This window comes from Micromonospora globosa (assembly GCF_000717585.1).
Lineage (GTDB): Bacteria > Actinomycetota > Actinomycetes > Mycobacteriales > Micromonosporaceae > Micromonospora > Micromonospora aurantiaca.
Genome location: NZ_JNZR01000021.1, coordinates 57,421 through 106,734, shown reverse-complemented (window position 1 = coordinate 106,734; position 49,314 = coordinate 57,421). Strand labels below are relative to the sequence as shown.

Sequence of the window (49,314 nt, the reverse complement as noted above, 5' to 3'; positions counted from 1 at the left end):
GACGTCAACAGCAGTATTCAACACTTCTCGATCCTGAACTCGCCCTGTCCGGCGGACTTGCTATGAACCCCTGGCCTCAACTCACCCTGACAGACAGGGTCCGGGCGGTCCAGTTGCCCGGACCAGGATGCGGGTAACGGCTCCGGCCACGGGTGCACCACGGCGGCGCCGTGGTGTTGCCGAGGCCGTAGCGGAGACAGCAGCCCGGCGAGCTCCTTCCGCTGGGGGCCGGTCAGCGGGTGGGTCCGCCCGGTGTACCGCAGCCGTCCCCTGCGGTCGAACCGGCCGAGCAGCAGGGTGTCAGGGTTGTGGATGCTGCCGGTCACGCCGCCGACGATCGCCTCGGTCACGATTCGAGTCCGGAACTTCCACCAGCCGCGCCGGCCAGGCTCGTACCGCCCAGCCAACCGCTTGCTCACCACGCCCTCGATCCCGGCCGCGACGGTCCAGTTCAGCAGCCAGTCCGCGACCAGCCGCATGTCGGTCGTCTGGGGCGTCACGGTGAGCTGCGCAGGCGCGTCAGCGAGCAGCCGCTCCAGCCGGACTCGCCGCTCCGACAGCGGCAAATTGAGGATCACCTGCCCGTCGGCGTCCGCGAGAAGGTCGAACAGCACGTAGTGGGCGGGGCAGTCGTGGACCAGGCGCAGGAGACCGCGGCCGGCGGTGACGCGCCGCTGCAACTGTGCGAAGTTCGTCCGGCCGCGCTCCCACACGATCAGCTCGCCGTCCAGCACTACCCCGGGCGGAAGCGCCCGGATCGAACGCGTGATGTCCGGGAAGTAGGTGGTGAGGTTCCGACCGGCCCGCGACTGCAGGTACACCCCGTCGGTCTCGCGGAAGGCGATACACCTCCACCCGTCCCACTTGGGTTCATGAAGCAGGTCGGGACTTTCGGGCACCACATCGACCGGCTCGGCGAGCATCGGCGCGACCGGCCGGCGCAACGCGGGATCCGCCGCAACCCGGCGCCGGGCCGGACTCACCGCCTGCGCGGGCTGTGAAAGCTCATCATCCCCGTCCCCTCGCCCATCGTCGGTGAGGGGCCACCCGGCACGGGCGAGAATCGGCTACAACAAATGTCCGTCTTGTCGGCCTTCAAGGTCACCTCGACTCAGCCGTCAGCGCCCATCGCGGCGGCCTCGCCGCTTCGGCTCGTCAGGGGCGAGCACCTGGGCAACGACGTCGTGCACATGGCGTCAACGAACCGAGGCTGGACGATGACGAATTCGTCATCCTGCGGCAGGCTGTCGAAGACCCGTGATCCCTCAGGTCTACCTTGTGACCCGTACACCCGAGCCCACCATTCCCCAGGTAAATCGTCGCTACGCCGAACTGGTCGCCGAAGACCGGGAACTGCGGCTTCACGGGTACGACGTGTACCGGTTCGGCACCGCCGAGCTAGTCGATCAGAATCTCGCCCGACAACGGCTCTTCGCCTTTTTCAACCGCCTCGCTGCCCGGCACGGCAGCCACGGTTTCGGCGCCAGCCGTGTTCGGTTGCCTACCCTCTCCCTGCTTGGGGCCCGGGCACGCCCGGTCGTCCGGCGGCCCATCCAGCTTCGGACTGCGACTCTCTGCAGCCGCTGGGCGCACCGCTCCCAGGCGAGGCGGTCGGGCAAGCACATGAGCGACCATGCTCGCCGGGTCACCCTCGGCGTCGGACCCGACAATCTGCCACAACGCCCGGCTGAGGTCCCGCACAAGGTCATCATCGACGGTTGCGGGCCGCCAACGGGGAGTGGCGCGATAGACCAGCGAACTGGCGGGACGCTCGAGGACTGCACCCCCTCGAACGAACAGGTTCCGCCGCTGAATCGCCGTGCGTAGGCCCCGGTGGAGGGTGGCGGCCATCAGCAACATCTCACTGCCGAGCCGCGCAGTCTCCCTCGCCCGATGCTGCATGTAGCCCCGGGCCTCAGGGTCCAGCAGCGAGCGGGTCCACCGGAGGGCCTCGCCCAGCTCGGCGACAGCGTCCTGGGCCGGAGCGGCCGCCGGTGCCGCGCGTAGCTCGGCAGCGGCTATCGCCGCCTGCCGCCAGCCCCCGGTCATCGCCAGGGATCCCTCGGCCTTCAGGACATGCACCGCCAAGCCGAGCTGCGTCCCGACCTGAAGATGCGCTCCCGTGACCTGGGCGGGGTGAAGCCACAGCCAGGTCCGCGCGGCCCGAACTGCCGCGATCGCCGCATCGACGGTGTCCACCAACGGTGCCGGATGCTGTGGCGATCGAGCGATATCAAGCCCACGCAAGTCGGGCTGACCCTTCGCGGCCGCGACCAGCTCTTTAGCGACGGCACCCAACCGGCTGCCGCTGGTCCATCTGGCTGCCTCCGCCACCGGCCTGTACGTTTGCGCCAGAGGTCCACCCCGGTCCAGCCAGGCGGGAAGCCGGACATCGAGCCGCACGGCATCCACGGCGAGCCGGGCAATATCACCAAGCCCTCCCTGAACACCGCCCCCGGCACGGATCGCGATCCCCTCCGGAGTACCGGGACGCCGCCCGGGTGGAACGTGACCGGCGACGATGTCACCCATCACGCCAATCGCGTCAGCAGCCCGGCGCAGCGACCGCGCCGCGCCAGCGGTGACCTCGGGTGCCGGCGGTAGCCGCTCGTCCACCACCGCAGCGGCCCGCAGCCCCACGTAGAACCGGGTCAGGCTCTGCCCATGCCGACCGAGGACCAGGCCAGCAGCTGCCCTGTCCGGCACCTCCGCCACCGGGCGACCACCGACCAGCAGCTCCGTCACCCTGGCCAGCTGTTGATAAAGGTCCGAGCGGGCACCCACAAAACCGTTGATCTCCCCGGCTGTCCCCGCACGACGTCTGGTCACCGCCGCAGTGGCCGCCCGCATCGCCCGCTGCGCCTCCTCGTACCAGAAGCCGACCGTCATGCCAGGGCCGCTGCCGCCCGGCGCAGTTGCTGGGCTGCCGCATCGTGGTCGAGCCGTTGAGCCAGCCCATCCCTGGCGACGGCACAGCGATCGTGGTGCCGGGCAAGGTGTCCAATGAGATCCCTCACCGCAGCCCGCACCTCGGGCCCGTCAGCGTTCGGGGCAGCCGCCTCAACTTCGACATCGTCCACGTACAGGCGGCTGCGGACGTCCAGGACCTCCAATCCAAAGCGATCCCACGCGGGATCAGACCCGCCCAAGTGCTTCCATGCCTCGACGGCCAGGTGGACCGCCCCGGCGGCGGCGAGGCTGTCATCGCCAGCGGCGAGACGTGCGCCCAGGACGCGGGCTGCTTCCGGGAACTCCATGCGGGAAGCCTCCGCCAAGCGGCCGCGCCTCGTCCACCCCATCGGGTGCTTCCCTGTGGATATCCCACGTCAGAGCACGTCAGCGACGTAAAGCCTCACTGGAGGTCCGGCTGGAGTCGAACAACTTCATCGCGCACCAGCCCGCCGCACCGCCGCCCAGGACCGCAGGCCGGCGGATCCCCCTGCATAGCTGAACTAGGCCGACGTGCGGGTCAGACGCACCGGTCGATCTTCATGTGCTCGCACGCGCGGCCGATGGGCGCCGAGCGCGGTCTCGCCTGTGCGTGGTGGCTTCGGCGGCAGCAGGCCATGCGCGCTGCCGCCCAACAGGAACCCGTGCAGCCTTTCACCAGGAAGGTGACCATGGTGATAGCAGTCCCACCTGCCACGATGGCATGCGACGGCTCAAGGCAGGAATCGGCTGTCCTGGCCGGAACGCCGCGCAAGTAGAGAGCAGCTCCCGGCCAGCGGGCCGGGGGCGTCGCAGGCAGCGATAGGCGATCGCACCGCCTTCGCAGTCCGGTCACCTCTGCCTGTAGGCAGCCCAGATGGCCAGGCTCAGGCCGACGGCGCCAGCGAAGGCGACGCCAGACTGGAGGATGGCGTCAACCGGCTTGTGAGTGTTGAGCCAGACGAGGAACCCCGTCCAGCTGGCGACCAGCAGCGCGGTCACGAAAACGAGAGCGAACGACAGGGCACGAATGGCCGGTGACATACGGAACTCCTCTAACAACGAGACCCCTCCCTTGAGGGAGGGGCCTTCATCTGAGGGCCGTGCTGCGCACTATAGACAGTCGCCCAACATCCGGCAAAACGAGGACGTGCGGGAGCACCCTTACGCCCCGGCAACCATCAGTCGAGCGGCCTGATCAACCCAACCCAAGACGCATGGTGATGGCACGGTCCGCGAGCGGACAGCCGAGGGCGACGCCATCACGGCTGTCGCCGACCGCCTCACTCGAGTCTCCGACTGGGCGTTCCGGACGTCTCGGACGTGGACGACACGCGCCCAACCCGTGCGCTTATGACCGCAATGGTACGGGCGTGGGAGCGGCGCATCGTCATTGCGCTCAGATGTTCGGTGATTTGCCGACGACCGCCACCGACAGGCGCGCACCGGCGAGCACCCACTCGTGTCCTCATCCTTTGCTGCGTGTAGGCGGACCCAGACGGCTATGCAGGGCCCGCCCCAACACCCCGTCATGCCAGTGGATGTGGCTCACCGGTGAGTGCCGCCAGCGCGGCGGCTACCTCGTGGATGGTTGCGCGGACGTAGGTGGCGGTGGTTCCGGCATCTCCCCCGCTGGCGGAGTGACCGGCATAGGCCCGGGCGATGGCGTAGCCGAAGTTCCTCTCCACCCACGTCAACGTCGTGTGCCGCAGCCAGTGGGTGCTGATCTGCTGAGCGTGCACCCAGGGCAGGTGTTCACCGATGCGCACCCACAGGTGGTCGTAGCGCCGGTAGGTGATCGGCTGCCCGCTGCGGTACCGGAACAACGGTCCCGTCTCGGTCGCGTGCCGCTGCTCGGCGTGCCGCAGTAGGTACCGCATGAGTGTGGGCGACACCGGCTGCCACCGCACCGTTTCGCCCTTCTCCCGCAGCAGGATTAGGCACTGGTCCGGGTCTAGGTCGACCGGCCGCAAAGCGAGTGCCCCACCCCGACGGCACGCCGTCTCGGTGTGCAACCGCAGCAGCAGACTATCCAACGCCGGATCATCACCCGTGGACGCCGCCACCTCATTAATCTCCGCCAACCGGGTATCCGCCAACGCCCGCCGGGTGCTCGGCAACCGCCGTGGCTTCGCCACCTTCAACGCCGGGTTCTCTGCCTCAGGCAGGAGCCCGTCGGCGACCGCCCGCCGGTACAGACAGCGCAGAGCCGCGATCAGATGCTCCGCCGCGCTGCGCCCACCCCGCGCGTTACGGCGGGCCACCACATGCGTCTTGACGTACTCCGCCAGCCGCTCGATCTCCGATGGTGTCGGCTCATCGATACGCCGCTGGCCCCACTGCTCGACCACGCGCTTCCAGTACGACCCGTATGCCCGCCGCGTGCCAGCACTGACCGCAGCGGCCACCACCGGCACGTACTCCGCGAACGTCGGAGCCAGCGGACGATCGGACGCCGCCGCCACCAGATCCTCTGGCGAGATGCCCATCCGCGACAGCAACAACCGAGCGGCCTCCAGCTCGGCCTTGCCCGCCACACCGCTCACGACTCACCACCCGCAAACGCCTCGGCGTGCACTCGGGCGACCACCGCGTCCAGCGAGGCCGGCGGGTGAAGCACGAGACGTCCGGCCTTCGGATCGGCCGCCAGCAGCACCCGATCGCCGGCTGTCAACCCGCACCACTGGCGGACCACAGCGGGCAACCGCACATGGCCCTCTTTCGTCACCCGGAACACCCCACCCGGGTCGGGGTCGACGATGATCAGACCGCCGCTTTCCCTGATGCCCAGCCTGAGACCAGGAACCCAGCCGAGCGCGGCCATCACCGCCCGATCAGCGACGCGGCCGTGCACATCAAGAGTCGCCAGCCCATACACCGTGCTGCAGTCACGAGTAGGAGCCAGTCGCGCCAGCGGCAGAGGCGGTCGCTTCATCGCGGCACCCGAGTCACCGCGGATCTTGAGCCCGCCTGACGGAACCACCGCCGGGATCACCGAATCGATCAGCCGGTCTGTCATGACCCACCTCGCCGAACGACGAGGCTGCCACCAACGGCGGTAACAGAGAGTGAAATCAGGTGGTCAAGCATGCTTGACCACCTGTACGTCCAACGTCGCACGGTTGCTACGCGGGAGTGTCCGAGGGGGGACTTGAACCCCCACGCCCTATACGGGCACTAGCACCTCAAGCTAGCGCGTCTGCCATTCCGCCACCCGGACCTGCACGTACCAGCCTACCCGGTCGACCAATGTGAGCTACTCACCGCATCGGTCGGCCCGGCGGGCCGCACGGGGCATTACTGTACACGGCCCGGAACGATCATGCACATCAGCTCCAGCGCGGCACGTTTGCGCAGGTCAGCGGCCACAACGATCGGGTGGGTAGCGCGCAACAGGCGATTCCGGGCAGCATTGCTCACGTGTCCCACCCCTCCCCGTTGATCGCCACTCAACACCAGGCCCTCGCGCTACGCGCCGCGGGTGACCTGACAAGCGCCCGCCGCCTGCTCGCCGACGCGATCATCGCGGCCCGCCCGGCGTACGGCGAGGACCACCAGGACGTCCTGGCCACCGGTCACCTGCTGGCCCGGCTGCACCGCGAGGCCGACGACCCGGCCGCCGCCCGGCGCGTACTCGAGGAGGCCTACGCGGCCGGCGAGCGCCGCCGCGGCGAGGCCGACCCGCTGATGCTCGCGCTCAGTTTCGACCTCGCCGGGGTGTCCGAGGAGCTGGGCAACCGGCACGAGGCCCGCCGCAACTACAGCCGCGTGGCGACCGCCGGGTCCGCCGTGCTCGGTCCGGACCACCCCGCGGTACGCGCAGCCCGCCAGTACCTCGGCGGCTCCGCCGCCGCTCCCGCAAGCTATGGCCCCTCCCCCGGCGGCTCCGCCGCCGCTGCCGCACCGCACCCCGCTCCGCCCCCGCCCGGATACCCGACTGCGGGCCGACCCGGGCACCCCCATCCGTCAGTGCCCGGACATGCCGATCCGGCGTTGCCCGGGAGCCCCGGCCCGGTCCGGCCCGGCCAACCCGGTCCCGCCTCCGCCGGGCACCCCGGGCACGGAGTGTCCGAGCCCACCGTCTCGTTGCGACCTGTCCCACCGCCGCACCCACACGCTCCGGCACCGCCCCGGCCCGTCGCCCCGGGTGCGCCCGCAGCGAATCCGCCGGTACCCGGCTCACAGTGGGCTCCCCGCCCGGGCCCGGCACCGCATGCGCCCCACGCCGGGCAGCCACCTCAGTCCGCGCCGATCATTCCTCCGCCCCCGGTGGCGCCTGCCCCGCCGCACCACCCTCCCGCCGCCGGGCCGAGCGGACCCGCGAGTCCGTGGGCGCCGCCCTCGCCGGCTGCCTCGGAGGCGACGACCCGGTTCGCGCCCATCACGGAGGAGCCCACCTCCCGGTTCCCGGTAGTGCCCGTCGAACCCACCGCACCAGCGACACCGCCGTCTGCCGGGGCCGCCCCGCAGACTCCCGGCATCCGCCCGGTGCCCCCGGCTCAAGGCGTCATCCCGGTTCCGCCGGCTCAGGGCGTGACCGCGGTTCCACCGGCCCAAGGTGCGACCCCGCTTCCGCCGGGAACCTACGGTCGACCGGCCGTCGCTCCCGGCGTGACGCCGGTACCGCCCCGTGTCCCCGTTGCCGCACGCCTGGACCCGGCGACCTCCGGCACGTCCGTGCCCCCGCCGCCCTCCGGAGCCCCGGCGGCAACGCCGGGAGCACCGCGAACGCCGGGAATGCCGGGAACGGCACCCACGGCCGGTGCGCCGGTGCCCGCGAGGCCGGCGGTGCCTCCGGGGCCGGGCCCGGCGTCCTCGGCCGCCGCAGCGCATGTCGCGCCCGTCTCAGTGCCGTCCGCCCCCGCACGTCCGGTCCCGCCACCACCCAGCGCGGCCGGCGCGCCTCCAGTGCCGCCACCACCGGCGCCGAGCGTGGCCGGCACGCCTCCGGTCCCGCCTCCGCCGGTACCGGGCGCCGCCGGGAGACCACTACCGTCCCCGCGGACACCCGGCACTGCTGGCGCCCCGCCACAGACACCCGGCACTGCTGGCGCCCTGCCGCAGACGTCCGGCACTGTCGGCGTCTCGCCGCAGACGCCGGGTAAGGCGGTTACGCCGCCCTCACAGATGCCCGGGACAGTCGGCGCGTCTCCGCTACCGCCCCCGCCGGTCATCCCGCCCCCGCCCGCAACGCCGGTCGTCGAGACGCCACCCTCCACCGGAGGCACTCCGCCTGCGTCACGGACGCCATCGGCGGGAGTCCTGCCACCACCGCCACCTCCGACCGTCCTCCCGCCGGCACCGCGCGTTCCGCCGATGGAGAGCGGTGTCCTGCCACCGTCGCCGGCAGTTCCGGTCGCCCCGCCGGTCACCGCGCCGGGGTCGACCCCGTCCGCCCCGCCACCGGGCACCACTGCGGGCTCGACGGCGCCTCCGGCGCCGGCTTCCCGGCCGGTGGCGGAATCCGCGGAGGCCACTGCCACCCCAGCGGCACCCCCCGTGGCCCCCGTGGCCCCCGTGACGCCCCGACCGGCACCGGCCCAACGGGCGACACCGACGACCGAGGCCGTCCCCGCTCCCCCACGCGCCGATACGAGCCGAGCCGCCGATATGGATCGGACTGCCGATACGGACTCGGCCGATACCGAAACGAGCAGAGCCAGCGCCACTACTGTGCCGCCCGTCCCCGGTGGACCGGGCTGGGACAAGCCGACGATCCAGGTGCAGCAGATCGGCCCGCTGCTGGAAGAGGAGGCGGAACGCAACGCCGCAAAGGCAGCGCGCGACGCATCGGCAAAGGCCGCAACGACCACCTCCACCGGCGAGCCCTCGGTCAGTGCACCACCGGCCAGCGAATCCCTTGCTAACACGCCCTCGGCCGGCTCATCCGGGATGATCGCGCCGCTCGCAGCGAGCGCGCCACCGCTGAGCACGTCCCCGGTCAGCGGACCGCCGGTGAGCCCGTCGGATACGAGTGAAGGCGACTCGGGTGGTGTACCGGTCACCGACGCCGCCGCGAGCGTGAAGCAGCCGGGCACCCCCTCCGTAGGTGCGTCGGGCACCCTCGGCACGCCCGACGCCGGTGCGCCTCCGGCAGGTCGAGCACCGCTGCCCGCCGCACCCCACATCAGCCCACCGCCCACCAGCGCCGTGCCCGTCAGTGCCGCACCCGTCAACCCAGCACCCGTCAGCGCACCGCCGGTCAGCGCACCGCCCGTCGGATCACCCCCGACGTCGCCGGTCAGCGCGCCGCCCACGCACCCGGTCAGTGGCCCTCTCGGACAGCCGGTCAGCGGACCGGCCGGCTACCCGGTCAGCGGGGTTCCGGTAAGCGGCTACCCCCCACCGGTAAGCGGCCCGCCCGCCGCGCCGGTCAGCGCCGCACCGGCAGTGGGTTACCCGCCACCGGCCGGCGGACCCGCACCGGCCTATCCGCCGCCGATCAGCGCACCACCCGCACCCGGCTACCCGACGCCGGCAGGCGGACCACCCGCACCACCCGTCAGCGACCCTCCGGGCCCGCCGATCAGCGGACCACCCGGACCCGGCTACCCACCGCCGGTCAGCGCGCCGCCCGCCGGACACCCACCGGTGAGCGCTCCCCCCGGCACCTATCCACCGCCGGTCAGCGGACCACCCGCGGCACCGGTCAGCGCGGCACCCGTCAGCGGTTCCTCCGTACCGCCGTGGGGCATGGTCGCGCCGCCGTGGAGCAGCGCCGCCCCGTCCCAGCCGGTCGACCGGCCCACCCGACCCGAGCCGGAAGAGGACGAGCCGGCGCCCGCCGACGCGGCAGGCGAACCGGAGCAGGACGCGCCGGAGCCGAACCGGCAGATGACGATCTACGAGGACCTGCTGGACTTCCCCGAGTCCACCCGACCGGAGCCGCCGGCCCAGCCGGATCAGGGCGCGTGGCCGGCGGCCCCGCCGATGTTCCACCAGCCGCCGGCTGCGTACCCCGAGACGGAGGAACCGGAGCACGGCCGCAACCGGACGGTGCTGGCCCTTGTGGTCGGGGGTGCGGTGCTCGCGGTGGTCGCGGCGGTCGGTGTCGGCGCGGTGTGGCTGAACCGGGAGGCGGCGCCGCCGCCTGCCCCGGTGCCCGCGTCCGGCGCGGCGTCGCCGAAGGTGGCCGGGCCGCCGCCGGGGGACCTGAAGCTGCGCGACGACACCACCACAGTGACGGTGACCTGGACCGATCCGACGAACGGCGGGGTGCCGTTCGTGGTGGCGGGTGGCCGGGCCGGGCAGAAGCTCGGGGTGATGGCGACTGTGGACGCCGGGCAGACCCGGTACACGGTGAACGGGCTGAGCGCGAAGCTGGACTACTGCTTCACGGTGCTGGCTGTCTACTCGACCGATTCGTATGCCACCTCGGGTCAGGTCTGCACGGACCGGGAGGGCGGCGGCACGCCGAACTGAGCGTCCACGGACGACACGCTCGGTGTCCACAGGAGGACGGTGCGGGTTTCACCGGCTCCGGGCGGCACCTATGATGGCTCCCGGCTCTGGGGAGGGTCGGCCGTGCTCGGCTTCTCTCCCCCACCGACACGGGGAGGCAGCCGGCAGTGACCACCATCGAGGACGTCACGGGCACCGGGCCGGAGCAGGCTCGTCCACGGTCGCGGATGCGGGGCGGGCTGGTCACCATCGGCACGGTGGCCGCGCTGCTGGCTGCGATGGGCTTGACGGTGCTCGGGCTGGGCGCGGCCGACAACGCGGTGGCGAGCTTCGACGCGTCGTCCTGGTTGTGGAGCACCACCCGCAGCGAGCTGGCCCGGGTCAACGGCGTCACCGCGCGGGTGGACACCCGGATGGAGGTGCCGGGTGGGCGGCGGCACCAGATGCAGGTGGCGCAGACCGACCGGCTGCTGATCCTGCGCGACCTCAACACCGGCCGGGTCAGCTCGCTGGACCTGGCGACGTTGCAGATCACCGCCACGACGCCGACCGCGCCGGGGTTCGGGGTGAGCGTGGCGCTGCACGAGGATTCCGCGTTCGTGGTGGACGCGGTGCAGGGCATCGTCCGGCAGCTCGACCCGCGGGCGCTGACGCCGGTGGGCGAGCCGGTCCGCTACCCGCCGGGCATCACCGGCGGCACGTTCGACGGCGCAGGCAAGCTGTGGGTCGCGGTGCCGAGTGAGGGCACCGTCTCGGCTGTGACCGCCGCCGAGCTGCCGGAGACGCCGGGTGACGCGCCGCCGGCCGGGATCAGCCCGAAGCTGGTCGAGACGTACGACGTGGCCGAGCCGGCGCACGAGCTGGTGGTGTCCACGCTGGACGAGGGTGTGGCGGTGCTGGACCGGACCTCGGCGTCGCTGGTCACTGTGGTCGGCGGTCAGACCCAGCGGGCGGAGCTGAGCATGAGCGCGCCGGGGAACCTGCCGACGCGTACCAGCGGGCCGCAGGTGCCGGTCACGGTCCCCGGTGACCGGTCGGTGCACGTGGTGCGGGACAGCCGCGAGGTGAAGAGGTTCACGGTGCCCGGCACCGGCGCGCGGCTGAGCCCGGCGGTGGCGTGGGCGGGCCGGTTCTACTGCGCCGACGAGACCACCGGCACGGTGTACGCCTTCGACGCCGAGGGTCAGCTCGTGCAGACCGTCAAGGGTTCCGGCCGACCGGGCCCGGTCGAGCTGGAGGTGCGCGAGAACCACCTGTTCATCAACCCGCCGGACTCGTCCACCGCGCAGGTGGTCGACGACCGCAACCAGGTGCGTGAGGTCGACAAGTACGCCAACGACGTGCTGGGCGGCGACCCGCCGCCGGTGGCTCCGCCGCCGCCCCCGCCGAAGAAGCCGAAGGTGTCCAAGCCGGGTGCGCCGAAGTCGGTCACCGCCGCCGCGGGTGACGCGTCGGCGCGGGTGAGCTGGCAGGCCGCCGCGTCGAACGGTGCCGAGATCATCCGGTACGTGGTGGAGGGCGCCGGTCAGACCCACCAGGTCGGCGCGAACCAGCGCGCGCTGGAGGTCACCGGTCTGACCAACGGTGAGACGTACACGTTCTCGGTGCACGCGGTGAACGCCAAGGGTGAGGGGCCGCCGCGGCGCAGCAACCCGGTGGTGCCGACCGCCGAGGTGCCGGACCCGCCGGCGTCGGTGACCGCCGAGGCGCGGCCGGACGGCACGGTGCGGGTGAGCTGGCCCGAGGCCGACGGCCAGGGCAACACGATCGCGAAGTACGCGGTGACGGCGACCTCGGCGGGTGCGAGCGCCCCGGCCGGTGAGTCGGCGAAGACGGAGCTGGTGGTGCCGGCCGGGCAACTGGAGTACGGCACCCAGTACGCGTTCACGGTGACCGCGGTGAGCGACAAGGGCGCCGGGTCGAAGGCGTCGCCGGTGAGCAACACTGTGGTGCCGTTCACCACGCCGAAGGCACCGGCCGAGCTGCGCGCGTCGACTGTCGCCGACCAGCCGGGCACGATCGCGGTGCAGTGGTCCCCGGCGGTGGACAACGGCCGGCCGGTGACGAAGTACGTGGTGGAGGCGGCCGGGAAGTCCGTCGAGGTGACCGACGTGCGGGCCACCGTGGGTGGGCTGGGCAACGGGCAGAACGTGACGGTGAAGGTCAAGGCCGTGAACGAGGCCGGGCCGGGACCGGAGGCGAGCACCACCGCGCGGACGGTGGCCGAGCCCCGGATCACGGTGACCGGCTCGTCGGCGGACGCCACGTCGGTGACTGTGACGTTCACTGTGGACGCGGGCGGTGGGCGCGCCTCCTGCACGGCGGCGACCGGCGGGAAGTCGGCGAGCGGAAGCTGTTCCAGCCTGCGGGTGACCGGGCTGACGCCGGGGACCGCGTACACGGTGACGCTGACCGCATCAAACGCCGCCGGCAAGGGCACCGCTTCCCGCGCCCAGACCACCGACCCGGTGTACGGCGTCGCCACCTGCAAGAACGGTCCGGACGGCGACCAGCGGACGTACTGCGACAAGGACGTGCCGGGCCGCAACGGCAACGAGATCTTCGAGGTCCCGCGGCAGGACAACGACCGGCAGGCCGGCTGGGTGCCGGACGGCCGGCGGCTGCGCACGTACTGCAAGGTGAAGGGCGAGGACGTGGACGCCTGGATCTACAACAACAACAAGCAGAGCACCTGGTGGGTCCAGGTGGAGTACAAGGGCAAGACGTACATCCCGTGGGCCTGGCTCAACCTGGAGGGCGGCGACGACCTCAACGTGCTGCCCGCCTGCTGACCGCACCGTCCGAGAGGCGCATCCGTGAACACGCACGAACCGCTGAGCCAGCCGGAGGTGCAGGGCTTCGCCGCCCTGGCCGCCCGGCTGGCCGACAACGTCAACGCGGTCGTGCTGGGTAAGCCGCAGGTGGTGCGGCTGGCGCTGACCGCGCTGTTCGCGCAGGGGCACGTGCTGCTGGAGGACGTGCCGGGCGTGGGCAAGACCACGTTGGCCCGTGCCGTCGCGGCGACGGTGAAGGGGCAGTGGCGGCGCATCCAGTTCACGCCGGACCTGCTCCCCTCCGACGTGTCGGGGGTGACCATCTTCAACCAGGCCAGCCGGGGCTTCGAGTTCCACCCGGGGCCGGTGTTCGCCAACATCGTGATCGCCGACGAGATCAACCGGGCGTCGCCGAAGACGCAGTCGGCGCTGCTGGAGGTCATGGAGGAGCGGACCGTCACGGTGGACGGCGTACGGCATCCGGTGCCGCAGCCGTTCCTGGTGGTGGCCACGCAGAACCCGGTGGAGATGGACGGCACGTACCGGCTGCCCGAGGCCCAGCTCGACCGGTTCCTGGTGAAGCTGTCGGTCGGCTACCCGGACGAGGCGGTCGAGGTGGAGGTGCTGCGCGGCGCCACGGTCCGCTCCCCCGACTCGCTGACCGCCGTCACCGACACCGCCACCGTGGGAGAGATGGTGAAGATGGCCCGGCGGGTGCACATCGCCGAGCCGCTCTACGCGTACGCGGTGCGGCTGGCCGCGGCGACGCGTACCCATCCGCAGGTGCGGGTCGGGGTGAGCCCGCGCGGGGTGATCGCGCTGACCCGGGCGGCGTGCGCGTACGCGCTCATCGACGGCCGGGGCTGGATCATGCCGGAGGACCTGAAGGCGCTCGTCGAGCCGGTGTTCGCGCACCGGCTGCTGCTCACCCCGGACGCGCAGGTGCGGGGTGTCACACCCGCCGAGGTGCTGCGGCAGGCGGTCGCGTCGGTGCCGGTGCCGCTGCCGTCGGGCCAGGCCACAGCGGTGCACGGCTGAGCGTGGGGATCACCGCCCGTGGCATCGGGCTGCTCGTCGCCGCCCTGGTGCTGCTCGGCGTGGGGTTCCGCTACGCGTACCCGGAGCTGACGGTGCTCGGCGCGGCGGCCGCGGTGGCGGTCGGCTACGCCGTGGTGAACGCGGCCTGGCGGCCCCGGCTGAGCGTTCAGCGGCGGGCCGACCCGGACCGGGTGGCCCGGGGTGAGCCGGCGGCGATGGAGCTGACGGTGCGCAACACCGGCCGGCTGCGGGCCGCGAACCTGGTGGCCGAGGACCGCTGCGCCGGGGCGCTGGTGCCGGTGCCGCTGCTGCGGTTGCGTCCGGGCCGGGACACTGTGGTGCGGTACGACGTGCCGACGCATCGCCGTGGGGTGGTACCGGTGGGGCCGCTGCGGGTGGTGCGCCGGGATCCGCTGGGCCTGGTGGCGCTGGCCCGCGGCTACGGCGGCACCGTGCCGGTGTGGGTGCACCCACGCATCCACCCGCTCTCCGCGGTGCCCACCGGTGCCGGGCGCAGCCTGGACGGGCGCACCGACAGCGTGCCGCACGGGTCGATCACGTTCGACTCGCTGCGGGAGTACGTGGTGGGCGACGAGTTGCGCCGCGTGCACTGGCGCACCAGCGCCCGGGTGGGTGAGCTGATGGTGCGGGAGAACATGGACACCAGCCTGCCGCGCCTGGTGGTGGTGCTGGACAACCGCGCGTCCGCGCACCCGGACCGCGCGGGCGGTGTCGCGGAGTCGTTCGAGGCGGCGTGCGAGGCGGCGGCGTCGGTGGTGGCCGCCGCGGTGCGGGAGGACCTGCCGGTGCAGATGCTGCTCGTCGTACCGGCCGAGGTGGAGCCCGCCGGGGCGGCCGGGCCGCTGGACCGGCTCGCCGCGGTGGAGCTGGCGGACGCCGGGCCGGACGTGCTGCCCGCCGCGACCGGGCGGCTGCGCCGGGACCGGCTCGGCGACACGCTCGTCTTCCTGACCGGGCCGGGTGGCCGCGACGAGCTGGGGCACGTCGGCGCGCTGCGCGGCGCGTACCCGTCGGTGGTGGTCGGGATGTTCGGCGCGGACGGGCCGACGGCGGCCGGCGCGGCGGGCCTCACGGTCCTGGACGCCGCGGACGGCGCGGCGTTCGCCGCCGAGTGGGACGGGGTCCGCCGGTGGTGACGCCGCCGCGGACGCAGGCGGCGGAGCGGGCGGTCCGGGCGTTGCGGGCCGCGCCGGTCCCGGCCGCGCTGATCGTGCTGGTCGCGCTCTCCGGCGTGGTGCTGGGCCGGGTGTACGCGGACCCGCTGCCGACCCGGCTCATGGCCGGTGCGGCCGTCGGGTCGGTGCTGGTCAGCGTGGCCGCGCGGCGGCTGCCGTCCTGGCTGGTGGCGCCGCTGTCGGTGGCCGCGCTGACCGGGTGGACGCTGCTGTCGCTGCGGCTGGCCGCCGCGCACGCGGCGCTGCCGGGCGGGCTCGGCGAGGTGGCCGCCGACGCCGCCCGCAATGCGATCCCGCGGCTGCTCACCGCGATGATCCCGGTCGAGCCGGCGCCGGACACGGTGCTGGTGCCCGTGGTCGCGGCGTGGCTGGCCGGGCTGACCGCCGCCGAGGTGGCGCTGCGGGCCGGGCGGGTGCTGCTGGGCTACCTGCCGCCGGCGCTGCTGTACGCCGGCGCGCTCTACGTGGTCGGGCCGAACGCGGATCCGGCGATCGGCCCGACGGTGCTGTTCGCGGCAGTCGCGGCGGCCGGCCTGGCGACGCCCGCGCGCCGCGACGGCCCGGCGCCCGATCCGGTCGCCGGTCTCACTCCTGCGGTACGCGCGGCGGTGCGGCTGCGGCTGGTGGCGGCGAGCGCGGCCGGGCTGGCAGTGGTGGTGGCGCTGGCGGCGCTGCTCGCCCCGGTGGTGGCCGCCCAGGTCGACGAGCGGCCGGTCGACCCGCGCCGCTACGTGGAGCCGCCCCGGGTGGAGTCGCTGGACGAGAACCCGCTGATCCGGATCTCCGGGTGGGCGCTGAACCCGGACCAGCGGCTGCTCGACGTGCGCACGGTCGCGGGCGCGGGTGACGGCGGGTCGCCGCGGATCCGGCTGGCGGTGCTCAGCGACTACGACGGGGTGACCTGGCGGGTCGGCGCCACGTACCGCAACGCGGGGCGGATCCTGCCCGCCGCCGAGCCCGCCCCGGACGCGGCCACCGACGAGGTGCGCCAGGAGATCACCGTCGGCGACCTGACCGGGCGGCTGCTGCCGGCGGTGCCCACGCCGCGCGAGGTGACGGGCGCGCGGGTGGCGTACGACCCGGCGACCGGGACGCTGATCCGCCCGGAAGGGCTCGCGCCGGGGCTGCGGTACGAGGTGTCGTCGGTGCGGGAGCGCCCGGACGCGAACCTGCTGCCCACGGCGAACGTGCCCGCCGGGGACGAGGTGGCCCGGGTGCTGCGGGTGGCCGACGGGGCGCCGGAGCCGGTGCGCCGGCTCGCCACCCAGCTCGCCGAGTCGAACGGCGCCCCGTACGCGCGGGCCGACGCGATCGCCACGTTCCTGGCCGAGCACTACCGGGTGACAGCCGACGCGCCCAGCGGGCACGCGTACCCGAACCTGGCGTTCTTCCTGTTCGGACCGCGTAACGGCGGCGGGCAGCGGGGCACCTCGGAACAGTTCGCCGCCGCGTTCGCCGTGCTCGGCCGCCTCGCCGGCCTGCCCACCCGGGTGGTGGTCGGGTTCGAGCCCAAGGGCAACGGTCCGGTACGGGCCGCAGATGCGTACGCCTGGCCGGAGGTGCTGTTCGACGGTGTCGGCTGGGTGCCGTTCGACCCGATGCCCCGTCCGGATGAGGAGCCCCGCCCGGTGGAGGAGGACTTCCGGCCGCAGCCGGAGGACCCGCCGCCGTCGGAGGTGCCCGCGCCCACCGAGGAGCCGAGCGTCACGCCCCCGGCCGCCGCGCCCGCACCCGGCCGGGCCGACGGCGGGCTCGGTACGCCGGTGCTGGTCGGTGGCGGCGTCGGCGGGCTGGCGTTGCTGGTCGGCGCGGTGCTGGCCGCCCTGTACGCGGCGCGTCGCCGGTTGACCCGCTCCCGTCTGGACGCCGCCGACCCGGGCGAGCGGGTCGCGGGCGCGTGGCGGGAGCTGACCGACGCACTGCGGCTGGCCGGGCACCCGGCCGGGCCGGACCTGGCAGCGGCGGAGGTGGCCGAGCGGGCCCGCCGGACGCTCGCCGAGGCCCGCGCGGCGCGGTCCGGAGACGGCGCGGCCGCACCCACGCACCGGCCCGGGGACGGCGCGGCCGGACCCACGGACCGGCCCGGGGACGGCGCGGCCGGACCCACGGACCGAGCCGGGGACAGCGCGGCGGCCGGCGGCCCGGACAAGGCGGCGGTCGACGAGCTGGCCGCCCTGCTCAACCAGGCGGGCTTCGCCCCGGGCAATGTCACGCCGGAACAGGCGGAGCGGGCCGCACGGCTGAGCCAGGGCTTCGCCGACGCGCTGCGCTCGGCCCGCTCCCGGTGGGGGCGACTGTTGTGGACGGTCCACCCGGGGCCGCTGCGGTGGCGCCGCTGACCGGACCGGCCGGGCCTCGGCGCGCGGCCCGCTGCCGCGGTGCTGCCCGCCACGCCCGAGGGAACCGCCGCGACGGCCGGGCTCAGCGGTCGGCGGCGCGCAACTTCCGGACGAGCTTGCGCAGCCCGGCCTGCCAGCCGTCCGGGTCCTCGGCGCGGCGCCGCGCGTAGTCGGCCACCTCCGGGTGCGGCAGAATCAGGAACCGCTCCTCGGCCAACCCGGCCACGACCACGTCGGCGACCTGGTCCGGCGTGAGGATCGACCCGGACGCGGCGATCACCCGGGCACCCAGGTGCCCCTCGGCGAGGCCGTCGGCGAGCATCGGGGTGTCCACGCCCTGCGGGCACAGCGCGCTGACCCGGATGCCGGCGTCCCGGTAGGTGATCGCCAGCCACTCGGCGAGACCCACGGCGGCGTGCTTGGTGGCGGTGTACGGGGCGTCCCCGACCGCCGTGAGCACACCCGCCGCCGAGCAGGTGAGCAGCAGGTGCCCCTGACCCCGGCTGAGCATCCCCGGCAGCACCGCGCGGGCGCTGTGCAGGTGCCCGAGCACGTTCACCCGCCACGCCCGGTCCCAGTCCGCGTCGGGCGCGTCGATGCCGCCGCCGGTGGCGACGCCCGCGTTGGCGCAGAACAGGTCGATCCGGCCGTGGCGGCGCTCGGTCTCCTCGACGAGCGCGCGTACCGCCGCCTCGTCGGTGACGTCGAGCCCGACACCACTGGCCACCGGGCCGATCGCGTCGGCTGCGGCGCGGGCCGCGTCGGCGGCCAGGTCGGCCAGGACGATCGCGGCGGCGCCCTCGGCGGCGAACCGGCGGCCCAGCGCCGCCCCGATCCCACCGGCCCCGCCGGTGATCACCACCACCCGGTCGGTCAGGTTCATCTCAGACCGCCTTTCCGGGGGCGAGCCGGGGCAGCAGGTCCATCCAGGCCGCCGCGCCGCCCTCGGTGATCTCCGGCGTGGGCAGCACCGCGATGACCGGCACGTCGACGCCGTTGTCGGCGTAGCGGCGGACGGCCGCCACGCACTGCTCGGGCGAGCCGTGCAGCACCAGCGCGTCGACCACCTCGTCCGGTACGGCGGCGGAGGCGCCCCGCCGGTCCCCCGCGGCCCACGCCTCCCACATCGGGCCGAGCGAGTCCTGGCGGCCCAGCCACCTGTGGAAAGCGGCGTACGCGGGCACCGTGAGGTAGCCGGTGATCATGCGGCGGCCCAGCGCGCGGGCGTACGCGGTGTCCTCGGTGGGGCAGACGAAGATGCGGGCGGCCACGTCGAAGCCGGGCCGCCGCTCGCCCACCTCGGCGAGCGCGGTCGGCACGTCGTCGGCGGCCAGCCAGTTGAGGATCACCCCGTCGGCCTCGGCGGCGGCCAGGCGCAGCATGCCGGGGCGCAGCGCGGCCAGCAGGACCGGTGGCGGCACGCTGGGCGGCCGCTCCAGCGTGAACCGCCGGACCGCGAACGTGTCGAACGCGCCGTCGACTGTCTCGCCGCGCAACGCGGCCCGCAGGAAGCGCAGCACGTCCCGGGTCCGCTTGAACGGCTCGTCGAATCCGATCGCGTTCCAGTCCCGCACCAGCACCGGCGACGAGGCGCCGACGCCGAGCGCGAAGCGGCCCGGCGCGGCCTCGGCCAGTGCGGCGGCGCTCATCGCGAGCAGTCCCGGTCCTCGGGTGAACACCGGCGTGATCGCGGTGCCGAGGCGCAGCCGCGGCGACCACGCGGCGGCGAGGGCCAGCGGGGTGAACGCGTCCGCGCCGGCCACCTCCGACGACCAGACGTCGGTGAACCCGGCGTCGTCCAGAGCCGCGTAGACGGCGGCGTGGTCGGCGAGCGGGATACCGCCCAGCGGCACGGTCATGCCCCATCGGTTCGTCACCCGTCGATGGTGCCCGTCCGGCACCGCCGGGAGCAAGATCCAGGCGGATATGGGTGATCCGCACCGGAGCGCCGGGTAAGAGTGTTACGACTGCCGCATGAGTCGGACCGGGGACGGGGCTCGGCGGTGAGGACCGCCGAGCCAGCCGCGCTGCGCTCGTCCGGCGGCGGGCCCGACCGGGCCACGTTCCTGGAGCTGTTCTTCGACCTGGTGTACGTGTTCGCGCTGACCCGGATCTCGGCGCGCGCTTTCGAGGACCTGGTGCTGGAGGGCGGGCAGACCGGCTGGTCGGCGGTGACCGGCGGCGGCAAGACGCTGCTGTTGCTGCTCGCGCTCTGGGCCGTGTGGCAGGGCACGGCGTGGACGACCAGCCGCTACGACCCGCACCACCTGTGGTTGCAGGTCATCGTGATCACCGCGCTGATCTCGGCGATGGTGATGGGGGTGGCGATCCCGCGCGCGTTCAGCCACAGCGGCCTGATCTTCGCCACCGCGTACGTGGTGGCCCAGGTGAGCCGGCCGGCGATCCTCGTGCTGGTGCTGCACAAGCAGCAGTACCGGCGGCTCAAGCTGCGCATGCTGATCACGTTCTGCGCCACGGGTGTGCTCTGGCTGGCCGGCGCGCTGCTGCCGGGCAGCGCCCGGGTGGTGCTGTGGACCACGGCGCTGCTGCTGGAGTACCTCGCCGCCCGGTTCGGCTGGCCGCTGCCGGGCCTGGGCCGCTCGACGGTGTCCCGGTGGGACATCCACGGCGAGCACCTGGCCGAGCGCTACCAGCAGATCTTCCTGGTCGCGCTCGGCGAGACGATCCTGCTCGCCGGCCTGTCGTTCACCCGCTCCTCCACCAGCCCGGGCATGGTCGTCGCGTTCGCCGTCGCGCTGGCGACCTCGGTGCTGCTGTGGCGGATCTACGTGCAGCGGGCCGGGCAGATCCTCGGCGAGGCGGTGACCCGGGCCGCGCACCCGGCCACCATCGGGCGGTCCGCCGCCGACACCCACCTGGTCATGGTGATCGGGGTGGTCGCCACCGCGATCGGCTACGAACTGGTCATCGAGCACCCGGCCGGGCACAACGAGCTGCCCTGGATGGCCGTGGTCCTCGGCGGGCCGGCCGTGTTCCTGGCTGGCCGGGCCCGCTTCGAGTACGAGGTGTTCGGCCGCGTCTCCCCGTCCCGGCTGGTGGGGATCGCCGCGCTGCTGCTGCCCGTACCGCTGCTGGTGCGCCTCGCGCCGCTGGTCGCGGCGATCCTCGCCGCGGTGGTCCTGACGGCGGTGGCGGTGGCCGACGCGCGCCGCGCCTGGGGCCGCCCGCCGGAGGAGGCGGCGACGCCGTTCTGAGCGGCGACGCCGGTGCGGCACACCGCGACCGGGCTACGATCCGCGCGTGACCTTCTCGCTCGTCGCCCGCTCCGCCGACGGGCACCTGTACGGGGTGGCGGTGGCCAGCCGGTTCCTCGCCGCCGGGGCGCTGGTGCCTGCGGCCGAGGCACTGGTGGGCGCGGTCGCCACCCAGGCGCACGCCAACCTCGCCTACCGGGCGCAGGCGCTCGCGCTGCTGCGTACCGGCGTCACCGCCACCGACGCGGTGGCCGGGCTGGTCGCCGCCGATCCCGGCCGCGACGACAGGCAGCTCGCCGTGGTGGGGGCGACCGGTGACGGGGCGACCTGGACCGGGCCGCGCTGCCATCCGTGGGCCGGCGGGCAGGCCGGCGACGGCTGGGCCGCGCAGGGCAACATCCTGACCGGCCCGCAGGTGATCGACGCGCTGCGCGACGCCTGGCTGGCCCGCGACGACCTGCCGTTCCCGCAGCGCCTGCTGGCCGCGCTCACCGCCGGTGACGCGGCCGGCGGCGACCGGCGCGGCCGGCAGAGCGCCGCGATGCTCGTGGTGCAGCGCCACGGCGGCTACGCCGGCACCGGCGACGAGCTGGTGGACCTGCGCGTGGACGACCACGTCGACCCGGTCGCCGAGCTGCGCCGCCTGCTCGGCATCCACCACATGCTGTTCGGCCGCCCCGACCCGGCCACGCTGCGTGACCTCACCGGCCCGCTCGCGGCCGAGGTGACCGAGCTGCTCGCCGCCACCGGTCACCCGGTCGGCCCGGCCGGCCTGGACGACGCGCTGGCGGCCTGGACCGGCCTGGAGAACCTGGAGGAACGCTTCGTGCCCGGCCGGATCGACCCGATCGTGCTGGAGCACCTGCGGCGGTGCGCCGGGCGCTGAGGTCAGCCGCCGAAGGCCAGCCGGCCGATGCCGGCGCGGGTCAGCTCGGCGCGCTCGTCGCCGGTCAGCGGCAGCCGCCCGGTGGCCTTGCGCAGCACGGTGAGCGCGTCCCACCGCAGGCCCGGCGGCACCGGCACGCCGCCGGTGAGCACGCCCACCACCACGTCCGCCGCGGCCGGGGTCAGCCACGGCGGCCGGTCCAGCGCGTCGGCCAGGTCCAGGCCGTGCACCGCGACCTCCACCACGCGGGTACGGAGGAACTCCGGCAGCGCCATCGCGTCACCGTGGCGGGTGCGTACCACCCGGCCGGGCGGCGCGGCGGCGACCGCCTCGCCGGTGGCGCGCCAGGCTCGGGCGAACTCGTCGGCCACCTCGGCCGCGCCCGGGTGCTCCCGCGCGGCCCGGCGGGCCGAGTCGATGCGGTCCCGGTCGACCGGCGGGCTGAACTTGGCCGCGCCGAAGTAGGCGGCGGCGTCGACCTCGGGCCGGGGCGGCGCGGGTTCGGCGAGCATCAGGGCCAGGCGACCGGCTCCGGTGCTCACGTGGGCGACCAGGTCACGTACCCGCCAGGGCGGGCAGGGGGTGGGCCGGTCCAGCGCCGCGTCGTCCAGGTCGCGCAGCGCCCGTTCCAGGCGCTCGCACTCGGCCCGGAACGCCTCCCGTACGGTCCGCACCGGCGGTCAGCCCTTCCAGCGGGGCACCAGCCGGTGCACCACGACCAGCACCAGCGCCGCCACCACAGCGATCGTGCCGACGATGCCGGCCGCGCTGCCCGCGTACCCGATGAACAGCGGACGGCGGCCGAGCGCCTCGACGGGGATGGTGGAACGGTCCACCAGCCAGGACAGCGCCACCGCGGAGGCCAGCAGGGCCACCACGCCGATGCCGCCGAGCACGGCGCCGGCCACCCGGTGCGCGTCGCCCGGCTCCACCACCGCCTGCTCCCGCTGGAAGAACAGCAGCACCAGCCCGACGACGGCGGCCCACGCGCCCACCACCAGATACGCGGCGACCGCGTCGCTGGGCCGGTGCCAGCCGGCGGAGAGCGTGGCGACGCCGGCGGCGGCGGCGTACCCGGCGCCGAGGAACGCCCCGGCGACCCGCAGCTTGCGCGGCAGCACCAGGATCAGCGCGATCGCCACCGAGGCGGCCACGGCGGTGTGCCCGCTGGGCAGGCTGTTGCCGGCGGCGGCCCGTTCCGGGTCGATGCCGAAGTCGGGACGGACCAGGTAGTACTTGAGCAGCTGCGTGGTCACGTTCGCGCCTGCGATGAGCAGCGTCGCGGTGACGGCGAGCGCCTTGCGCCCCCGGATCAGCGCGATGAAGCCGATCACGGCGGTCGCGGCCAGCAGCGACACCACCGACATGGCGTTGAGGATCGTGTCCACCGGACCGTCGATGCGGTCCTGGCCGATCCGGTTGCCGGTGAGCGCCACCGTGTCCAGCCACTGGCCCAGTTCGGTGTGTACGGCGAAGCGCCACACCAACCCGAACGCGGCTGTCTGGATCAGGGCCAGTACGACCAACCAGACTGCCGTCCAACCCCTCGCCGTCTCCCGCACCCGGACAACTTAACGGTAGGTCCGCTCCGGCGCGCGGCGGAGCGCCATCGGCGGCGGCGTACGGTGAGGCGGGCGATTTCGAGGAGGTGGCGCGTGACCGGCACGCCACAGCGGCAACCGGAGGACGGGCCGCGGCCGGAGTCGCTGGCCGACCTGCTCGGCGGCCGGCGCGGGGCGGTGGACGCGACGCTTCCCCCACTGGCGTTCGGGCTCGGCTGGGTGCTCGGCGGGCTGGGCGGCGGCGTGCTCGCAGCAGTGCTGACCGGCACGGCGGTGGCCGGCTGGCGGTGGCGGCGCGGCGACCGTCCCCGCTCGGTGCTGGTCGGGCTGCTCGCGGTCTGCGTGGCAGCGCTCATCGCGTTGCGCACCGGCAGGGCCGCCGACTTCTTCCTGCTCCAGATCGCCGCCAACACGGCAAGCGCGCTGGCCTGGGCGGTGAGCATCGTGGTGCGGTGGCCGCTGCTGGGTGTGGTGGTCGGCACGGCGCTGGGCCAGCGGACCCGGTGGCGGCGTGACCCGGCGCTGCTGCGGGCGTACGGCCGGGCCAGTTGGGTGTGGGCGGCCACCTACGTGCTGCGGGTCGCGGTGTTCGTCCCGCTGTGGCTGTACGGGCAGGTGGTCGCGCTCACCGTGGCGCGGGCGGCGCTGACCTGGCCGCTGATCGCGGCGGCGCTGGCGGGGAGCTGGGTGGTGATCCAGCGCTCGCTGCCGGCCGGTCATCCGGGGCTGCGGCACCCGATGGACCCGGCGGGCACTGACGGTGTGGCGGCGCGCACAGAATAATGGAGAGGCCGCCACGGGGGGAGCGGCCTCTCCGTCAATTACGTTACTCCGTCCAGGGCCCGGATGTGATCCCGTGGACCGCTGAATTTTCCGTGCCTTTTCGCGCCATGGGTCGTCACCGGGCGGAGTGGTGGGCCGGCCGGTCCGCTGCGTCGGCCGGACGGCCGGCCCACCCGGCCTGACCGTGGGCGTCAGGCCGTTCGCCGACCCGGCCGCTCCGTTCCCCCATCGGCCGGGTCGGCCTCCTCCGCAGGCGGGCTCTCACCCGCCTGCGGAGGAGAGGTCACCTCACCCCTGCGGGAAGTAGGTGCCGTAGTCGGCGTACGCCATGGCGATGTCCGCCTGCGCCCAGAACCGGTGGTAGTTGAAGACCGGCTCGGGACCGCCGTCCAGGTACGCCTGCACCTTCGGCCAGTCCGGGTCGTTCTTGTAGAACGAGCGGATGTCCAGGAAGCTCTTGCCCGGGGCGATCGCGTCGCCGTTGGGCATCTTCCCGGTCCAGCCGTTGGGGACGTAGAGACCCTGGCCGTCGGCGGCGTTGTAGACGTCGTCGAAGCGCTTGTAGTCGCCGCGCTTCTCCGGCGTCGAGACACCCTTGCTGTCGGCGGACGCCGAGAGCGCGTCCAGCAGGCCCTTGGCGGTGTTCTTCGCCGCGGTGTTGCCGGACTTGGCCGCGTACGCGATGAGCGTGCGGGCATAGGCGCCGGCGACGCCGACGTCCTGACCCTTGACCGTCACCTCGACGTGCAGGTTGGTGTTCGGCTGCGGGCTGCTCGGGTTCCAGTTCGCCGGCTGGCCGGTCCACTTCATGTCCGACGGGATCGACCAGTTGGTGCCGACCGTGGTGTTGGCGATGGCCCACGGCACCCACTTGTCCAGCAGCGCCTTGGCCTTCGCGTTGCCGGTCTCCAGGTAGAGCTCGGCGATGCGCTGCATCGACCAGGCCTGCATGCCGAACCACTGGTTCGACGGCGGGTCGTTGTAGACCGGGTCGACGTCGTAGTACATGCCGTAGAAGGTGGCGGTGCCGGCCGGCGGCTGGGCGTAGCTGCCGTCCCAGCTGTTGGTGGCGCCACCGGCGATGCCGCCCTCGGCGGACTGGAGCCAGGTGTAGAACTCCAGCTGCCGGTCGAGGCTCTTCTGCCAGTCGGAGACCGCGGTCGGCGACTTCGGCTTCAGCTCCGCGACGTTGGTCATGGCCCAGGCCGCGAACGGGTTCTGGTAGCCGAAGTGGCTGTGGCTGGAGCCGATCCGCCACGACCAGTTCTGCGAGGCGTCGTACGCGCCGCCCCAGGCGTAGTACCAGGAGAGCAGGTAGTGCGCCGAGTCACGGCCGCTGCCGGCCGGGCAGGTGGACGCCCCGACGCAGTTGCCGATCTTCTTGAAGTACTTGTCGAACAGCGCGTAGCGCAGGTAGTCGCCCATCTTGGCGGCCTTCGCCACGGTGGCCGCCACGTCGGCCTGCTTGCCCTGCGCCTTGGCCCAGGTCAGCGCCCAGTAGGCGGCCTGGACGGCACGCGCGTCGGCGTCCGGGGCGTTGGTGTACTTCCACTGCTTGGCCGGGGCGCTGGACTCCTTGACGAACAGGTCCAGGTAGCCGTTCGGGCCGCCGTGCTTGAACGTGTCGCAGGACGGCTGCGGCACGGTCTCCCACACCGACTCCTGGGTGCCCCGCTGGAAGGTGTTGATGTACGCGGGCCGGGTGGTGCCGTCGCCGCAGCGGCCGTAGCCGTAGGTGTTGTCCACGTCGAGCAGCCAGTGCATGCCGTAGATGTCACCGGTGCCGTAGGTGGACTGCAGCTCCGAGCGCAGCGGGTCCTGGCCGACCGGGACGCTGGCCTCCAGCGCCGACGGGTACTGGCTGGGCAGGTTGTGCTCGGCGGCGTACTGCGGGGTGCCGGGCGAGCCGGCGGTGGCCTGGTCGGCGTGCGACGGGATGATGTACTTCTCCATCACCGTCCAGGCGTTGTTGAACGGGGCCCAGTTCTGGGTGACCCGGCCGTACTGCGCCTCCAGCCAGAGCCAGAAGCTGAACGCCTCCGAGGTGGTCTCGTGGCCGTGGTCGGGCGCCTCGACGATCAGCGTCTCGATCGAGTGGTACGGCACGCCCTCGGGGCTGAAGTAGCCCGAGTTCTTGATCTTGCCGTACTGGTCGAGGAACTTCTTGATGTAGGCGTTGTCGCCGCCGGGGGTGTCGTTGTCCGCCTCGGTGGCGACGACGGAGATCGGGGCGTAGCCGGTGGCCGACGCGGTGATGGTGGCGGTGCCGCCGACCGTGTCGGAGTCCTCCGCGGCCGAGACCGTGGCGGTGACGCCGGTGCTCCAGTTGCTCGACGTGAGCGTCAGCGTGGACGGCGAGACGGTGATGTCGCTGTCACCGGTGACGGCGAGGGTCACCGGCACGCTGGCGGTGGGCGCCGCGCTGAGCGTGTACCGGACCGTGGCGCTGCCGCCCTCGGCGACGGTGACCGCCGACGGGCTGGCGACCAGCTTCGGCCCGCTCGCCGCGGTGACCGTGAACGACTTCTCCGAGACGGCCGTGCCGCCCGCGTTGTCGTACGCCTTGGCCTGCACGGTGTAGCTGCCGGCCGGCAGGTCGAGCAGGTCGTAGCCGTACGGCGCGGTGGTGTCGGTGTTGACCAGCAGGCCGTTGCGGTAGAACTCGACCTTGCTGATGGTGCCGTCGGCGTCGCTCGCGGTCGCGGTCAGCGGCACGTCCGCCGGCGCCTCGAACGGGCCGGACGGCACGCTCAGGGAGACCGTCGGCGGCTGGTTGGTCTGCGCGCCGTTGCAGGCGACCCCGTTGAGGGTGAACGCGGTGGGCTTCGGGTTGCTGCCGCTGTAGCTGCCGTTGAAGCCGATGCTGGTGGACGCGCCGGTGGGCAGGCTGCCGTTCCACGACTCGTTCGTCGCGGTGACCTCGCTGCCGGACTGGCTCCACCGGGCCGACCAGCCCTGGGTCACGCGCTGGCTGCTGTTCGGGAAGGCGAACTTCAGCGACCAGTTGTTCAGCGCGTCACCCAGGTTCTTGATGGTGACGTTGGCGGTGAACCCGTTGTTCCAGTCGCTCGTCGCATAGGTCACGTCGCAGGCGGGCGCGGCCTGTGCGGCGCCCGCGGGCAGGGCCACCCCGCCTATGACGAGGGCGGTGGCGGCGACCATCGCCGTACGGCGACGTCTGGCCAGAAGTCTCATGTGGGCGGTGTCTCCTCGGACCGGGCCGGGACCGTGGGCCCCGGCAGGGCGCCTCCACGCGCCGACGGGGCGTACGCGGGGGGACGGAGGCGTCCGGAAAGGTGGTCGTCCCGGCCGTGCCGGGGATCGGGGCGCCGCACCGGTTCGTCACCGGGTGCCCTCGGCGGCCCGCGCTCGCGTTCACTGGCTCCGCGTGGCGTGACGAGAGTGTGACATGGAAGCGCTCCCACCACAACGGCCAGCGCAGATAGGCGCTTCCATGTTTCGATCTCGTTTAGGGGCTTTTCCAAACCCGTGACGGGCGTTACAGTCGCAGCATCGCCGATGGGAGCGCTTCCATCGACGGTGATACAAGTACTGGATCGCCGGGTGCACCCGTGCCCGGCGCGGCCCAGAGGCCGACGGCGGACCAGCCCGGACGCCGCCGCCGGCCGTCACCCGCCAGACGGAGGGAGGTGGAACCAGAGCCACTCGCGTGGCCCGGCTCCCGCGCGACGCGCACGACGGACGCCAATTCCACTTCGTGCGTGTGTGCACCATCGTTGGGGACGGGGGTTGCCCTCCCCCGTCCCCACACTAAACCCCCGTTGTCGACGGCAAAAGAGGCCGACGGGACAGGCGTGACACGCCACCCGGACGGCCTTTCTCGCTATCCGCCCCACCCCTCGCCGCTCACGCCGCCGCGAGCGACGTTCCCGAGCGACGCCCCCGCCCACCCACTTTCCGGCCGCCCGCCGGCCGCGCCGCACCTCGCCGCGACCGCCGGATCGGGGCCGGCCGCTCCCTGGCTATGATGGGAGCGCTCCCGGCCCAGGGCGGCCCGTCACTCCGAGGAGAAACCTCATGTCGTTACTCACCCGACGGCGCCTGCTCCGCCGCGCCGCCCTGTCCGCGACCGCGGCCGGCGCGGCCCGGACCGGGCTCGCCGGCACCACCGCGGCGGGGGTCGCCGCAACCACAGTCGCGCTCGGCGGCTGCGACAGCCCGCCCGAGCGCACCACCGACCCGGAGCCGGACCGCGGGCTGCGTTTCCCGGACGGCTTCGCCTGGGGTGCGGCGACCTCGGCGTACCAGATCGAGGGGGCCGCGAAGGAGGACGGGCGGGGTGAGTCCGTCTGGGACACCTTCAGCCGCACACCGGGCCGGATCCGCAACGGCGACACCGGCGACGTCGCGGCCGACCACTACCACCGGTACGCGCAGGATCTGGACCTGATGCGCGACCTGGGGCTGCGCAGCTACCGCTTCTCCATCTCCTGGCCCCGCATCCAGGCCGACGGCTCCGGCCGCCCCAACCAGCGCGGCCTCGACTTCTACCGCCGCCTGGTGGACGGGCTGCACGAGCGCGACATTGCGCCGATGGCCACGCTGTTCCACTGGGACCTCCCCCAGGCCCTCCAGGACGCCGGCGGCTGGGAGAACCGGGACACCGCCGAGCGCTTCGCCGAGTACGCCGACGTGGTGTTCCGCGCCCTCGGCGACCGGGTGCCGGTCTGGCTGACCGTCAACGAGCCGAAGACCGTGGTGCAGAACGGCTACATCTGGGGCCACCATGCGCCGGGCATCCGCGACGAGGACGCGGCGTACCTGGTCGCCCACCACCTGCAGCTCGCCCACGGCCTCGCCGTGCAGGCGCTGCGCGCCACCGGCCTCACCGGCCGGATCGGCCCGGCGCTCAACCTGCACCCCTGCTACCCGGCCGACGACTCCGCCGAGTCGGCCGCCGCGACCCGGCTCCACGACGGCTACGAGAACCGCCTCTACCTCGACTCGATCTTCAAGGGCGCGTACCCGCAGGACGTGCTGGACGACCTCGGCCCGGACAGCCGGATGGTCCGCGGCGTCCGCGACGGCGACCTGAAGATCATCTCCAGTCCGGTCGACCTGCTCGCCGTGCAGTACTACACGCCGATCTACGTCACCGGCGACGGCGGCACGGTCCGCAAGTGGCCCACCTCCGAGGCGGAGTGGCAGCAGATCTACCCGGAGGGCATGTACGACATCCTGACCCGGGTCACCCGCGACTACGGCCGGGTGCCGATCACCATCACCGAGAACGGCCTGCCCTGCCCCGACGTGCCCGGCCCGGACGGCAACGTCGACGACGCCGGACGGGTCGCCTTCCTGCGCGACCACTTCGCCGCCGCGCACCGGGCCGTCGGCGACGGGGTGCCGCTGGAGAGCTACCACGTCTGGTCGCTGCTGGACAACTTCGAGTGGGCCGAGGGGTACGAGCAGCGCTGGGGCCTGGTCTACGTGGACTACGCGAGCCAGCGGCGGGTGCTCAAGCGCAGCGCCCACTGGTACCGCGACGTGATCCGCCGCAACGGTCTGTAGGCCACGGCTGCCCGGCCGGCGCGACGCCGGCCGGGCACCGGTCACCTCAGCGCGGCAGCGCCTGCTGGAGTTCGGCGCGCAGCGCCGGGGTGAGCATCTCGCCCGCCTGCTTGGCCAGCCGCGCCATCTCGTAGCCGACCACGCCGATGTCGGCGTCCGCCCCGGCCAGCGTGGCCAGGATCGAGCCGTCCCGGATCTGCATCACCAGGAAGTAGCCGCGCCCCATCTCGACCACCGTCTGCTTGACGACGTCACCGTCGAACATCTGGGCCGCCCCGGCGGTGATGCTCATCAGGCCGGAGGTCACCGCGGCGAGCTTGTCCGCGTGGTCGCGCGGCAGGTGCGCCGAGATCGCCACCAGGAGGCCGTCGGAGGACACCACCACCGCGTGCGCCACCCCCGGAACCCGCTCGGCGAACGCGTTCACCAGCCAGCTCAGGTCGCGTGCCTCCTGGCTCAACGTCGTCACTGTCGTCGTCCTCCTTCATCGCGCGGCAGGTACATCTCGGTGGTCTCCTCGGCCTCGGCCCGCCGTACCCCGCTGTAGAGGCGCGACAGCATGCCGCCGACCGCCTCCGGGTCCGGCTCGTGCCGCACCGCCGGACGGTCGGCCGGGGCGGCCGAGGCGAGCTGGGCCATCGGAACGCGTACCGGCAGGCCCCGCTCGTTCGTCCCTCCGGTCACCGGCGTCGCCGCCGGTGCCGGCGTCACACCCGGCGCCGGCGCGGCCGGTCCCTGCCGGCTGAACCACCCGCCGCCGGCCGCGCCGGCGTCCGGCGTGAGCACGTCCTCGGCCCGTCCCGGGCGGGGACGCGGCACGGTCACCGGCGCGGCGGCCGGCAACGGCGCGGCGGCCCCGGCATCCGTCCCGTCACCCAGCGGCCGCCCGGTCAGCGGGGACATCGGCAGCGCCGCGGGCCGGCCCGGCGCCGGACGCCAGCCGGCCACCGGCAGCTCGGCCGTCGCCGCGGCGAGCGCACCGGACGCGGCGACCGGGCCGGTGAGCGCCGGCTGCGACGTCCCGCGCGCGAGCCGGGCCGGCGTCGCCTGGACCACCTCCGGCGCGGGCGCCTCGGCCAGCAGCTCGACCGGGATCCGCACCCGGGCCACCAGGCCCTCCCGGCCCGCGCTCAACCGCACCCGTACGCCGTGCCGGGCGCTGAGGTGGCTCACCACGAACAGACCCATCCGTTCCGAGGCCGACACGTCGGCGGCCGGCGGCTCGGCGAGCACCGCGTTCGCCTCGGCCAGCGCCGACGGGCTCATGCCCAGCCCTTCGTCGACGATCTGCACGAGCGCGCCCCGGCCGTCGGGCTCGACGACCACCCGCACCGCGGTGTCCGGGCGGGAGAAGGCGGTGGCGTTCTCCAGCAGCTCCGCGAACAGGTGCACCAGGTCGCCCACCGCGTGCCCGACGACGTGCAGGTCGGTCCGGTTCTCGTGGCGCACCCGCTGGTACTGCTCGATCTCCGCGCTCGCGGCCAGCAGCACCGCGCCCAGGCCCACCGGGCGGTTCCACCGCCGGGTCGACTCCGTGCCCGCGAGCACCAGCAGGCTCTCGTCGTTGCGGCGCATACGGGCGGCGAGGTGGTCGAGCTTGAACAGGTTCTCCAGCTGTTCCGGGTCGCTCTCCTCGCGTTCGAGTTCGTCGAGCAGTTCCAGTTGCCGCTCGACGAGCACCTGGCTGCGCCGGGCCAGGTTGACGAACATGGCGTTGACGTTGCGCCGCATCATCGCCTGCTCGACCGCCACGTCGACGGCGCTGCGGTGCACCGCCACGAACGCCTCCGCCAGCTCGCCGATCTCGTCCTGCGAGTCGATCACCGAGGGCGGTACGTCGATCGCGCCGATCGGGCGGTCCACAGTGCGCAGCCGTTGCAGAGTCAGCGGCAGGTCCACCTGCGCGATCCGCAGCGCCTGGCCGCGCAGCTGCCGCATGGCGCGGGCCACCGACCGGCCGACCAGCAGCGAGATCAGCACCGCGACCAGGAGCACAGTGGCGATCCCGCCGGCCACCAGCAGCGTGTCGCGCAGCTGGCGGGCGCTGGCGTCGTCGGCCTGGCGTACCGCGTCGGCCACGATCTCGCTCTCCAGCTGGCGGAACAGCTCCTGCCGCTGCTCGCTGGCCGCCCACCACTGGGTCGCGTCGAGCAGGACCGGCTTCGCGTCACCGCCGGGCAGCGTCCGCTCCTCCAACCGGGTCGCGGCGACGAAGGCCGGGTCGACCGAGGTGCGGTCGTAGCGGCGGATCTGGTCGGCGGTCGCCGCGACCCGGAACGCGCCGAGCGCGGTGAGCTGCTGGGCCCGCAGGTCGCTGAGCGTCACCTGGTCGTCGGCCTCGTACCGGCCGGACCGGGCGGCGGCGTAGAGCTCGGCGCGGATGCGGGAGGACAGCTCCTTCACCCGGGACAGCTGCACGTACCGCAGCACCGCCTCGGTCAGCTCCTGCCGGCCGCTGCCGGGCGACGGCTCGGCCAGCAGGCTCAGCAGCGCCGCGATCGACCGGTGGTAGTTGCTCAGCACGGTGTCGCTGGAGAGCACCGCCGGCGCCACCGCCGCCCGGATGTTCACCACCTGGTCGTACGCCTCGAGCGCCTCGGAGTAGGAGACCCGCCAGGCGGCGTCCGCGTCGGCCAGCGGCGCGGCGGCGGCGCGCAGCTCGGCCATCGCCCGGTCGGTGGCCTCCTGGAGCGGCTTGAGCGCGGCGACCGCGGCGTCCCGGTCCGCGCCGGTGCCGGCGCGGCGCAGCGCGGCCAGTTCGCCCGCGGTGCGGTCCCGTTCGTGCTGGAGCCGGTCGACGGCGGTGGAGATCTGCCGGCCGATGCCGACCTGCTCGGCGAAGGCGCTCAGCGTGGTGGTCTGCCCGACCAGCCCTCGGGTCTGGATGCCGGCCAGGACGAGGAACGCCAGAGAGGGGATCACCAGCACCGTGGCGAGCTTGGTTCCCATCCGCCAGTCCCGCAGCCGGAACCCGGAGCGCCGCCGGTGCGGCGCAGGGGCCGCACCGCGAGCCGGGTCGGGAGCTGCGCCCACGGTTGCCTCCTCGTCCCGCCCCACCACGTCGGGGAGCGGAGTCCATCCAATCAGGCCGTCGGTCGGTGTCAACGGCCGCCCGGACGGCATGACCAGGACGGTCAGCGCCTCGGGTGGACGGTCACGCGTGCGAGGCGGCCTCGTCCGTCCGGCCGATCCCGGCGATCTCGTCCGCCTCCGTGAGCCGGCCGAGCGCGACGAGCGCGGCGCCGGTGGCGCCGATCTCCGGGTTGCGTTGCCAGCACACCCGGCGGGGCGCGAGCACGTCGAGGAACGCCCCGCGCCACCACGGCGAGGCGGTCAGCGCCCCACCGCCGAGGATCACCTCCATCGGCTCGCCGATACCGGCCTCCAGCAGCGTCAGGTCGTCCGCGACGAGCCGGCACAGGCCGCTCATCAGCCCGGCCAGGATGTCCACGGCTGTCGTGCCGAAGCTGAGCCCGCGCAGCTCCCCCGAGCCCGCCGGGGCGACCCCCGGTGGCCGGTCGCCGCCGAAGCGGGGGTTCGCCCGCACCGAACCGGCGACGCGATCGAGCGCCGCCTCCAGCTCCGCGCCGTCCGGCAGCCGCAGCTCGCGCGCCGCCCAGGCGAACAGGTTGCCGCCGCTGGAGTACGCCGCGCCGGTCACCACGTGGTTGTGGTCGACCCGGTACCGCCAGAGCTGCTCCGGCAGCGGCGGCGGCTCCGCACCGGCCGGCACGGCCTGGATCATGCGGACCGCCGCGGAGGTGCCGACTGTCACCGCCGCGCGGGTCGGGTCGACGCAGCCCGAGCCGACGTTGGCGGCCGCGCCGTCGCCGACCGGCGGCGCCCACCGCGCGCCGGCCAGCTGCGGCCAGCGCCGCGCGTACGCCGCGTTCAGCCGGCCGTGCCAGCCGTCCGGGGCCAGCCGCAGCATCTGATCCGGGCGTACGCCGGCCAGCTCGCACGCCTCCGGATCCCAGTCCAGGCGGCGCAGATCGAGCAGCCCGGTGCCGGAGGCCAGCGAGATCGACATCGGCGCGTCGTCGAGCAGCGTGCCGAGCACGTACTCGGCGAGCCCCGTGAAGCGGGCGGACCCGTCGACGCGCTCACGCAGCCAGGGCAGCCGCACCGACCAGTAGCAGCGGTGCCACCAGGTGCCGGTACGCCCGTGGAAGTCCGCCGGGTCGGCCGGCCCGGTCGCTCCGGGAAGCGGCTCCGGCCGGGTGTCCAGCCAGGTCAGCACCGGCCCCGACGGTGTGCCGTCGGGCGCCACCGGCAGCACCGAGTGCCACTGCGCGGAGGTGGCCACGAGGTCCACGTCCCGCAGGTGCCCGCCGGCGGCCAGCTCGTCCAGGCACTCCACCAGGCACGCCAGGTAGGCCGGGCCGTCGAGCGTCCCGCTGCCGTCGTCCCCGGTGACCAGGCGCACCCGGCGCCGGGCCAGCGCGCCCGGGCGCGGCACGGCGTCCGCGTCGAGCACCAGGCCGCGCACCGAGGAGGTGCCCAGGTCCAGAGCGAGAATGTCCATCGCCGGTCAACCTACCCGGCGGGACCGGCGGTCACGCCAAGATCCGTACCCGGTGACGCGCGATCGGGTTCCACGGCGCCTGCCGATCGCGTACAGTGATCGTCATGCCCGCGCACCTGTCCTGCTGGTGGCCCGCCGACCCGGCGGCCCACCCCCGCGCGTAGCTTCCCCACGCGGCCGCCCGACGAGGCGGCCGCCGGTCTTCCCCGGCATCCCGGGTCGCCTTCACCGGCGGCCACCGGCCCACCGAGGAGACCCGATGACCCGCCTGTCCGACCCGCTCGCCGCCGTCGCGGCCGGCCGCGACCCCGGCCCGTTCGCGCTCGTCCGCCGCGAGGGCGCCGACCACGTCGACCTGTTCACCGGCCCGGTACGCACCGCCGGCCGGCTCGCCGACCTGCCGCTGCCCGAGGACGGCGCCGGTCCGCACACGCTGGCCCTGGTGCCGTTCCGGCAGGTCACCGAACGCGGTTTCGAGTGCGTCGACGACGGGCTGCCGCTGGAGTTCCTGGCGGTCGAGGCACACCGGCGGATACCGCTGGCCGAAGTGCTCGACGACCTGCCCGACGCCGAGGTGCGCACCCGCGACGCCGGCTTCGACATCGCCGACGACGAGTACGCGGCGATCGTGGAACGGGTGCTGGCCGACGAGATCGGCCGGGGCGAGGGGGCGAACTTCGTCATCCACCGCACCATGCGCGCCACAGTGCAGGGCGACCCGCTTGCGGCGGCCCTGGCCGCGCTGCGCCGGCTGCTGCTGCGCGAACGGGGCGCGTACTGGACGTTCCTGGTGCACACCGGCACCCGCATCCTCGTCGGCGCCAGCCCCGAGCGGCACGTCAGCGTCGCCGACGGGCTGGTCGAGATGAACCCGATCAGCGGCACGTTCCGGCACCGGGGCGAGACCGTCGACCGGGCTGAGCTGCTGCGCTTCCTGCACGACGAGAAGGAGGTGGAGGAGCTGTACATGGTGCTGGACGAGGAGCTGAAGATGATGGCCGTGGTCGCCGAGCACGGCGGCCAGGTGGTCGGGCCGTACCTGAAGGAGATGGCGCACCTGGCGCACACCGAGTACCTGCTGGCCGGGCGCTGCTCCCGGGACGTACGCGACGTGCTGCGGGAGACCATGTTCGCGCCCACCGTCACCGGCAGCCCGATGGAGAACGCCTGCCGGGTGATCGCCCGACACGAGCGCACCGGCCGGCGCTACTACGCCGGGGTGCTCGCACTGCTGGGCCGCGACGAGCAGGGCCGGCAGACGCTCGACGCGCCGATCCTGATCCGTACCGCCGAGATCTCCCCCACCGGCGCGCTGCGGGTGCCGGTCGGCGCGACGCTGGTCCGGCACTCGACCACCGCCGGGGAGGTGGCCGAGACGCACGCGAAGGCCGCCGGTGTGCTGGCCGCGCTGGGTCTCGGCCCGGACGCGCCGCGCTCCGCCGGCGAGCCGGCCGTCCGGTACGCCGACGACCCCGAGGTACGCGCCGCGCTGGCCGCCCGCAACGCCCCACTGGCCCGGTTCTGGCTGGAGCAGCGGGAACCGGGCGCGCTCGCGCTGCGCGGGCTGGCCGGGCGCCGGGCGCTGATCGTCGACGGCGAGGACACGTTCACCGGCATGCTGGCCCACCAGCTCGGCGCGCTGGGCCTGGCGGTGACCCGCCGGGACTGGCCGGACCCGGGCCCGCTGGACGGCTACGACCTGGTGGTGGTCGGCCCCGGGCCGGGTGACCCGCGGGACGCGACCGCGCCGAAGATGGTGGCGCTGCGGACGCTGCTGACCGAGCTGCTCGCGTCCGGCCGGCCGACGCTCGCGGTGTGCCTGGGCCACCAGTTGCTCGCCGGGCTGCTGGGCCTGCCGCTGCACCGCCGCGACGCCCCGTACCAGGGGTTGCCGCGGGACGTGCCGGTGTTCGGGACGACCCGCCGGGTCGGGTTCTACGCCAGCTTCACCGCGCTCGCCGACGCCGACCGGGTGGCCGGCCCGTACGGCCCGGTCGAGGTGTCCCGCGACCCGGCCGACGGCGCGGTGCACGCGCTGCGCGGCGCGGGCTTCGCCGGGGTGCAGTTCCACCCGGAGTCGGTGCTCAGCCAGGACGGTACGAGGGTCCTGGCGGACCTGCTCGGGCATCTGCTCGACCGGCCGGCGCTGAGCGCGCATGGAGCGGCCGATCGCGGGTAGGGCTCTGGCGACCGGTGGTCCGGACGGGTTCGAGAGCCCCCGTCCGGCCACCGGTCACCAGTCGGGTCAGCCGGCCATGCCCCGCTTCAGCGCGGCGCCCATCAGCACGGCCCGCTTGGCGGTGAGCGCGGTGGCCGCCAGTGCCACGTGGTCCGGTGCGACCTCACCGTTGTTGCTGGTGTGCGAGGCGCCGTACGGGTTGCCGGCGACGAACTGGCTCGGGTCGGTGTAGCCGGGGGTCACCACGATGCCGCCCCAGTGGTAGAAGACCGTGTACAGCGACAGCAGCGTCGCCTCCTGGCCGCCGTGCAACGTCGCGGTCGAGGTGAACCCGCTGTAGACCTTGTCGGCGAGCGCGCCCGCTGCCCAGAGCGGGCCGGTGGTGTCGATGAACTGCTTGAGCTGGGCGGCGATCATGCCGTACCGGGTCGGCGAACCCATGATGACCACGTCGGCCCAGGACAGGTCGTCCGGCTGCGCCTCCATCACGTCCTGGGTCTCCAGCCGGTGCGCGTGCCAGCCGGAGTTGGAGCGGATCGCCTCGTCGGGCGCCAGCTCACGTACCTTGCGCAGACGCACCTCGGCGCCGGCCTCGCCCGCCGCCTCGACCGCCGCCTGCGCCATCTGGTAGGTGATGCCGGTCGCGCTGTAATAGATCACCGCGACCTTGACCTGGCCATCCATCAGACGTTCCCTCCTCGTTTCGGGTCAGCTCCGGCGACTACCCGTTACTTGTTCCGTCAAACTCCGGGCGTGGCATGCTCTCCGGGTGGAGATCCGCACCGCCACGCCGGCCGACTGGCCGCTGATCTGGCCGTTCCTGCGTGCGATCGTGGCGGCCGGCGAGACGTACACCTGGCCCCGGGACGTCACGGAGCAGCAGGCCCGCAGGCTCTGGATGCCGGCCCCGCCGGCGCGGACGGTGGTCGCGGTGGCGCCGGACGGTGCAGTGCTCGGCTCGGCCAAGCTGGCGCCCAACCAGGGCGGTCCCGGCGACCACGTGGCGAACGCCTCGTTCATGGTCGCCCCGGCCGCCGCCGGGCGCGGCGTCGGCCGGGCGCTGGCGGCGTACGTGCTCGACGCGGCCCGGGCCGACGACTACCGCGCCATGCAGTTCAACGCCGTGGTGGCCACGAACACACGGGCCGTCGAGCTGTGGCGGTCGCTGGGCTTCGAGGTGATCGGCCGGGTGCCGGAGGGCTTCCGGCACCCCACCCGGGGGTACGTCGATCTGCTGGTCATGTACCGGCGCCTGGACTGAGCCGGCTCAAGATTTGCGCAAGTTCCGCCGGCAACCGCTGTACCGGCCCAGCTCACACGGGATGCTGGTCGAACCGGCGCCGGCCGCAGCGGCCGCCCCCGCGCCGGGAACCTGAACGGGGGATCGCGCTGGTGTCGGCAGCGCCGCCGGCGCAGCGCGATCAGGGGCCGCGTTGTCGTACCCCGGGCCTACGCTGACGCCCGTGACCGTACGCCTCAACCGCGCCGAGGCGCTCGCGCTGCGCATGACCGGCCTGCTGTTGCGCCCGCACCCCACCACCCGCCCGCGGGGCGTCGCCGACGTGGTCGAGTGGTTCGGCGCCATGCAGGCGCAGGACGCGGCGAGCGGGCTGTGGTCGCTCGGCGTACGCCTTCCCGGCGCCACCCAGGACGACGTCCGCGCGGCGCTGGAGCGGCGCGAGGCGCTGCGCACCTGGCCGATGCGCGGCACCGTGCACCTGGTCCCGGCGCGCGACGCGCGGTGGATGCTGGAGCTGACCGGGGTGCGGACGCTTGTGGGCATCGCCGGTCGGTGGCGGCAGCTCGGGCTGACCGTCGCCGACGGCGAGCGGGCCTGTGACGTGCTGGGCGCGGCGCTGACCGGGGGCGGCCGGCTCACCCGCGCCCGATGCGTTGCCGCGTTGCGCGCCGCCGGGCTGGACACGGGCGATCAGCGCGGCTACCACCTGCTCTTGTTCACCAGCCTGCGCGGCGTCACCTGCATCGCCCCGCACGTCGGCACCGAGCAGACGTTCGCGCTGCTCGACGAGTGGGCGCCCGAGCCGCACCGCCCGGAGCGGGACGAGGCGCTGGCGTTGCTGGCGCACCGCTTCGTACGCGGCCACGGCCCGGTGAGCCGGCACGAGCTGGCCCGCTGGACCGGCCTGACCCTCACCGACGCGACCCGGGCGATCACGCTGGCCGGTGACCTGCTCGCCCCGGTCGAGGTCGACGGCGAGCCCGCAGTGGTCGACACCGCGCTGCTCGACGCGCCCCGCGCGCCGGTCGACGACCTGCACACGCTGCCCGGCTTCGACGAATACCTGCTCGGCTTCAAGGACCGCTCGCTGATGCTCGACCCGGCGCACGCCGCCGCTGTGGTCCCGGGCAACAACGGGGTGTTCCGGTCGACTGTGGTGCGCGGCGGGCGCGTGGTCGGCACCTGGACGCGGACGCTCGGCGCGAGGGCGGTGACGGTGAAGGTGCAGCAGCTCGTGCCGTTCGACGCCGCGCTGCGCGCCCGGGTGGACGCCGCGCTCACCGCTTACGCCCGCTTCCTCAGCCTGGAGCTGCGCCACTCCTGGTGACCACGCCCCCGCGGACCGGGCACGCTGAGCGGAACGCCATGGGTGTCAAAGCGGGGCCGAAGCACCCATGGCGTTCCACTCAGCCCGATGAGGGGCGGGGGCGGATCAGTCGGCCAGCGCGCCGGCGGAGCGGCCCTCGTGCAGCGTCAGGTTGCGGCCGCTGCCCGGGTCGAACAGGTGGATCTTCTCCAGGTTGAACCAGACCCGGCGCGACTCGCCCTCGCGTACCGGCGACTCCGCCGACAGCCGGGTGACCAGGTTCGACCCGGCGCCGGCGAAGTCCGCCGCACCCGTGTCAGCGGCCAGCTCCTCCAGCTCGGCGGCGGTGGCCCGCTCCCCCTCGACGGTGAAGTAGACGTACTTGTCCGAGCCCATCGACTCGACGATGTCCACCGGCGCCTCGAACTCCATGCCCCGGCGGCGGGTCTCGTCGTCGATCAGCGCCGCGTCCTCGAAGTGCTCCGGGCGGATGCCCAGGATCAGCTCCCGGGGCGCGTCGCCGCCTTCCAGCTCGCGGCGGATCCGGTCGCCGACCGGCACGTCACCGAGCGCGGTCCGCAGCCGGCCGTCCTCCACGACGGCGTGCACGAAGTTCATCGAGGGCGAGCCGATGAACCCGGCGACGAAGAGGTTGCGCGGGTGGTCGTACAGCTCCTGCGGCGGCCCGACCTGCTGCACCGCCCCGCCCCGCATGATGACCACCCGGTCGCCGAGCGTCATCGCCTCGGTCTGGTCGTGCGTGACGTAGACGGTGGTGGTGCCGAGCTGCTTCTGGAGCCGCGACACCACGGTGCGCATCTGCACCCGCAGCTTGGCGTCCAGGTTCGACAGCGGCTCGTCCATCAGGAACGCCTTGGGCTGCCGGACGATCGCCCGTCCCATCGCCACCCGCTGCCGCTGGCCGCCGGACAGGTTGGCCGGCCTGCGGTCCAGCAGCGCGGTCAGCTCCAGCACCTTCGCCGCCTCGTCGACCTTCTGGTTGATGGTCTCCTTGTCCATCTTCGCCAGCCGCAGCGGGAACGCCATGTTCTCCCGCACGGTCATGTTCGGGTAGAGCGCGTACGACTGGAAGACCATCGCGATGTCGCGGTCCCGGGGCGCCTTGTCGTTGACCCGCTCGCCGCCGATGCGCAGCTCACCGGAGCTGATGTCCTCCAGCCCGGCGATCATGTTGAGCGTGGTGGACTTCCCGCAGCCGGAGGGGCCGACCAGGATCACGAACTCGCCGTCGGCGATCTCCAGGTCGACGTCCTGTACGGCGGTGGTCCCGTCCGGGAACCGCTTGCTCACCTTGTCCAGCACGATGTCGGCCATTGCTACCACCTATCCCTTGACTGCGCCGGAGGTCAGACCGGAGACGATGCGGCGCTGGAAGAAGAGCACGAACAGGATGATCGGCACGGTGATCACCACGGCGGCGGCGCAGATCGCCCCGGTGGGGTCCTCGAACTGCGACTCGCCGGTGAAGAACTGCAGGGCCACCGGAACCGTGCGGGACCGCTCGGTCGAGGTGAGCGTGATCGCGAACAGGAAGTCGTTCCAGCAGAAGATGAAGACCAGGATGGCCGTGGTGAACACGCCGGGCGCGGCCAGCGGGGCGATCACCCGCCGGAACGCCTGTCCCTGGGTGGCGCCGTCCATCTTCGCCGCCTTCTCCAGGTCCCACGGGATCTGCTTGAAGAACGCCGACAGCGTGTAGATCGCCAGCGGCAGCGCGAACGTGATGTACGGCAGGATCAGTCCGGGCCAGGTGTCGAACAACCCGAGCTGCCGCTCGATCTCGAACAGCGGCGACACCAGCGACACCTGCGGGAACATCGCGATCAGCAGCGAGACTCCGACCAGCAGCTTCTTGCCGGGGAAGTCGAGCCGGGAGATCGCGTACGCGGCCATCGTCCCGAGCACCACGGCGATCGCGGTGGCGATCAGCGCGATGCCGATGGAGTTGACCAGGGCCCGGACGAACTGGTCGGTGTCGAAGATGGTCCGGTAGTTGTCGAGCGTCCACTCCCGCGGCCAGAACTTGCCGTCGGTGAGCGTGGCCGGGGTCTTGAACGACAGCGAGGCGATCCAGAGCACGGGGACCAGCGCGAAGACGACGACCACGACGTCCAGCAGGCCCCAGCGCAGCTTCGCCCGCGTGGTGGTTTCCACTGCCATGTCAGCGCCTCTCCCCATCGTCGCTGCCCGGGGCAGCGGTGCCGAACAGCTTCACGAACACGAAGGCGATGATCGCCACGGTGATGAAGATCAGCACCGACATCGTGGAGCCGATGCCGAGGTTCAGGCCCCGGATCAGGTTGTTGTAGGCGAGCATCGACACCGACGACGTCTCGTTGCCGCCGTTGGTGAGCACGAAGATGTTGTCGAAGACGCGGAACGCGTCGAGCGTGCGGAACAGCAGCGCGACCAGGATGGCCGGCTTCATCACCGGCAGCATCACCTTGGTGAACCGCTGCCACGCCGTCGCGCCGTCGGTGGAGGCCGCCTTGAGCAGGTCCTCCGGCACCAGCGCCAGCCCGGCCATCAGCAGCAGCGCCATGAACGGGGTGGTCTTCCAGATCTCCGCCAGCATGATGATCGCCAGCGAGCTGGCCCGCTCGGTCAGCGGGGCGCTGCCGTCGAACAGGTTCGCCAGGTAGCCGGTGCCGGGCGTCCAGGCGTACCGCCAGGAGAAGGCCGCGACCACTGTGACGATGCCGTACGGGATCAGCGCGGCGGTGCGGACGATGCCGCGGCCGACGAGCGTCCGGTGCATGATCAGCGCCAGGCCCATGCCGAGCACCAGCTCGACCGCGACGGTGACCACCGTGATCAGCGCGGTCACCCCGAACGCGGTCCACCAGAAGTCGTTCGTCAGCACGGTGACGTAGTTCTCCAGGCCGACGAACTCCCGCTCGTCGGGGAAGCGCAGGTCGAAGCGCTGCAGCGACAGCCAGACCGAGTACAGGATCGGGTACGCGGTGACCAGCACCATGACCAGCGCGGCCGGCGCGCACAGCAGCAGGCCGAGGCGCCGCTCGGCGCGCTTGTTGTCACTCAGCGGGGCGCGGGAGCCGCGCCGGGACCGCTGCTCCGGTACGGCGGCGTGTCGGCCGCCGGGCTGCTCGGCCTCGGCCTCGGCGGCGGCCTGCGCGCCGGCCGGGGTGGCGTTCACGCTCATGGCAGAACCCCCTTGGACTCCAGCGCGTCGGAGATCGCCTTGCGCAGCTCGTCAGCGGTCTGCTCGGGCCGGATCGCCGACGGCGGCGACAGGATCGCCGACATCACCGTGGAGATGCTCTGGTACGCCGGGGTCAGCGGCCGCACCGCCGGCTCCTTCAGCTCCTCCAGGATGGTCTCCTTCATCGGGTACGCCTCGGTCATCTCCGGGTCGTCGTAGACGGCCTCGATGGTGGGCGGCACGCCGTCGTTGACGGCGGAGAACTTCTGGTTCTCGGCGTTACGCAGGCAGCGGGCCGCCTCGAACGACTCCTCCGGGTGCTTCGAGTAGGTGCTGACCGCCAGGTTGACCCCGCCGATGGTGACCTTGCTGGGGGTGCCCGGGTCGATGCCCGGCACCCGGGCCCACTTGACGTTCTTCGCCAGCTCGGGGTTGGCCTCCTGGAGCGCCGGATAGACGAACGGCCAGTTCACCTGGAACGCGCCCTTGCCGGACTGGAACTCCAGCCGCACCGGGTCCTCCAGCGCGTTGCTGAACGACGGCGAGGTCACGCCCGACGTGGCGAACTTCTTGAGCTGGTCGAGTGCGCGTACCGCGCCGGCGTCCATCTCCGCCTTCTTGCCGTCGTCACTGAGGATCTTGCCGCCGGCGCTCTCGGCGAGCGTGTTGTAGAGCACCACCAGGCCCTCGTACTGGGCGCCCATGGTCAGCACCTGGTACGGCTTGCCCTGCTCCTTGAGCTGCTGGGCGGCCGAGATCATCTCGTCCCAGGTCTTGGGCGGCTGCGACACCAGGTCGGACCGGTACCACAGCAGCTGCACGTTGGTGTTCTTGGGCGCGGCGTAGAGCTTGTCCTCGTACCGGGCGGTGTCCAGCGGGCCGCCCAGCGTGCCCTGCTCGACCTCGGCCTTGTCCTGACCGGTCCACTCCCGGATCCACTTCGCGCTGGCGAACTCCTGGGTCCACGTGACGTCCAGGCCGAGCACGTCCATCCCGTTGTCCTGCGCGGCGAGCCGCCGCACCATCTGCACCCGCTGCTCGTCGGCCTCGCGCGGCAGCACCCGGTAGTCGATCCGGTACCGCCCCTGGGCCTGCGTGTTGCAGGTGTCGACGACCTTCTGCAGGTTCTGCTCCGGCGGGTAGTACAGGTTGATCGTGGGGACGCCGCCGTCGCCGCCGGATCCGCAGGCGGCCAGCGGGGCCACCAACGCGAGCGCGGCGGCCGCTGCCGCCGCGCGTCCGGCCGGCCGCCGTGCGGCCGTGTCGGGGACTGTCGTCATCACCCTCCCCCTCTCTTCGGCGAAGATCCGGGGAGTGAGCCGCGCCCCGGTGCACGGCGAGACGACCGGGGCATCGGCCCGATCGCCCGACGCCCCGGGCGTGTCGTGCGGCTGAACGTGCCCGACCTGCGACGGAGCGAAACATCACGGACATGTGACGGCGACGGCACGAACCGGGCCGGGGCGATCGACACGTCGTCCCACGTAGTGAAACGGCGAGGCTACCCAGCGTCAGCGGTCTGCACTAGCGTGGGGCTGGCTCCGTAGCCGGCGCGTCGCCGTCGACGCCGATGCGCCTCCGGCCGTCCCCCATCGCCCGCCCGATCGGTTGGTTCTGACGGGAAGTGCCGTGCGCGCGTTCCCCGGTTGGGCAGGATTCCCCCGAGGAGGTGCCGTCGTGCAGGACACCCGCGCTCTCGCCCTGACGTTCGAGGTGAGCGGCCTGCCCCCGGTCAAGACCGAGGCCCTGTCCATCTTCGCCGCCGGGCACCGGCAGGCGACGAGGGTCCGCACCCTGCTTCAGGCCGCCTGCACGGCGGCCCAGCGCACCGGGTGGACCCCGCTGACCGGGCCGGTCGAGGTGGACCTGACCCTGCGCTGTCCGCCCGGGCACCGCACCTCCGACGCCAGCACGCTGCTGGGCGGCGTGTGCGCGGTGCTCCAGGACAAGAAGCGGGTCTCCAGCATCGGTCTCGCCCACCTCGGGGTGCTGGTCGACGTCGCGCTCTGGTCCGACGACCGGCAGATCCGCCGGCTGTCGTACGTCGAGGAGCCGGCGGAGGATTTCTCGTATCGGGTCCGGGTGTCGGCCGTACCGACGATGGTTTGACCGACGTCCGCGGTGGGGTACCGCGGACGCCGAGGAAGGGAGTGCCGATGTCGGAGCCACACGTCACGCTCGATCCGAGCGGGCTCGACCCTGTGCAGCAGAAGCTGCGCGGCCCGCTTGAGGATCAGCTGACCTCGGCCCTCCAGGCGGCCGCCGACCGGGTCCGCGCCGGCTACGCGGGCGAGCCGGTGGAGGACGTCTGCCGTCGGTTGCTCGACGAGACCCGCTCCGGCCTGCACCCGGACATCGCGGCCGGCTTCCAGCCGGACATGGACGAGTTCTGCCGGGTGGCGGTGGCGATCGTGCGGGGCGAGCTGACCTGAGTCACCGACGTCACGAGAATTGAGTACCCGTACCGATGGCGGGGCCGCCCGCGGCGACGACAATTCTCCCCGTGCGAACTCGAATCATGGTCGTTCTTGCCGTCCTCGGGCTGGCCGGGCTGATGGCGACCACCGGTTGTTCCCTGCGGCAGAGCATCTGCGGCAGCGACGAGTACCCGGTGATCGCGGTCGGCCCGCAGGGCGGCAGCTCCTGCGTGCCGGACGGTGAGGAACCGACGCCGCCGTACGTGCGCTACCCGGAGGGCAAGGTGCCGAAGCACGTCGACGACGAGTGGGACGTCTACTGGCGTACCCACGGCATCGACGAGAACAACAACATCATCGACCGCTGACCCGTCGGCCCGCACCGGTCCCGCCGGTGCGGGCCGCGTCAGCTCCGCCGCACGTCGACCGAGACGACGTGCGTGCCGTCCGGGCGGTCGCCCTCCCCCAGCCGCACCGGCAGCCGGCCGCCCTCGGGCGGTCGCAGGCCGAGCCCGAAGCTGAGGTGCCCCTCGAAGTCGCCGGCCACGGCCCATCCGCGCAGCGTCGGGAAGCGGATGGCCGCCGGTGGCAGGTCCGCCGTACCGCCGCCGCGGGCGTCGTGCGCCTGGGCCGGCTCGAAACGCACCGACAGGTACGCCGTGCCGGGCAGCGCGACCGGTGCTCCACGCCCCTCGGTCACCACCTGCGGCACGTAGGCGACCTCGTAGGACGGTGTGGGTCCGCGGAAGGCGAACGTGATCCGGCTGAACCCCTCCGCCGGGTGGTCGCCGACGTCGACCGCCACCAGGACGGGCAGCGGTTCCCCGGGCGGCGGGGTGACCGGCACCCGTACCCGATGGGTCACCCGGGCGGGGCCGCCGGGCACCGCCCAGCCCCAGGTGACGCGCCAGGATCCGGCGGTCGACGCGGCCTCGGTCGGCACGGGCGGGGTGGGCGTGGCTTCCGGCGCATCGGTCCCGGCCGGCGCGGACGCCGCCGCGACCGTCGGGGTGGGCGCCGGGGACGCGCCGTCGTGGCCGGTCGCCGTGCAGGCCGCCGCGAACAGCACGACCAGGCCGGCGAGCAGCGGTACGCGCTGAGGTGTCATGACTCAGTGTCGCTCCGTGACCGGCCCGCGCACCAGAGGTGTCCCACCGGCAATCCGGGCGGCGGTGAGGGGTGCCGGACGGGTCAGGACCGGGTCCGCAACTCCCCGGTCCTGACCCCGGCCGTCCGGTTCGGTAGCGGTCTGCGCCGCGGGAACGCGGCAGGCGTGGCACGACGCCTTCCGCCGGGCTCCGCACGGCGAGCCGGTATGCCCGCACTCAGCTCCACGGTGCTCTTACCACCGGACTCCGGTGCGCCCCCGTCTCACCCCGACGAGACGTGGGCGCCGGCTCAGGTTAGGCGCGTCCGCGCAGGCCGGACAAGCGATGACCGGCGACCGCGCTTGTGATTGATGTCTATGCCGAATTGCGGCATGTCGGCGTAACGGGGTCAGCCGGTTTCGCGCTGTTCGACTTCGAGACGCGGACTGCGCCCGGCCGGTCGCGGCGGGACGGTCCGGGCCGCGACGGCCCCGGCGACGAGCGCCAGCGCGGCCACGTGCAGCGCCCGGACGCCCGCCGGGGCGGGGACGCCGGCCGCCGGCAGCGCGGGCATCAGCAGCGCGCCGAGCCCGGTGACCGCCAGCGCCACCCGCCAGAACACCAACGGGTTCGCCTCCGGCACGGGTTCGCGTACGCCACCGGTCCGCACGCCGCGGCGGGCCTCGGAGACGGCCAGGACGACCACCAGCAGCGCACCGGCGAGACCGGCCACCACGTCCACGAACCGGTACCAGTACACGCCGGTCACGGCGTGGAAGTCGGCGATCCCCAGCAGCCGGGGCAGCCGCTCGCTGTCGCTGACCCGGTCCCACGCCACGTGGCTGAACGCGCCGATGAGCACCGAGCAGACGGTGACCTGCCAGGGGTGGCGTACCCGGGCCAGGCTCGCGTACCAGGGCCAGCCGAACAACCGCTGCCCGGGCAGGTGCACCGCAATGCCGGCGATCACGCGGCGCACCACCCAGGCGTACACGAGAGCGACCGGCAGGCACCACCAGAGCAGGCCGCCGAGCGTATGCGTGCGCAGGTTCTGGGCCGGCGCCGTGCCGGTGAACAGGTACGCGACGTCCGGCGCCACAGCGCCGGTGCACAGCGCCACCCCGTCGAACCAGCCCGGCCGCCACAGCTTCAGCGGCAGCACCGGCGCCAGGTGCGACGGGAAGGTCAGCGGCACGTCCCGGACGTTACCGGCCCGGTCAGAAGTGGTGGACCAGGTCGGGGAACGCGGCCAGCCGGATCACCCACTGGTCGGACGGGTCCAGCTCGTCGTGCTCCAGGACCCACGTGTTCTCGTTCGGGATGAAGACCGCGTTCATCCCGGCCGCCCGCGCGGGCAGGATGTCCGAGCGCGGCGAGTTGCCGATCATCCAGGCGGCGGCCGGGTCGAAGGCGTGCTCGCGGGCCAGCCAGCGGTAGGTGTCCGCGTCCTTCTCCGGCACGATGTGCGCGGCGCGGAAGTGGTGCAGCAGCCCGCACGCGTCCAGCTTGCGCTGCTGCTCCTCGCGCTCGCCCTTGGTCAGCAGCAGCAGCTCGTGCCGCCCGGCCAGGTCGTCGAGCGTCTCGGCCACGCCCGGCATCAGCTCCACCTGGTGCCCGACCAGCGCCGCGGCGAGCTGCTCGATCTCGGTGCGCTCCCGCGCGGTGGCCGGACGCTCGCGCAGCTTCTCCAGGCACTCGCCGAGGCTGCGCAGGAAGACCTTGCTGCCGTAGCCGTGCGCAACGGCGTTCGCGCGCTCGATGTCGTCGAGCACCGCGCGGATCCGGGCCCGGTCCAGCGTGGGGTGGTCGAGCCAGGTGAGGAAGTCGTCGATGACGCGCTCGAACAGGACGTTGTTCTCCCAGAGCGTGTCGTCGGCGTCGAAGACCAGCACGGCGGCGTCCCGGCGCGACGGCATCGCGTCCCCCTCCCCCTCGCGGACCTCGCACACCGTACTGTCCGACCGCCGGACGGGCCACGCGGATTATCCGGTCGGCGGCCCGTTACCGGCGGCTACCCGACTGCGGAATCCCTGGTCCGACGGCATGCTTCGGCCATGACGATCTCACCCGATCATCCACCTGGACGACGGCGCCGGCGGCGCGCCGCCGTCGCGGTGGCCGCGACGCTCGCCGTCGCGGGCGCGGCGCTGCCGGGATCCCCGGCGCTGGCCGTCAACGCCTCACACACCACAGTGGTCGGCACCAACCCGGTCGACTGGACGCCGCACGCGCTGGACGGCACCGTCCACCGCATCCTCCAGATCGGCAACCGCGTGTACGTGGCAGGCACGTTCACCAAGGTGCGCAACGCCGGCCAGTCGGCCCAGCTGGCGATGCCCCGGCTGGTGGCGCTGGACGCGACCACCGGCCGGATCGACACCACGTTCCGGCCGCAGGTCAACGGCGCGGTCAAGGCGCTCGCCGCCGCGCCGGACGGCCGCTCGCTCTACATCGGCGGCGCGTTCACCACTGTCAACGGCACGGCGGCGTCCCGGCTGGCCCGGATCGACGCGGCCACCGGCGCCCGGGTCGCCGGTTTCACCACGCCGGCGCTGAACAACCAGGTGAACGACGTACGCCTGGTCGGCAACCGGCTGATCGTCGGCGGCGCGTTCCAGACCGTCGGCGGGGTGACCCGGCGTGCCCTGGCGGCGGTGAACGCCACCACCGGGGCGGCCGACGCGTCGGTCAACCTGAACCTGGCCGGCCCGCGCAAGACCACGTCCGGCGCCACCGCGCCGGTGAAGGTCGAGGCGCTGGACGTCTCCGCCGACGGCACCCGGCTGGTGTTCGCCGGCAACTTCAGCACGGTGGCGGGGGTGGCCCGGCACCAGCTGGCGGTGGCGAACCTGTCCGGCGCGGGCGCCACGCTCTCCGGCTGGGCCACCGACCGCTACCAGCCGCAGTGCGCGCGGTCGATGCCGTCGTACCTGCGCGGGGTGGACATCTCCCCGGACGGCACCTGGTTCGCGGTGGTCACCACCGGCGCGGCGTTCCCCGGCACGCTCTGCGACGCCGCGGCACGCTTCGAGTTCGGTACGGCCACCGGCGGCAAACAGCCGACCTGGGCCAACTACACCGGCGGCGACACGCTGCTGTCGGTGGCGGTGACCGGCACGGCGGTCTACGTCGGCGGGCACCAGCGCTGGCTGGACAACCCGCAGGGCCGCAACTCGGCCGGCCCGGGCGCGGTGTCCCGGCCGGGCATCGGGGCGATCCACCCGACCACGGGCAAGGCGCTGCCCTGGAACCCGACCAAGGACCGCGGGGTGGGCACCGGCGAGCTGTACGCCACCGACCGGGGTCTGTGGGTCGGCAGCGACACGGTGACGGTGGCCGGCGAGTACCACGCCCGGCTGGCGTTCCTGCCGCTGCCGTGAGCGTGCGGGGCTCGGCGGGGCTTCCCGTCGCGCCCCGCGCGTCAGCGACGCAAGGTGAGGGTTCGGCCGCGTCAGCGACGCAAGGTGAGGGTTCGGCCGCGTCAGCGGCGCAAGGTGAGGATCAGGTCGGCGACCAGCGCGGTCCACCCGGTCTGGTGCCAGGCGCCCAGGCCGGCGCCGTTGTCGCCGTGGAAGTACTCCGGGAAGCAGATCAGGTCGCGCCAGTCCGGGTGCGTCTGGAACAGCTGGGCGGCCCCGTAGATCGGCCGCCGACCCCAGCCGTCGCGGGTGAACAGCGAGATCAGCCGCGCGGACAGGTCGTCGGCGATCTCGTCGAGCGT

Annotated in this window: 39 protein-coding genes, 1 tRNA gene and 1 pseudogene (1 of these 41 only partly in view); 17 read left to right on the top strand and 24 right to left on the bottom strand. The window is 73.5% G+C overall.

Going from position 1 to position 49,314, the window contains the following annotated elements:
• Positions 1-17: 17 nt before the first annotated feature.
• The 7 genes from IF06_RS0120025 to IF06_RS0119995 form a co-directional block, all read right to left on the bottom strand.
• Entirely contained in the window at positions 18-944 is a 927-nt protein-coding gene (locus IF06_RS0120025; RefSeq protein WP_232236725.1) for an ATP-dependent DNA ligase, read from the bottom strand.
• 454 nt (positions 945-1,398) lie between these two features.
• Positions 1,399-2,889 (bottom strand): hypothetical protein, encoded by a 1,491-nt coding sequence (locus IF06_RS0120020; protein ID WP_030272801.1) that lies wholly within the window; start codon positions 2,887-2,889, stop codon positions 1,399-1,401.
• A complete protein-coding gene (locus IF06_RS0120015; protein ID WP_157551506.1) occupies positions 2,886-3,257 on the bottom strand; it encodes a hypothetical protein in 372 nt (123 codons plus the stop codon). The genes IF06_RS0120020 and IF06_RS0120015 overlap by 4 nt, the downstream gene beginning before the upstream one ends.
• 523 nt (positions 3,258-3,780) lie before the next feature.
• The gene (locus IF06_RS0120010; protein ID WP_030272798.1) at positions 3,781-3,972 is read right to left on the bottom strand and encodes a hypothetical protein; all 192 of its coding nucleotides are present in this window, start codon (positions 3,970-3,972) and stop codon (positions 3,781-3,783) included.
• 485 nt (positions 3,973-4,457) lie between these two features.
• Complete coding sequence (locus IF06_RS0120005; protein ID WP_030272796.1) at positions 4,458-5,474, bottom strand: tyrosine-type recombinase/integrase; 1,017 nt, start codon at positions 5,472-5,474, stop codon at positions 4,458-4,460.
• The gene (locus IF06_RS34425; RefSeq protein WP_232236724.1) at positions 5,471-5,947 is read right to left on the bottom strand and encodes an AbrB/MazE/SpoVT family DNA-binding domain-containing protein; all 477 of its coding nucleotides are present in this window, start codon (positions 5,945-5,947) and stop codon (positions 5,471-5,473) included. Before IF06_RS34425 ends, IF06_RS0120005 begins: the two co-directional genes overlap by 4 nt.
• Positions 5,948-6,064: 117 nt before the next feature.
• Positions 6,065-6,148 (bottom strand) — tRNA-Leu (locus IF06_RS0119995).
• 158 nt (positions 6,149-6,306) lie between these two features.
• Between IF06_RS0119995 and IF06_RS34980 the strand changes: the two are divergent.
• From IF06_RS34980 to IF06_RS0119965, 6 genes and pseudogenes are all read left to right on the top strand, one after another.
• A pseudogene (locus IF06_RS34980) lies at positions 6,307-6,522 on the top strand (hypothetical protein); the annotation flags it as partial.
• Positions 6,523-9,519: 2,997 nt separating this feature from the next.
• Positions 9,520-10,350, top strand: a complete 831-nt coding sequence (locus tag IF06_RS34975; RefSeq protein ID WP_232236727.1) for a fibronectin type III domain-containing protein — start codon at positions 9,520-9,522, stop codon at positions 10,348-10,350.
• Positions 10,351-10,556: 206 nt separating this feature from the next.
• Entirely contained in the window at positions 10,557-13,121 is a 2,565-nt protein-coding gene (locus IF06_RS0119980) for a fibronectin type III domain-containing protein (protein WP_198039672.1), read from the top strand.
• A 24-nt stretch (positions 13,122-13,145) separates the two neighbouring features.
• On the top strand, positions 13,146-14,141 hold the full coding sequence (locus IF06_RS0119975) for an AAA family ATPase (protein ID WP_013287288.1): 996 nt from the start codon (positions 13,146-13,148) through the stop codon (positions 14,139-14,141).
• A 2-nt stretch (positions 14,142-14,143) separates the two neighbouring features.
• The gene (locus IF06_RS0119970) at positions 14,144-15,298 is read left to right on the top strand and encodes a DUF58 domain-containing protein (RefSeq protein WP_030272781.1); all 1,155 of its coding nucleotides are present in this window, start codon (positions 14,144-14,146) and stop codon (positions 15,296-15,298) included.
• Complete coding sequence (locus tag IF06_RS0119965; protein WP_030272779.1) at positions 15,292-17,676, top strand: transglutaminase domain-containing protein; 2,385 nt, start codon at positions 15,292-15,294, stop codon at positions 17,674-17,676. Before IF06_RS0119970 ends, IF06_RS0119965 begins: the two co-directional genes overlap by 7 nt.
• Before the next feature lie 82 nt (positions 17,677-17,758).
• On the opposite strand, the gene IF06_RS0119960 is transcribed toward IF06_RS0119965, so the two are convergent.
• Both IF06_RS0119960 and IF06_RS0119955 read right to left on the bottom strand, forming a co-directional pair.
• Positions 17,759-18,559, bottom strand: a complete 801-nt coding sequence (locus tag IF06_RS0119960) for an SDR family oxidoreductase (RefSeq protein WP_030272777.1) — start codon at positions 18,557-18,559, stop codon at positions 17,759-17,761.
• A 1-nt stretch (position 18,560) separates the two neighbouring features.
• Positions 18,561-19,535, bottom strand: coding sequence for an LLM class F420-dependent oxidoreductase (locus tag IF06_RS0119955; RefSeq protein ID WP_030272775.1), 975 nt, complete (start codon positions 19,533-19,535; stop codon positions 18,561-18,563).
• A 144-nt stretch (positions 19,536-19,679) separates the two neighbouring features.
• On the opposite strand from IF06_RS0119955, the gene IF06_RS0119950 reads away from it, so the two are divergent.
• Together IF06_RS0119950 and IF06_RS0119945 are read left to right on the top strand one after the other, a co-directional pair.
• Positions 19,680-20,891, top strand: a complete 1,212-nt coding sequence (locus IF06_RS0119950; RefSeq protein ID WP_013287293.1) for a low temperature requirement protein A — start codon at positions 19,680-19,682, stop codon at positions 20,889-20,891.
• 46 nt (positions 20,892-20,937) lie between these two features.
• The gene (locus tag IF06_RS0119945; protein WP_030272773.1) at positions 20,938-21,777 is read left to right on the top strand and encodes a DUF1028 domain-containing protein; all 840 of its coding nucleotides are present in this window, start codon (positions 20,938-20,940) and stop codon (positions 21,775-21,777) included.
• A 2-nt stretch (positions 21,778-21,779) separates the two neighbouring features.
• On the opposite strand, the gene IF06_RS0119940 is transcribed toward IF06_RS0119945, so the two are convergent.
• A complete protein-coding gene (locus IF06_RS0119940; protein WP_030272771.1) occupies positions 21,780-22,451 on the bottom strand; it encodes a maleylpyruvate isomerase N-terminal domain-containing protein in 672 nt (223 codons plus the stop codon).
• A 6-nt stretch (positions 22,452-22,457) separates the two neighbouring features.
• Positions 22,458-23,339 (bottom strand): phosphatase PAP2 family protein, encoded by an 882-nt coding sequence (locus tag IF06_RS0119935; RefSeq protein ID WP_030272770.1) that lies wholly within the window; start codon positions 23,337-23,339, stop codon positions 22,458-22,460.
• Positions 23,340-23,432: 93 nt separating this feature from the next.
• On the opposite strand from IF06_RS0119935, the gene IF06_RS0119930 reads away from it, so the two are divergent.
• On the top strand, positions 23,433-24,122 hold the full coding sequence (locus tag IF06_RS0119930) for a DUF3159 domain-containing protein (protein ID WP_013475988.1): 690 nt from the start codon (positions 23,433-23,435) through the stop codon (positions 24,120-24,122).
• Positions 24,123-24,410: 288 nt separating this feature from the next.
• On the opposite strand, the gene IF06_RS0119920 is transcribed toward IF06_RS0119930, so the two are convergent.
• Entirely contained in the window at positions 24,411-27,308 is a 2,898-nt protein-coding gene (locus IF06_RS0119920) for a glycoside hydrolase family 48 protein (protein ID WP_030272767.1), read from the bottom strand.
• 852 nt (positions 27,309-28,160) lie between these two features.
• On the opposite strand from IF06_RS0119920, the gene IF06_RS0119915 reads away from it, so the two are divergent.
• Positions 28,161-29,654 (top strand): GH1 family beta-glucosidase, encoded by a 1,494-nt coding sequence (locus tag IF06_RS0119915; RefSeq protein WP_013287299.1) that lies wholly within the window; start codon positions 28,161-28,163, stop codon positions 29,652-29,654.
• Positions 29,655-29,700: 46 nt separating this feature from the next.
• Here IF06_RS0119915 and IF06_RS0119910 read toward each other — a convergent pair whose 3' ends face one another.
• Genes IF06_RS0119910 through IF06_RS0119900 form a run of 3 tightly spaced genes read right to left on the bottom strand, consistent with a single transcriptional unit; the run spans position 29,701 to position 34,179 of the window.
• Positions 29,701-30,114, bottom strand: a complete 414-nt coding sequence (locus IF06_RS0119910; RefSeq protein WP_196806755.1) for a roadblock/LC7 domain-containing protein — start codon at positions 30,112-30,114, stop codon at positions 29,701-29,703.
• A 5-nt stretch (positions 30,115-30,119) separates the two neighbouring features.
• Positions 30,120-32,777: a nitrate- and nitrite sensing domain-containing protein gene (locus IF06_RS0119905; RefSeq protein WP_030272764.1), complete on the bottom strand. Its 2,658-nt coding sequence runs from the start codon at positions 32,775-32,777 to the stop codon at positions 30,120-30,122.
• 31 nt (positions 32,778-32,808) lie between these two features.
• Positions 32,809-34,179: an FGGY family carbohydrate kinase gene (locus IF06_RS0119900; protein WP_030272762.1), complete on the bottom strand. Its 1,371-nt coding sequence runs from the start codon at positions 34,177-34,179 to the stop codon at positions 32,809-32,811.
• A 259-nt stretch (positions 34,180-34,438) separates the two neighbouring features.
• On the opposite strand from IF06_RS0119900, the gene IF06_RS0119895 reads away from it, so the two are divergent.
• Positions 34,439-36,358 (top strand): chorismate-binding protein, encoded by a 1,920-nt coding sequence (locus tag IF06_RS0119895; protein ID WP_030272760.1) that lies wholly within the window; start codon positions 34,439-34,441, stop codon positions 36,356-36,358.
• A 66-nt stretch (positions 36,359-36,424) separates the two neighbouring features.
• On the opposite strand, the gene wrbA is transcribed toward IF06_RS0119895, so the two are convergent.
• Positions 36,425-37,042, bottom strand: a complete 618-nt coding sequence (wrbA, locus tag IF06_RS0119890; protein ID WP_030272758.1) for an NAD(P)H:quinone oxidoreductase — start codon at positions 37,040-37,042, stop codon at positions 36,425-36,427.
• Between the two features lie 85 nt (positions 37,043-37,127).
• Between wrbA and IF06_RS0119885 the strand changes: the two genes are divergently transcribed.
• Positions 37,128-37,619 carry a GNAT family N-acetyltransferase gene (locus IF06_RS0119885; protein ID WP_030272756.1) on the top strand — a complete coding sequence of 164 codons (492 nt, stop codon included), beginning with the start codon at positions 37,128-37,130 and terminating at the stop codon, positions 37,617-37,619.
• Positions 37,620-37,821: 202 nt separating this feature from the next.
• Complete coding sequence (locus IF06_RS0119880; protein WP_036311177.1) at positions 37,822-38,925, top strand: winged helix DNA-binding domain-containing protein; 1,104 nt, start codon at positions 37,822-37,824, stop codon at positions 38,923-38,925.
• A 105-nt stretch (positions 38,926-39,030) separates the two neighbouring features.
• Here the strand turns inward: IF06_RS0119880 and IF06_RS0119875 are convergent, their stop codons facing one another.
• Genes IF06_RS0119875 through IF06_RS0119860 form a run of 4 tightly spaced genes read right to left on the bottom strand, consistent with a single transcriptional unit; the run spans position 39,031 to position 43,368 of the window.
• Complete coding sequence (locus IF06_RS0119875; RefSeq protein ID WP_013287307.1) at positions 39,031-40,239, bottom strand: ABC transporter ATP-binding protein; 1,209 nt, start codon at positions 40,237-40,239, stop codon at positions 39,031-39,033.
• A gap of 9 nt (positions 40,240-40,248) precedes the next feature.
• Positions 40,249-41,085 (bottom strand): carbohydrate ABC transporter permease, encoded by an 837-nt coding sequence (locus IF06_RS0119870; protein WP_013287308.1) that lies wholly within the window; start codon positions 41,083-41,085, stop codon positions 40,249-40,251.
• A 1-nt stretch (position 41,086) separates the two neighbouring features.
• Complete coding sequence (locus IF06_RS0119865) at positions 41,087-42,088, bottom strand: carbohydrate ABC transporter permease (protein ID WP_013287309.1); 1,002 nt, start codon at positions 42,086-42,088, stop codon at positions 41,087-41,089.
• A complete protein-coding gene (locus IF06_RS0119860; protein ID WP_030272752.1) occupies positions 42,085-43,368 on the bottom strand; it encodes an ABC transporter substrate-binding protein in 1,284 nt (427 codons plus the stop codon). Before IF06_RS0119860 ends, IF06_RS0119865 begins: the two co-directional genes overlap by 4 nt.
• 397 nt (positions 43,369-43,765) lie before the next feature.
• On the opposite strand from IF06_RS0119860, the gene IF06_RS0119855 reads away from it, so the two are divergent.
• From IF06_RS0119855 to IF06_RS0119845, 3 genes are all read left to right on the top strand, one after another.
• Positions 43,766-44,197, top strand: a complete 432-nt coding sequence (locus tag IF06_RS0119855; protein ID WP_013287311.1) for a hypothetical protein — start codon at positions 43,766-43,768, stop codon at positions 44,195-44,197.
• Positions 44,198-44,244: 47 nt separating this feature from the next.
• On the top strand, positions 44,245-44,520 hold the full coding sequence (locus IF06_RS0119850; protein ID WP_013287312.1) for a hypothetical protein: 276 nt from the start codon (positions 44,245-44,247) through the stop codon (positions 44,518-44,520).
• Positions 44,521-44,591: 71 nt separating this feature from the next.
• Entirely contained in the window at positions 44,592-44,873 is a 282-nt protein-coding gene (locus IF06_RS0119845; RefSeq protein ID WP_225319692.1) for an SCO0607 family lipoprotein, read from the top strand.
• Positions 44,874-44,911: 38 nt separating this feature from the next.
• Here the strand turns inward: IF06_RS0119845 and IF06_RS0119840 are convergent, their stop codons facing one another.
• The 3 genes from IF06_RS0119840 to IF06_RS0119830 all read right to left on the bottom strand — a co-directional run bounded on the left by IF06_RS0119840 (position 44,912) and on the right by IF06_RS0119830 (position 47,509).
• Positions 44,912-45,613, bottom strand: coding sequence for an AMIN-like domain-containing (lipo)protein (locus IF06_RS0119840; protein ID WP_013287314.1), 702 nt, complete (start codon positions 45,611-45,613; stop codon positions 44,912-44,914).
• 389 nt (positions 45,614-46,002) lie between these two features.
• Complete coding sequence (locus IF06_RS0119835) at positions 46,003-46,788, bottom strand: DUF4184 family protein (protein WP_030272750.1); 786 nt, start codon at positions 46,786-46,788, stop codon at positions 46,003-46,005.
• A gap of 22 nt (positions 46,789-46,810) precedes the next feature.
• Positions 46,811-47,509, bottom strand: coding sequence for an HAD family hydrolase (locus IF06_RS0119830; protein WP_030272748.1), 699 nt, complete (start codon positions 47,507-47,509; stop codon positions 46,811-46,813).
• Between the two features lie 138 nt (positions 47,510-47,647).
• Between IF06_RS0119830 and IF06_RS0119825 the strand changes: the two genes are divergently transcribed.
• Positions 47,648-48,973, top strand: a complete 1,326-nt coding sequence (locus IF06_RS0119825; protein WP_232236722.1) for a hypothetical protein — start codon at positions 47,648-47,650, stop codon at positions 48,971-48,973.
• Between the two features lie 101 nt (positions 48,974-49,074).
• Here IF06_RS0119825 and IF06_RS0119820 read toward each other — a convergent pair whose 3' ends face one another.
• Positions 49,075-49,314 carry the final stretch of an MGH1-like glycoside hydrolase domain-containing protein gene (locus IF06_RS0119820; protein ID WP_030272745.1) on the bottom strand. It continues 2,481 nt past the right edge of the window, so the window shows 240 of its 2,721 coding nt (coding positions 2,482-2,721); its start codon lies off the right edge, out of view; the stop codon is at positions 49,075-49,077.

Coding starts and splice junctions, on each gene's coding strand:
- IF06_RS0120015 (WP_157551506.1), bottom strand. CDS start 3,257: ATGGAGTTCCCGGAAGCAGCCCGCGTCCTGGGCGCACGTCTCGCCGCT.
- IF06_RS0119875 (WP_013287307.1), bottom strand. CDS start 40,239: ATGGCCGACATCGTGCTGGACAAGGTGAGCAAGCGGTTCCCGGACGGG.
- IF06_RS34425 (WP_232236724.1), bottom strand. CDS start 5,947: ATGACAGACCGGCTGATCGATTCGGTGATCCCGGCGGTGGTTCCGTCA.
- IF06_RS0119895 (WP_030272760.1), top strand. CDS start 34,439: ATGACCCGCCTGTCCGACCCGCTCGCCGCCGTCGCGGCCGGCCGCGAC.
- IF06_RS0119860 (WP_030272752.1), bottom strand. CDS start 43,368: ATGACGACAGTCCCCGACACGGCCGCACGGCGGCCGGCCGGACGCGCG.
- IF06_RS0120020 (WP_030272801.1), bottom strand. CDS start 2,889: ATGACGGTCGGCTTCTGGTACGAGGAGGCGCAGCGGGCGATGCGGGCG.
- IF06_RS0119955 (WP_030272775.1), bottom strand. CDS start 19,535: ATGACCGTGCCGCTGGGCGGTATCCCGCTCGCCGACCACGCCGCCGTC.
- IF06_RS0119900 (WP_030272762.1), bottom strand. CDS start 34,179: ATGGACATTCTCGCTCTGGACCTGGGCACCTCCTCGGTGCGCGGCCTG.
- IF06_RS0119905 (WP_030272764.1), bottom strand. CDS start 32,777: ATGCCGTCCGGGCGGCCGTTGACACCGACCGACGGCCTGATTGGATGG.
- IF06_RS0119825 (WP_232236722.1), top strand. CDS start 47,648: ATGACGATCTCACCCGATCATCCACCTGGACGACGGCGCCGGCGGCGC.
- IF06_RS0119980 (WP_198039672.1), top strand. CDS start 10,557: ATGCGGGGCGGGCTGGTCACCATCGGCACGGTGGCCGCGCTGCTGGCT.
- wrbA (WP_030272758.1), bottom strand. CDS start 37,042: ATGGATGGCCAGGTCAAGGTCGCGGTGATCTATTACAGCGCGACCGGC.
- IF06_RS0119915 (WP_013287299.1), top strand. CDS start 28,161: ATGTCGTTACTCACCCGACGGCGCCTGCTCCGCCGCGCCGCCCTGTCC.
- IF06_RS0119850 (WP_013287312.1), top strand. CDS start 44,245: ATGTCGGAGCCACACGTCACGCTCGATCCGAGCGGGCTCGACCCTGTG.
- IF06_RS0119960 (WP_030272777.1), bottom strand. CDS start 18,559: ATGAACCTGACCGACCGGGTGGTGGTGATCACCGGCGGGGCCGGTGGG.
- IF06_RS0119865 (WP_013287309.1), bottom strand. CDS start 42,088: ATGAGCGTGAACGCCACCCCGGCCGGCGCGCAGGCCGCCGCCGAGGCC.
- IF06_RS0119830 (WP_030272748.1), bottom strand. CDS start 47,509: ATGCCGTCGCGCCGGGACGCCGCCGTGCTGGTCTTCGACGCCGACGAC.
- IF06_RS0120010 (WP_030272798.1), bottom strand. CDS start 3,972: ATGTCACCGGCCATTCGTGCCCTGTCGTTCGCTCTCGTTTTCGTGACC.
- IF06_RS0119840 (WP_013287314.1), bottom strand. CDS start 45,613: ATGACACCTCAGCGCGTACCGCTGCTCGCCGGCCTGGTCGTGCTGTTC.
- IF06_RS0119870 (WP_013287308.1), bottom strand. CDS start 41,085: ATGGCAGTGGAAACCACCACGCGGGCGAAGCTGCGCTGGGGCCTGCTG.